Origin of the sequence: Streptomyces hazeniae (genome assembly GCF_031845485.1) — a bacterium.
Taxonomy (GTDB): domain Bacteria; phylum Actinomycetota; class Actinomycetes; order Streptomycetales; family Streptomycetaceae; genus Streptomyces; species Streptomyces hazeniae.
Window position 1 is genome coordinate 57,082 of the sequence record NZ_JAVREQ010000010.1, and the last position, 56,937, is coordinate 114,018.

Sequence of the window (56,937 nt, forward strand, 5' to 3'; positions counted from 1 at the left end):
ACGGCGTCGTTGAGGATCAGCGTGGTGTCCGCGACGAAGCCGCGCAGCTGGTCGGCGTAGCCGAGGAGCTCCTCGACGACCTGCTCGGTGACGATCGCGCGCCGGTTGTAGAGCTTCGCCATCACCTGGTTCTTGAAGTCCAGGGCGGCCTCGACCTTCTGTGTGAGGATCGACTCGTCGAAGAGGTCCTGCACGCGGATGCCGACACGGTTGATCTTGTCGGCGTACGTCGGTCCGATACCGCGGCCGGTGGTGCCGATCTTCCGCTTGCCCAGGAAACGTTCCGTCACCTTGTCGAGCGTCGTGTGATACGGCGTGATCAGGTGCGCGTTCCCGCTGACGAGCAGCTTGGACGTGTCGACGCCGCGCTCGTTCAGCCCGCTCAGCTCGGAGAGCAGGACCGCCGGGTCGATGACGACGCCGTTGCCGATGACCGGGGTGCACTCCGGGGACAGGATGCCGGAGGGGAGCAGGTGCAGCGCGTACTTCTGGTCGCCGACGACGACCGTGTGGCCGGCGTTGTTGCCGCCCTGGTAGCGCACCACGTAGTCGACCGACCCGCCGAGCAGGTCGGTGGCCTTCCCCTTGCCCTCGTCACCCCACTGAGCACCGAGCAGCACAAGTGCGGGCACAGGCGTACACCCCTTCCGGGCGGGGCATGTCCCACGTGCGTGGCGCTTTCGCCTCGCGAGAGCCGTGACGGGCCTGCCCCGGATAGATGAAGCCCCTGGCGCAACAGCGACAGGGGCTCTTGCACCGAGAGATTACCGGAACCGGTTGCCGGGGTGCGAACGCCCGTGGCACTCGGCCGGGGCGTGCGCCCGGCCGCGCGGGCTCGCGGGCTGCGAGCGCCCGACGAAACCTGGAGAGAGGAACGACGTGTCGGCTCCAGACCTGCTGGTCGTCATCGACCCTGTCGCCCGGGCGACGGACGGGGAGTCCGTACGGATCGCGAGGGATGTCCTCTGCGCGGGCGCCGGCGCGGGAGGGGCGAAGGTGTGCGTGCCCGAGTGCGCGGCGGAGGTGGAACGGGCGCTCGCCCGGCGCGGCAGCCGGCGGCCGGTGGTGGTCGGCGACGACCGTGCGCTGCTGCGCACCGTGCGGCTGCTGCACCGGGAGCGGGAGCTGTCGGCGTGCGCGCTGGCGATGGTGCCGGTCGGCCCGCCGGACGTCACCGTGCTGGCCCGGGCCCTCGGCGTGCCCGGCGACGCCGTCGCCGCCTCGCGGGTGGCGCTGAACGGCACGGACCGTGCCCGGGACCTGCTGGTCGACGACAGCGGCGGAGTGGTGCTGGGGGCGCTTCGTGTGCCCGCGCGCGCCGGGAGTGCGGGCGGTGCACGCGGCGCGGACTGCGCGGGCGGTTCCTGCGGCCCGGGAGCGGGCGCGCCCACGGCGGACGGGGCGGGCCCGGGCGAGGTGGCGGCCCAGGGCGACCGGGTGCCGGAGCCGCGCCCGCCCGCCCGCGAGACGCCGCCCCGGGGAGGCGCGGCGCGCGGAGCGCCGGCTTCGGGAGAGCCGGGGGCCGACGACGGGGCGCGAGGCACCGGCGCGCGCCGGGGTGCGGACGGTCCGGGCGCCTGGGCGGTGTCCCGGCACGGTTCCGCTTCCGCCGCGGCCGGGCCCGGGCAGCGCGGCGGTCAAGCCGACGCGCGGGAGCCGCTGCTCCGCGTCGGGCGTTCGCTGGTACGGACGCTCGCGCGGCCGCTGCCGCTGCTCGGGGCGCTGGCGGGCGCCGCCGGTGGTCCGGCCGGCGGGCACGGACCGCCGCTGCGGCTGCGCGTGGAGGCCGACGGAGCGACGCTCGCCGACCTGGACCGCCCGGTCGCGGGGGTGTGGCTGGCTCCCGGGGGCGGCGGACTGGCGACGGTCGCGGTGCGCCGCCGGGCCACGTCCGAACCGCTCTACGCCCGCGCCCGCACGGTCACCGTCTCCGGACCCGACTTCCGCTACCGCGCGGACGCGCTGGTCGGCGGACCCGTCCGGGCCCGCACCTGGACGGCCATGGACTCGGCCTGGTGGCTCACCCTGCCGGGGCCGGCGGCGGGCGACGACGAGCACGGCGACGGCTGAGGGCGCCTGGAGACGACTGAGGACGCCTGGAGACACCTGGAGACGACTGAGGACGCCTGAAGGACGGGGACGTCACGGTGCCGGTGCCGGGTTCCCCCTTCCGGCACCGGCACCGTGGCTCCCGGACGGAGCGTCAGCTCCGCAGCTTCTCCACGGCCGTACGGGTCGTCGTGCGGAAGTCGTCGACCGGGGCGTGCGAGAGGTTCCCCATCTGGCCCCAGTCCACGACGGTCACGGTGCGGCCGTCGCGCCCGATGCCGAACAGGTGGGCGTCGCTGGTGCCGGTGCCGTCCGGGTCGGCGGTGTCCACGCCGTAGACGTGGGCGCCCTCCTGCACGTCGACGCGCCCGTAGTCGACCAGCTCGGCCTCCGCGCCCGGGTACTGCTCCTCGTACGCCGCCGCGCAGGCCCGTACCGACTCCTCGGCCTCCGCGGCGAGTGCCCGAGCGCTCTTCAGGGTGGCCGTCCGTACGCTGACCTGCACGGCGGAGGTGTCGAACTCGGTCCAGAACTGCCGGTGCGACGCTCCCTCGGCGGGCAGCGCGTCCTCCAGGCAGAACACCGGGAACTCCGGCAGGCCGGCGGCCGGCTGCTCCGCGTACCAGGCGGAGGACGGGTGCGCGGGGAGTTCGTCCGGCGCGAGGAACGCCGGCGCGGCGGCCGCCCGGCGGGACGCGTCGGCGGGCGCGCCCTCCGGCGCCGCCTGGGCGGAGCCCACGGCGACCAGGCCGATCGTGGTGGTGACGACGGCGGCCGTGAGAGCCGCGGTGCGCAGAGCGCGACGGTGGATGTGCATGGTGGGTGTCCCTCCGTTTGACGGTTCACCAGGAGCGTTGCCCGGCGTGTCACATGGGGGCAACAGCTCGCGGGGAACCCGGGACGCCGGGACGTCCGCGCGTACGCTGACATGGGGAAACGGAGTGGCCCTGGAACGCTTCCCGGGACGGGAACCGGCGGGACGGGACGACGGAGGGGAGCCGGCCGGGATGGGTGCAGCGCGGGACACGGAGGAGTTCGCCGCTTGCCTGCGGCGGCTGAAGGACCGTTCGGGACGCAGCTACGGGCAGCTCGCCCAGCGGGCCCACCTGAGCACGTCGACGCTGCACCGCTACTGCAACGGCCAGGCGGTGCCCCCGGACTACGCGCCGGTGGAACGGCTCGCGCGCGTGTGCGGCGCGACGCCGGAGGAACTGCTCGCCCTGCACCGGCGCTGGGTGCGGGCCGACGCGAGCCGCGCCCGGCGGGACGGCGACGCGCCGGGCGGCGCGCGTGCGGCCGAGCCCGCGACGCCCGGCGAGGACCCGCCGTCGCCCGCGGATGCGCCACCCGAGACCGGACAGGCGGCACCCGCCGTCCCGGTGGCGGTGGACGGGGGCGAGGACCGGGGGGAGCGGGCCGCCGGAGTGGCGGACGACCGGCCGGGCGGATGGCGGAGCGTCGCCGCCCGCCGTCGGCTGTGGCCGGTGGCCGCGTTGGTCGCCCTGGTCGTGACGGTGGTCGTGTCCGCCTTCGTCGCCTCCGGCCCGGAGGGGCGCGGAGCGGACCCCACCCCTGTCGCCGGTCCGGACGGCGCGCGGCGGGCTGCCGGCCCCGCGGCGACCGCGTCGCCCTCCGCCTCGGGGCGGGAGCGCACACCCTCGGGAGCACCCTCTGCGGCCGCCCGGCAGGACGGACCGGAGGAGGACGTCTCCGGGAAGAAGCAGGGCGGCGGGGACCGAGGGAGGGACGTCACCGGGTCGCCGCTGACCTGGACCGCCGGGTCCCACGTGTGGCGGCACGGCTGCGACCACACCTATCTCGTGGACCGTGCGCCGTCACAGGTGCCGGAGCCGCCCGTGGAGCAGGACGCGCGCGGCTGGGCCTCGGCGGTGGGCGCCGTGCACGGCGGCGACACGGTGGTGGAGGCGACCGTACGGGCGGCCGGTGCGGAGCCCGTGGTGGTCGAGGGCGTGTACGTGCGGGTGGCGGACCGGCGGGCGCCGCTGGACTGGCCGGCGTACGGGATGAGCAACGGGTGCGGCGGGGCGCTCACTCCGGCCGCGTTCACCGTGGGCCTGGACGCGGCACGGCCGGTGGCCCGTCCGCAGGACGGGTACGACGGCGAGGACGGGACGCATCTTCCGGCGACGCGCCTGCCCTACCAGGTGACGGCCGGTGAGCCGCTGGCCCTGCGGGTCGAGGCGCGGACGGAGCGGTACGACTGCGACTGGTACCTGGAGGTGCGCTGGAGCAGCGGCGACCGCACGGGGACGCTGCGGATCGACGACGGCGGCCGCCCGTTCCGTACGAGCGGGGGCGGCGACGGCGAGGCGTACGGCTACGACTGGGGCGCCGGCGCGTGGCAGGGCGCGGGTGCGTGAGCCCGCGTCCCCTCCGCCCCCGCGCCTCCGCCCCCGCCGTCGCGGAGGGGTTCGGCCGGCCGTCCGGGGTCAGTCGTCGGAACGCGCCCGCTCGGCGCGCAGCTCCCGCCAGCGGGCCATCAGGCCGGAGAGCTCGTCCCTGAGGAAGGCGAAGAACTCGCCGGTCTCCTCGAGGCGGCGGCCCGCCGGGGTGTCGGGGCCGATGGCCTCGGCACCGGCGCGGGCGGTGGTCGACCAGCGGGAGAGCAGGACGTCGCGGTTGGTGAACGTCTCCCACCAGACGTCCTCCTGGACGCGGTAGAGCTCCCTCCGGGAGCCGGGGGCCCGTTCGCGGCTGACCATGTGCACGCCGGCCAGGTAGCGCACCGCGCCGGACACGGCCGCGGGGCTGACCTGGAGCCGGTCGGCGAGTTCGGCCGAGCTGAGGGCGCCCTCGTCGGAGGCGAGCAGGCACGCGAACACCCGGGCGGCCATGCGCTGCATGCCGGCCTCCGTCAGGTCGGCCGCGAAACGTTCGACGAAGGGCGACAGGCGCGTCGCGTAGTCGTCGGCACTCACCCTGGTGTTCTCCCCTGTGCGGTGATCTCTCCTCCGAATCCTAGCTGCTCTGAATCTTCATAAATTTCTGAACGTAATGTAGCTTCGTGTGTATGACCAAGGCAAGGGAAGCCCTCTCCGTATCGGGCCTCGTCAAGACGTTCGGCCGGACACGGGCGCTCGACGAACTCGACCTGCACGTCGACGTGGGGGAGGTGCACGGCTTCCTCGGCCCGAACGGCGCGGGGAAGTCGACGACGATCCGGGTCCTGCTCGGCCTGCTGCGGGCCGACGGGGGAAGCGCACGCGTACTGGGCCTCGACCCGTGGCACGACGCCGTCCCGCTGCACCGGCGGCTCGCGTACGTGCCCGGCGACGTCGAGCTGTGGCCCAACCTCACCGGCGGTGAGGCCATCGACCTCCTCGCCCGCCTGCGCGGGGGAGACGGTGTGGACAAGGGGAGGCGCGACGCACTCCTCGAACGCTTCGACCTCGACCCGACGAAGAAGGGCCGCACCTACTCGAAGGGAAACCGGCAGAAGGTCGCGATCGTCGCGGCGCTCGCCTCGGACGCGGAACTGCTCCTGCTCGACGAGCCCACGGCCGGCCTCGACCCGCTCATGGAGGTCGTGTTCCAGGACGTCGTCGCCCAGGCCAAGGCGGCCGGCCGGACCGTGCTGCTCTCCAGCCACATCCTGGCCCAGGTGGAGAAGCTCTGCGACCGGGTGAGCATCGTGCGGCTCGGGAAGGTCGTGCAGTCCGGCACGCTCCAGGAGATGCGCCACCTCACCCGGACCACCGTCGAGGCGGAGACGGAGCGCCCGGCGACCGGACTGGAGGAGTTGGCGGGCGTGCACGACGTGCGGCGCGACGACGGGCGGGTGCGCTTCGCCGTGGACGGCGCCCAGCTGGACGCGGCGATCCGGCGGCTCACCGAGTGCGGTATCCGCTCGCTGACCAGCCACCCTCCCACGCTGGAGGAGCTGATGCTCCGCCACTACGGCGACGTGGTGGACGGCGAGGAGGCCGGCGCGCTCCGGAGCGGGGTGGGCTCGTGACCGCCACCGTGGAGCGGACGGCCGCCGACTCCGCGACCGGAACGGACGCGGGCGGAGGCGCGCTGGCCGGCACGGGCGTGCTGCTCCGCTTCGCCCTGCGGCGCGACCGCGTACGTCTGCCCGTCTGGATCGGGGCGCTGACCGCCGGCACGCTCGCCTCGCTGTCGAGCTTCGAGCAGACCTACTCCACCGACGCGGACCGCACGGCCATCGCGAAGACGCTGGGAAGCCCGGCAGGGCTGGCGATGAGCGGCCCCGGGCACTACCTGGACGATTACGGTCTCGGCGCGATGATGGGCCATCAGATGCTCGGCTTCGTGGCCGTGCTGGTCGGACTGATGACCGTGCTCACCGTCGCACGGCACACCCGGACGGAGGAGGAGACCGGCCGCGCCGAGCTGGTGCGGGCGGCCGTCGTGGGACGGCACGCGCACCTGACGGCGGCTCTCGTCACCGCGACGCTGGCCTCCCTGGCACTCGGCGGCCTGCTCGCGGCGGGCCTGGGCGCGAGCGGCGCCGAGGGCGTCGGGTGGCACGGTTCCCTGCTGTACGGGGCGGCGCACGCGGCCGTCGGCATCGCCTTCGCCGGCGTCGCCGCGGTGACGGTGCAGGTCACGCAGCACTCCCGGGGCGCCTCCGGGATGGCCCTGGCGGCCATCGGCGCCGCGTACGCGCTTCGGGCCGCGGGCGACGTGGGCGGCGGCGCGCTGTCGTGGCTGTCGCCGATCGGCTGGGCGCAGCGCACCTACGTCTTCGTCGACGACCGCTGGTGGCCGCTGCTGCTCTGCCTGCTGCTCGCCGCGGGTGCGGCCGCCGTCGGATACGTGCTCAGCACCCGGCGCGACCTCGGCGCCGGACTGCGGGCGGCGCGGACCGGGCGCGGCTCCGCGTCGGGCCTGTTGACGCGTCCCGTCGGATTCGCGCTGCGGCAGCAGCGCGGGCTGCTGTACGGCTTCGCGGCGGGCCTGTTCGTCCTCGGCGCCATGTACGGCTCGATCCTCGGCCAGGCCGAGGACATGATCGAGGACCTCGCCGAGCTGAGGGAGGTCGTGCGGCAGGTCGGCGACGCCTCGCTCGCCGAGTCGTTCGCCGCGACGGTGATGATCGTGGTGGCGGTCATCGCCTCCGTGCACGGGGTGATGGCGGCGCTGCGGCCGCGTGCCGAGGAGACCGCCGGGCGTGCCGAACCCCTGCTGGCCACCGGCCTGTCCCGGGCGCGCTGGGTCGGCAGCCACGTCGCGGTGGCGACCGCGGGAGGTGTCGTCGTGCTGCTGGCCGCCGGGCTGGGCTTCGGCCTGCTGGGGGCCGCGAGCACGGGCGACGCGGGCGTGGTGCCGGACCTGCTGGGCGCGGCACTGGCCTACGCGCCCGCGCTCTGGGTCACCGCCGGGGTCGGCGTCGCCCTGTTCGGCTGGGCGCCGCGCGCCACGGCCGCGGTGTGGATCGTGCCGGTGTACGCGTTCGTGGTCGGCTACCTGGGCCCGATCCTGGAAATCCCCGACTGGCTCGCCGAGTTGTCACCCTTCGGCCACGTGCCGCGGGTGCCGGCGGAGGGCATGGACTGGGGAGCGGCGGCCGGGCTCACGGCGGTGGCGGCGGCCCTGGTCGCCTTCGGGATCGCCGGATTCCGCCGACGGGACCTGGAGACGAAGTAGCGGCGGCTCACGCAGCAGCCGCTACAGCGCGACGAGACCTGCGGCGGTCGGCCGGAAGCCGCAGGTCTCGAGGTAGAACCCCCGCAGGTGCTCCTCGAAGTCGACGTGCAGCCACCGGCACCCGGCGGCGCGGGCACCCCGCGCCGCCGTCGCGACCAACTCGGCGCCGACGCCCCGGGAGCGGCAGTGCGCGGCCACCACCGTGTCCAGCAGGAAGGCGTGCGTCCCGCCGTCCCAGGCGACGTTGACGAAACCGACCAGCGTGTCGTCCTCCCACGCGCAGACCCAGCCCAGACTGTGCCGCCGCAGGCGTGCGCCCCAGGCAATGGCGCCGGGAGGCCCCCGAAGCCCTCGGCGTGCAGGGCGCGGAGCGCGCCGTCGTCGAACCCGCCCCGCCACGCGAACGTCGTCACCGGCACCTCCACGCCTCCGGCGCCGACCGTCGGTCCGCGCGAGCCGGCGTCCGCTCCCCGCGGCGCGGGCGGGTGACGGTGGGTCCGGTGGAGGCGTCCGGGGTCGGCACGCCTCGAAGCATCCGACCTCAGCGCCGACGCGGCAACGGATTTCTCCGGTCACCGCTCCGTCCGTGGCCGTGATCGGACGCACGTACGGGTGGCCCGGGCAGGCTCACCCCCGTGGGGGGCACCCGAAGAGGCGCGCACCGGGTGCAGCGGGTCCGCCGTGCTGGTCGGATGGCCGTATGACTCCGCGCGCCCGTCCCCACCTCGCCGCAGCGGTCGCGGCATGCGCCGCGGTCGTCGCGCTCGCCGTGCCGCCCGCCGCCGCGAGCGAAGGGGGCGGAGCCCCCGGAGCGCCGGACACCAGCCGCCCCCGGGACGCGGTCACGCTCACACCGGCGGCCGGCGACCCCGGCAGCACGGTGACCGTCCGGGCGCGGTGCGACGGGGACGTGGACCACGGAGGCGTGTTCTCCACGGCGTTCGCGGACGCGCCGGCGTTGCGGCCCGCTACGGACGGGGGCGGGCTCGTCGCCCAGGCCCGGGTGAAGTCGGGCCTGCCGCGCGGCCGTTCGTATGTCGTCACCGCGAACTGCAGCGCCGCCGAGTCGCTGACCACCACCTTCGTCACGTCCGAAGGGCGCGCGCACCGCCACCTGGCCCGTGGCGGGAGCGGGGAGGAGGCGAACCAGGTCGACGGCGTCGCCCTCGCCTTCGGCGGCGGGCTGGCCGGGGCGGCGCTCGCGGGTTACCTGCTCACCGCCCGCCGGGCCGCCTCCCGGCGCCGGGCCCGCGCGGGGCGGCGGTGAACCGGTGACGACCCGGTACGAGCGGCTGTCCTCGCGCAGCCGCCGCCTCGAGGTGGTCTCGGTGGTCGCGGCCGTGGTCTTCACCGTGGTGACGTGCCGGTTCGTTCCAGGACCGCCCGCGGCGAACGCCGCGGTCCTGGCCGCGGACACCGGCGCTGTGGACACCGGTGCTGTGGACACCGGGGCCGCCGAGTCCGGCCGGGCGGGCAGCGACCGGGTGCCGGGGGTGGACGCCGGGGGCGGGGAGGCGTCGGGACGTGCGGCGCGTACGTCGCCCGTACGGGTCGCCGTCCGCGGGACCGGCGTGGACGCGAGGATCGTGCCGGTCGGGGAGCGCGCAGGGGACGGTATCCCGGTCGCACCCCCCGGCGACCCGATGCAGGTGGCCTGGGCGGCGGGCCTTCCGGCGCCCGGCGAGAAGGGCGCGGCCGTGCTGGTCGGGCACCTCGACTCCGAGACCGGTCCGGCGGCGTTCGCCGGCCTCGGCGGGTTGCGCGCGGGCGCGCAGATCCGGGTGCTGCGGGCGGACGGCCGGACGGTGCGCTACGAGGTGCACGCCGTGCAGCGGTACGGGGCGGCCGGGCCGCCGGGCGCACTCGCCGACGTGCCCGAGGACGCCGGTGGGCTGCTCCGCCTGGTCGCGGTCGGCGGCGCCTGGACGGAACCCGTCGTCGACGACACGAGCGTCGTCGCGTTCGCCCACGCCTCCTGAGCACGCCGACCGACCGACCGCCCGGCCGCCCGGCCGCCCGGCCGGCCGGCATGGCGTGGCGCGGCGTGGCGGCGGGGTCAGCGGTGCGTGCGGGACATACGGGTCTCCTGCGCGCGGGTGAGGCGGAGGACGACGAGGATGGCGAGGATCGTCGCGGGCACCAGCAGCAGGTCGGTGACGATGCCCCAGACCAGCCAGCCGCGCGCCTCCAGCGCCGTGCTCGCGTCGTGCCACTCCTGCCAGCCGAGCAGGGAGCCGATGAGGGAGCTGCTCAGCCACATCGTCCACCAGCCGTTGAGCAGCCCCGTACGGCGCGGCGCGGCGCCGTTCCAGGCGGGCCGGCCCGGCGTGGGCGGAGCGCCGGCGGACCAGATGTCGTCGGCGATCTGCTTGGGGATCCACAGGTTGGCGACGGGGAGGAACCAGCCGCCGATCGCCATGCCGGGGCCGTACCGCATGCCGCCGGGGCGGAACGCCTCGGCGTTCAGCCGCACCCGCCAGAACCACATCAGCCACAGGGTGATCAGCGGCAGGGCGATGAGGAACGCGAGGACGTCCAGCGTGACGGACCACGCCTTGAGGCCGTCGTAGTCGGGGACGAGGGTCGGCTCCCAGGAGTCGGCGTAGTCGCTGTAGGTGCCGTAGGCGGCGAAGTTGAACAGCAGGTCGAACACCGTCCAGGCCAGCACGGCGGCGAGCAGGCTCCAGGTGGCCGTGGCCAGGCCGCGCGGGGAGCGCGGAGGTCCGGGCGGCGCCGCGCCGGCGCGCTGCTGCCCGGCCGCGGGCCGGGGGCCGGGGCCGACCGGTCCCGGACCGTACGGGGAGGTGGTGCGGTAGCCGGTGTGGTGCGGGCCGGGAGGGGGCGTCGGCCCGGGGCTCCACGGCCGGGGCTGCGGGTAGCCGTACGGTCCCGGCGTCGCCGATGCCGCCGGCCCGGGCGGCGTGCCCGGCACGCCGTAGGCCGACGGGGGCGGGCCCGGCCGGTAGGGGCCCGGCGGTGACGTGCCCGGGGGCGGAGTGCCCGTACCCGCGCCCGCACCGGGGCCCGTCGCCGTTCCCGCGGACGACGCCGGGGCGCGGACTGCCGCAGCCGCCTCCGGGTTCTCGCTGTCCAGCAACTGCACGGCGTGACGCCCGAGCTGGGCGAGGACCTCGCCCGGCAGCCAGGTGCCGGAGAGTTCGCCGCCCGCCCAGCCGGCCAGCGTCTCGAGGCTGGGGCGCTGCGCCGGGTCCTTGGCCAGGCAGGCCGTGATCAGGTCGCGCAGGCGGCCCTCGATGCCGGTGAGGTCCGCCTCCTCCTCGGCGATGCGGAACATCAGTGCGTGGATGCCGGAGTCGGCGGTACCGAACGGCATCCGGCCGGTCGCCGCGTACGCCAGTACCGCGCCGAGGCAGAACACGTCGCAGGCGGCCGTGACGGGCGTGCCGCGCACCTGCTCCGGGGACATGAACCCGGGAGAGCCGATCACCGCGCCGGTGCTGGTGAGCCCTCCGGAGGACTGGAGTGCGGCGTCCACGGCGCGGGCGATGCCGAAGTCGATGACGCGCGGGCCGTCGAAGGTGATGAGGACGTTGGACGGTTTGAGGTCGCGGTGCACCAGGCCTGCGGCGTGGATGGCGGTCAGCGCCCGGATCAGGCCGGAGGCCAGCGCGAGGGCGGACTGCTCGGGGAGCGGGCCGTAGTCGTGGTCCACCACCTGGGCGAGGGAGGGGCCGGCGATGTAGCCGGTGGCGACCCAGGGCTCGGCGGCCTCGGTGTCGGCGTCCAGCACCGGCGCGGTCCACTCGCCGCCGACCCGCCGGGCGGCGGCGATCTCCAGGGCGAAGCGGCGGCGGAAGTCCGGCTGCCGGGCGAGTTCCGCCTTGACGGCCTTCACCGCCACCGTCCGGCCCCGTTCGGAACGGGCCAGGTAGACCCGGCCCATGCCGCCCTCGCCCAGTCTGCCCAGCAGGCGGTAGCCGCCTATCCAGCGAGGGTCGTGGCTGCCCAGCCCCTCCATGCGTCCTCCCCCGTGTCGTGCCGTGCGGCAGTCAACCGCCACCGAGGATAGAGGGGTTCGCCCGGTCCGAGGCGGGCCGGGCGGAGACCCGAGTCGTTACCGTTACCGGCCGCGCCGGGCGCCCCGGACCGGCGGCGGGGTGTCCGCCGCGGACTCCAGGGCGTCCAGCGCGCCGGTGAGGCGCCGCAGTGTGTCCAGCGTCCGCGCGAACTCCTCCCGGCCGCCGAGCTGTTCGGCCAGTCGGTGGGCGAAGTCGGCGTGCTGCGGGGCGATGCGGCGTACGGCGGCGAGCCCGTCGGCGGTGGGGGCGAGCAGCTTGGCCCTGCGGTGTGCCGGGTTGGGGCGGTACTCGGCGAGGCCGCGGTCGACCAGCAGGTCGGCGACCCGCTGCACGCTCTGCCGGGTGATGCCCATGGTGCGGGCGACGCCCGCGACGGGCAGCGGCTCGTGCAGGACGGCGCCGAGCACCTGCCACCAGGCGGCGGTGAGCCCGGCGGGACCGGCCAGCTCCTCGGCGACGGAGAGGAACTGCCCGTTGAGGCGGAACACGGTGAGTGCCGTGCCGCTCAGCAGGTCCGGCGTCGCCGCCTCGTCCCCGGTGACCGCCGGCCCCGCGGCCGCTGCGTCCGCCCTGTCCGCCGCGCCCGCCGCGCCCGCCGGGTCGGCGGCCGAACCCGTGTCGCTGCCCGCGGCGCTCACCCCTGGGCCGCCGCGAACACCGGGTAGGCCGCGGCGTCGGAGTCGTGGAACAGCCGGTACCAGGCGCCCAGCACCTCCGGCGGGAAGGTGCCGAGGCGTCCGAAGATCTCGCGGGCGAACGCCACGGGGTCGGTGGGCCCGGCGGTGATCAGGTCGCCGTCGGTGACCGCGTCCGCCTCGCGGTACCGGTCGCCCCCGCGGTAGCCGCTCGCCGCCAGGTACTCGGCGGCGGCGCTGGTGTGGTCGCGGTCGTCCAGCAGTCCCTCGGCGGCGAGCCCGAAGGTGGCGCCGCAGATCGCCGCCACCGGCACGCCCGCGTCGAGGAAGGTGCGCGCGGTGCGGGCGAACGGGGCGAGCGCGTCGCCGAACCAGAGGTCCGCGCCGGGGAGGACGAGCAGGGCGCTGTCCGCCGGGTCGAGGTCGGCCAGCACCATGTCGGGCTGCACGCGGAGCCCGGCCTTGGTGGTGACCGGGTCGGGAGTGAGGCCGACCGTGGTCACGCCGCCGGGCAGATGCGCCGCGACGTGGCCGTACTCGTAGTCGGCGAGGGTGTCGTAGACGGCGAGGTGGAAGCTCATGGCGGTACTCCCTTCGATGACAAGAGGCTGTCATGAAGACAGCATGCTGTCAATAGTCCCTGCGTCCGGTCGGTCGACGTGCTGCGGCACTCGGCCCCATCCGCTGACGACGGACCCCGCGGCTCGGTGAACGCGTCGACGGAAACGGGAGGCCGGGCGGCCGGGCGGCCGGGTGGCCGGGCGGAAGGAGCGGTGATGCGTGGTGGCGGCGGGTACGGCGGGGCGTGGGCGACGAGGACCGCGGCGGTGGCGGTCGGTGCCGTACTGATGCCGGCGGTGACTGCCGGGCAGGCCGGTGCGGCGCCCTCCGACGCGGCCCACACCGGCTCGCACAACGTGCCGCGCGTCGCCCTCGTCCACACCGGCCGGACCGACGATCCCCTGGAGGACGTGCTCGAACACGCCTCGCTGCTGCATTCCCGGCGCTGACGGGCCGACCCGGCCGGACGCCGCCACCACCCCGCCGCGACGGTGCGCACCGTGTCCGTGCGGGTGCCCGGTGTGAGCACCTCCAGGTGCCAGATCGATGGGGAACCCCACATTCCGTCGCGCACCCGCGACGCGTGCCGGGAGCGGTCCTTACCCTGTGGGAGCCGACCGAGAGGTGAGATACGCATGACCAGTCAGGACTCCACGCCTGCGGCCTTCGCCGTCCCCGGGGACAAGGACGCCGTCAAGGCGGCCGACCGTGCCCACGTCTTCCACTCCTGGTCCGCCCAGGGACGCATCGACCCGCTCGCGGTCGCCGGGGCCGAGGGCGCGTACTTCTGGGACTACGACGGGAACCGCTACCTCGACTTCTCCTCCCAGCTGGTCAACACGAACATCGGCCACCAGCACCCCAAGGTCGTCGCCGCCATCCAGGAGCAGGCCGGCCGGCTGTGCACCCTCGCACCCGGCTTCGCCGTCGACGTCCGCTCGGAGGCGGCCCGGCTCATCGCCGCACGCACCCCCGGCGACCTGGACCGGATCTTCTTCACCAACGGCGGCGCCGAGGCGATCGAGAACGCCGTACGCATGGCCCGGGTGCACACCGGGCGCCCCAAGGTGATGGCCGCCTACCGCTCGTACCACGGCGCCACGGCAGCCGCCATCAACCTCACCGGCGAACCGCGCCGCTGGGCCTCCGACACCGGCACCGCCGGCGTCGTCCGCTTCTTCGGCCCGCACCTCTACCGCTCCCACTTCCACGCCACCACCGAGGCCGAGGAGTGCGCCCGCGCCCTGGAGCACCTGGAGCAGACGATCCTCTTCGAGGGCCCGCACACCCTCGCCGCCGTGGTGCTGGAGACCATCGTCGGCACCGCCGGTGTGCTGATGCCGCCCGAGGGCTACCTGGCCGGCGTCCGCGAGATCTGCGACCGGCACGGCATCCTGCTCGTGCTGGACGAGGTGATGGCCGGCTTCGGCCGCACCGGCACCTGGTTCGCGGCCGACCTGTACGACGTCGTGCCCGACCTGCTGACCTTCGCCAAGGGAGTCAACTCCGGCTACGTGCCACTGGGCGGCGTGGCCATCTCCCAGGCCGTGGCCGCCACGTTCGACGACCGCCCCTACCCCGGCGGCCTCACCTACTCCGGTCACCCCCTCGCCTGCGCCTCCGCGGTCGCGACGCTCAACGCGATGGCCGAGGAGGGCATCGTGGAGAACGCCGCGCGCATCGGCGAGGACGTCCTCGGCCCCGGCCTGCGGGAGATCGCCGCACGTCACCCGTCGGTCGGCGAGGTGCGCGGCACCGGGGTCTTCTGGGCGCTGGACCTGGTCCGCGACCGGGAGACCCGCGAACCACTGGTGCCCTACAACGCGTCCGGCGACGCCGCGAAGCCGATGAACGACTTCGCGGCCGCCTGCAAGACGCGGGGCCTGTGGCCCTTCGTCAACATGAACCGCACCCATGTGGTGCCGCCGTGCACCGTCACCGAGTCGGAGGCCAAGGAAGGGCTGGCCGTGCTGGACGAGGCCCTGTCCGCCGCCGACGCCCACACCACCGATGCGGGGCGCGTGCGGTGATACGGCGGAGCACCCTGCGGGCGCAGGTCGCCACCGCCCTCCGGGACGAGATCCTCGCCGGCCGGCTGCCGACCGGGAGGGACTTCACCGTCAAGGAGATCGCCGACCAGTACGGCGTCTCCGCGACCCCCGTACGGGAGGCGCTGGTCGACCTCGCCGCGCAGGGTCTGCTCGACATGGAGCAGCACCGCGGTTTCCGCGTGCACGAGTTCTCCCCGGCGGACTTCCGCGCCATGATCGACGCCCGCTCGCTGGTCATGGAGGGCGTCTTCCGCTGGATACGGCAGCGCGGCGGCATCGTCGAGCTGCCCGACCGGGACGCGCTGCAGTCGGTGCGGCGGCGCGCCGTCGCCGCCGAACGCGCCGCGCTCCTCGGCGATCTGGACATCCTCATCGGCTACGACCTGCGGTACTGGCGCGAGTTGGGCGGCGTGGTGCACAACCCGTACGTGCGCGACTTCCTGGACCGCGTCCGTGTGCAGTGCTGGGCCTTCGCGGTGCCGGTGCTGCGGCGCGAGGAGAAGCTGGCCGGCCGCCTGTGGGCGGGGCACTGCACGCTGCTGGACGCGGTGGAGAAGCTGGACCTGGACGGGGCACAACGTCTCCTCACCGCGTACAACGCGCATGCGCTGACGCTGGTCGACGGCCCCTGACCGGGCCGCCCCCGCCCGTCGGGCGGACGTCGTTCGTGCCGAGGGGATCTTCTGCACCGGCGCGCCCCGGTCTACCCTGAGGCCGTCGGCCGCCCCCCAACCCGCGGAGCGAATCCCTTGGCCTGTGACCTGTGGCTCGTCCCCCTCGTCGACGTGCTGTGCCACAGCCCCGACAATCCCTTCGCGGAGGAGATCGCGACCTACGACCGGGCGCTCGCCGCGTCCGGCCTGCCGCCCGTCCCCGTGTACGGGTACGTACCGGGGCTGTCCGGCGACGTCGCCCCCGTCGCCGGCTTCGACTACGACGCCCTGCACCTGCTGCGCCGCGCGCATCTCCTCCAGCTGTGCAACCTGGAGGTCACCCCGGTGGACGCCCTCGGCGGCGACTACGAGCAGCTGCTGGAGATGTTCGAGCAGACCGCACAGCAGTCCCATCTGGTCTGGCACTACGACCACGCGGGCGCGTACGTGCCGGTGGACTTCCCGGCGCCGCTCGCCACGGACGAACTCCTCGAGGGCGGCGGCCCGCTGGGCTCCAGCCACGGGCTGCTGCGCGAACTGGAGGCGGTCGCCCCCTTCGTGGGCATCGACCCGCACAACCCGCCGCCACCACCCGAGGCGCCCACCCGGCCGACCGAGTTGGAAGAGCCCGCCGTGGCCCCCGCGTACGGCGAGGGCCCGTTCGCCCGGGAGCAGCACGTGTGGCTCGGGCTGCACCAGGCCGCGACGCGCAGTCTCGCCCAGGGCTCGATGATCATTTTCAGCTGACGCTCCGTCCGCGTCGTTCGACTACCGGACGGTGGGGTGTTCTTGCGGGGACATCCCGGCCGCAGCACTAGCCGCGGGCCCGCCCGGCGCGGCACCATCTGCGGGTCGGCGCGGCCTGCGCCGGCGCCTGTGCAGGTGTCAGGAGGGCAAGTGAGACGAACCGCATCGGTGGCCGTCGCCTTGGCGGCGATGGCATCGGGCCTGGTCTCGGCAGTGCCGGCGACAGCCGCTGCGGGATCACCCGCCGCCGCTTCGTCCGTGGACTGGACGGACTGCGGTACCGCGAACAACCCGACCATGCAGTGCGCGACGATCGACGTGCCGCTGGACCACGCCCGTCCCGAGGGCCGCCGGATCCAGATCGCCGTCAACCGCATCCCGGCCACCGCCGAGGAGAAGCAGGGACCGCTGCTGGTCAACCCGGGCGGCCCCGGAGGCAGCGGCCTCGGCCTCGCCGGCTACGTCGCCCGCTCGCTGCCCGCCGACGTGGCCGCGCAGTACGACGTCATCGGCTTCGACCCGCGCGGCGTCGGCAAGAGCGAACCCGCGCTGGAGTGCGAGCCCGGCTACTTCGACGCCACCCGCCCGGACTCCGTGCCGCACGACTTCCGCACCTTCGCGGAGAACATCTCGCGCGCCGCGTCCTTCGCCGTCGACTGCGGCATCCGTCACGAGGGCGTGCTGAAGCACATCAACACCCGCAACACCGCCCGCGACATGGACGTCATCCGCGCCGCGCTGGGCGCCGAGCAGATCAACTTCTTCGGTTACTCGTACGGCACCTACCTGGGTTCCGTGTACGCCGAGCTCTTCCCGGAGCGGGTGCGCCGGATGGTCCTCGACAGCATCGTCGACCCGACGAAGGTCTGGTACGAGGCCAACATCAGCCAGAACTACGCCTTCGACGAGCGCTTCAAGGCGTTCACGGCCTGGATCGCCGAGCACGACGCGACGTACGGACTCGGCGCCGACGCGGAGAAGGTCGAGGCCCGCTGGTACGAGATGCGCACCGCCATGCGGGACGAGCCGGCGAAGGGCGTCGTCGGACCGGCCGAGCTGGAGGAGTCCTTCCTGCCCGGCGGCTACTACAACGGCTACTGGCCCGCCATGGCCGAGGCGTTCGCCGCCTACGTCCACGAGGGCGACGAGCAGGCGCTGCTCGACCTGTACGACGACTACGGCAAGGTCACCGGGACGAACGGCTACAGCGTCTACACGGCCGTCGAGTGCCGCGACGCGAAGTGGCCGCGCGACTGGGGCACCTGGTACGAGGACGCCCGCGAGACGTACCGGAAGGCGCCGTTCCTGACCTGGTCCAACACCTGGTACAACGCGCCGTGTGCGTTCTGGCCCACCCGGCAGCCGGAGGCCACGGACGTCCGCAACGACGACATCCCGCCGGTGCTGCTCTTCCAGGCCACCGACGACGCGGCCACCCCGTACGCCGGCGGCGTGAAGATGCACAAGCTGCTCGACGACTCCCGCCTCGTGGTCGAGGAGGACGGCGGCAACCACGGCATCACGCTCGGCGGCAACGCCTGCCTGGACCGGTACCTGACGGAGTACCTGGCCGACGGCACGCTGCCGGACGCGCGCCGCGGCGTGGACGCGACCTGCGACGCCCTCCCGGAGCCGGAGCCGGAGCCGGAGCCCGCCGGCGCCGCCTCCTCGGAGCAGGGCGAGCGGAGCGCGCCGTCCGCGGACGGCGCCGACGGCGGGGAACTGCACCGGCTGCTGGGGACACGCCCCTGACCGGCTGAGCCGGAGCGCCGCAGACGACGGGGCCCGTCCGCCACCCGGCGAGCGGGCCCCGTCGGCGTGCCGGGCCGCGTCCGTGTGCCGGGCCCCGTCGGGGTGTCGCGCCGTTGGGTGTCGCCCTCGTCGCGTCCCGCAGGGCGTGGCACGGTCACTCGTTCGGCATTACAGTGTGTGTTCGCCCGACGACAGAAGCGGAATCGGGCAATCCACATCCACGCAGGCAACGAGGGGGCCCACATGGGGAACAGCGGAAACCGGCGCAGAGCTGCCGTCGCCCTGCTGACGGCGGCGCTGGCGGGGGCGTCGATCCTGACCGGCACGACGGCGACGGCCGCCGTGCCCGGACCGGGCACGGGCGCCGCGGCGGCCGACTACCGGTGCGGCGACAACCAGGAGTACACCGGCACGCCTCCGTGGCGGAAGGTCGAGATCAGCTACTACAACTGCGGGGACTCGACGGTGTACCGGCGCCTCCGCGGCGAGCGCTACCCGGACGTCCCGTACCCCTGCCTGAGCGTCTCGGCGGGCCAGGTCCGCACGTTCGGCTCCTTCAACCCGATGTACGGCGTGCCCTCCGGCACGGAGCCCTGCCAGCCCTGACGCCCACCGGGCGGGACCCCGGACCGCGGCCGTCGTCCTCCGTCAGGGGCGCCGTCCTCGCCGCCGCGGCCGGTGGACGGGCTTCGCCCGCGCACCTCCGAGTGCCGGGCGGGCCGGCCCCTCGGCAGCGGACCGCCGCCGGCGGTCAGCGGTCCGGGGGGCGCTGGCGGGGCATGTTGGGGCGGAGACTCGGGTGCGGCAGGCGTCCGCCCGCCGGCCCCGACGGGCCGTCCGCGCGGGGGGCGGCGGCCCCGCCGAACACCCCGGCGGCCCCCTTCGTCTGCACCCGCAGCGGCGTCGTCGCGCGGAACTCGACCATCCAGTCCGCCGTCTCGGCCCGCACCAGCTCCGTGACGTCCTCGGTGAAGCTCCGCAGCACGGACAGGCAGCGTTCGGCCGCCTCCGCCGCGGTGCCCTCGGTGGGCCCGAGCACCTCGCGGATGGACTCCGACGCCCAGTCGTACTGCAGCGCCTCCAGGCGCCGTTGCACCGCCTGCGCCGTCGCGACGTCGCGCATCCATCCCGAGGTGAGGCCGAACCAGCGGTCGCAGCCCGTGCACACCGCGGCCCCCAGCAGCGCGACGAAGCCCCACGCCGTCAACGCCGCGTCGAACGCCCCGGTGAGCTGCAGCAGCGGCAGGACGGCGCCCGCACCCACTCCGGCGGCGGTGCCCGCGCGCAGCGTCCGCGCGACGCGGCGCTTCCAGCGGCGGTCGGACAGGTACCACTCGACCATGTCGAGAGCGCCTTGTTCCACCCACTGGTAGAGCTCCTCCAGGCGTTCCGCCGGTTCGCCCCAGTCGCCCAGCGGGAACGCGCGGCTCAGCAGATCCCCCCGGCCGCTGCGTCGCGGCTTCCCGTTGCGCGAAGCGCCCTCCGGCCGCTTCTCCGGCTGACTCACCAGCCACTCCCTACGACAGCCCCCACACCGGCCACTTCCACCCCCTTCATACCGCCGGAAGAGGGATCCGCGGGGGCTTTCGGCGTCCTCCCGTCCCGAAGTGGGCAGTTGAGAGACCGGAGACCCCCCGCGCACATCACTCGAAAGGGTGACCAGTGAGGAGCCGGTACGCCTCTGCGTACTTGGCGCGGGTCCGCGTGACGACCTCCGCCGGGAGCTCCGGGGGCGGCTGCTCGCCGTCCCGGTCCCAGCCCGACTCGGGCCCGGACAGCCAGTCCCGCACGTACTGCTTGTCGAACGACGGCTGCGGGCGACCCGGCTGCCAGGTGTCGGCGGGCCAGAAGCGTGAGGAGTCGGGGGTCAGCGCCTCGTCGGCGAGGACGAGCTCCTCCTCGCCGTCCGGGCCCTCCGCGAAGCCGAACTCGAACTTCGTGTCCGCCAGCACGATGCCCCGCTCCCGTGCGACGTCGCGGGCGCGCGCGTAGACGGCGAGAGTGGTCTGCCGCAGCTGCGCCGCGGTCTCCACGCCGACGCGGCGGGCGACCTCCTCGTAACTGACGTTCTCGTCGTGCTCGCCGACCTCGGCCTTGGTCGCCGGAGTGAAGATCGCGGCGGGCAGTTCGGAGGCGTCCTGAAGGCCCTCCGGCAGCGCCAGTCCGCAGACCGTGCGGGTCCTCTCGTACTCCAGAAGTCCGGAGCCGGCCAGGTAGCCGCGTGCCACGCACTCCACGGGCACCATGCGCAGCGAGCGGCACACCAGGGTGCGCCCCTCCCAGTCGGCGGGTGCGCCGTCCGGCAGGTCGGAGGACAGCACGTGGTGCGGCACCAGGTCGGTGAGGTTCTCGAACCACCACAGGGAGAGCTGGGTGAGGATGCGGCCCTTGTCCGGGATCGGGGTCGGCAGGACCCAGTCGTACGCCGAGATCCGGTCGCTGGCGACCATCACCAGGTCGCCCGCCTCGTTCCGGTACAGGTCGCGCACCTTGCCGGTGTGCAGGTGCACCAGCCCGGGCACCTGCACGGGTTCGGGCCTGTGGACGAATCCGGACACGGTCTCTCCTGTGGTCGCGTGCTGCCGGGAACGCCCGGGCCTCGGCCGCCCGGCTCCGGCGGTGCTGGTCCGATTGTCCTGTACGCGGCCCGTCCCGGCCCGCCCGGGGTCGTGCCCGGCGCCCGGGGGAGTCGCGGGAGGCGGGAGACCGTGTGGGCCGACGAGAAGCGCGCGGGGCGGCGTCAGTGGCGTCGGCAGATCCGGTCGAGCAGGTTGGCCGTCGCGCGCTGGACCCGCTGGTCGACGTGGCCGGGCCGGTCCAGCGCCGGCGACCAGGCGAACGTCCCGGAGGCGAAGACGAGGGCGCCGCTCGGCGCCCGGTACAGCGAGGTCTCCTGGTGGCGCCGGGAGCCGGAGGCGTCCTGGTAGGGGGAGTGCGCCAGCAGGATGCGCTCGGTGTGCCCGGGCAGCGGCGTGCGCGGGAAGTAGCGGTCGGCCTCGCCCGCCACCAGACCCGGCAGCTCGTCGCCCTCGGCGACGCCCGTGGCCTGCCACAGCCAGTGGCCGGTGTTCCGCACCACCAGCGGGTGCGGCTGCGGCACCTGTCCCGCGTACTGCACGCCCAGCAGCTGCTGCTCCGGTTCGCCCTGTTCGCGCCACAACAGCGCGCGGCCGCCGCCCTGCCGCTTGCGGCAGGTCAGCAGGCGGTCTTCGGCGTCACCCGGCAGCGCCTGCAACTCGACCCGCCAGTACATGGTGTTGGCGGACAGGAACACCAGGGACGTGCCCGCGTCCCGGGCCCGTTCCGCGGCGCGCCGCATCGGCACCGACCAGTACTCGTCGTGGCCGGGGAAGACCAGGCCGCGGTACCGGGTCGGATCGACCCGGCCGGAGTGCAGGTCGCGCGTGTCCGCGTAGGCCAGGTCGTAGCCGTGGCGCTCCGCCCAGCGGATGAAGTCGTAGGCGTGCCCCACGTGCAGCGGCAGACCCGCTCCCGCGTACGGCCGGTCGAACGACACCGTGACCGCCGCGTCCTCCTCGCCCAGCAGCCGGCCCTCCTCGTCCCACGCGTGGTAGAGGCTCGCGCCGGTGCGGCCGTCCTCGGGGAAGAGGTTGTACGCCTGCCAGGTGACGTCCGGCATCAGCAGCAGGAGGTCCGCGGGGTCGCGGTCCCGCACGGTGAACGGGATGTGCGAGCGGTGGCCGTCCGCGGTGGTCAGCACGGCGACGTGGGCGCCCGTGGACCAGTAGTCCGGGATCTGCAGCCGCCAGGACAGCCACCAGTGGTGGCAGGACGCCGTGCGGTCCGCGACCAGCGGCTCGGGCTGCACGATGCCGGACAGCCGGGGGCTGGTGGTGATCTTGGTGGCGCCCTCGCCGCCGTAGTGCCCGATCCGGTAGACGTCCACGGAGAACGGCTGCGGCGGGCTGACCGTGACCCGGAAGTCGATCGACTCGCCCGGCGCGACGCCGCCGCAGGACGACGCGAAGCCCTTGATCTGGCAGTGCACGTCGTCGGCCGTACGCGGACCGCCGTGATGCGCGCGCCGTCCGCGGGCCGCCTGCCGCTCGCGCTGCACGGGGAGGATGCCGGACTGGTCGACGTCCACGTACCAGGGGACGACCTGCCCGTCGTCGAAGTAGTTCTCGCTGCCGCGCAGCCAGGGCAGCGGGCCCTGGGCGAACGGATCGCTCACCGCGTGTGCGAGCGCCCCCGACTCCCAACGCCTGATCTGCTCGGTCCTCACGCTTTCGCACCCCTCCCGGACGGTTCGTCCCCCGGTTCACAGGGCCAGCACATCACATGCAGCGAGGATTCGGTCACCGTTCGTCGCGATTCCTCGCCGGGGCCCCTGCCGCGTCCGGGACGGTCACCGCCGCCCCGGGGCAGCCGCTACACCAGACGGACCGGCTTGTCGGCGCGGATGCCGCGGGCCGTCAGCCAGTCGCGCAGCGGGCCGGGATCGCCGTCCTCGACCAGGTCCAGCACGGGTCCCGCCAGGTCGGTCGCCCGCTCGCCGTCGACGAGCAGGGCGGGCCCGTCCAGCCAGTCGAGGCCCGGTGCCGCGCCCGCGGTGTCCACGGCGGCGCAGCACACCGCCGCCGTCACGTGCTCGGCCATCAGCTCCCGCCCGGAGCGCGGCGGCCGCAGCGGCAGTCCCATCGGCGAGGGCTGCCCGGCTCCCGGCAGCACCGGCTCGTCCAGCCCGGGAGCCGTCGGGCAGGCGTCCTGCGCGGCCTCGGCCCGCGCGACGTCGGCGCTGATCCGGGCCGCGACGGCGTCCGTGCCGCCGGCCGCGAGGCGCTCCAGTATCCGGCCCACCGCCGCCTCCGTGTACGAGACGGCCGGTGCCGCCGCACCCCCGGCGCCGGAAGGTGCCCGTGCCGCCCCGTCCGCGTCCGCGGGCGGCGCGTGCTCGGCGGCTCCCGCCCGGCCGTCCGGCTCCGTCGCGTCGAGAGCGGCGAACAGGCGGGCCGCCTCGCCCCGCCAGATCCGGTCGACGACCTCCTCCGGGTAGTCCGTCCAGTCCACGGGCGCCCACCCGGAGCCCTCCCCGCGCGGCTCGCCGTGGAAGAGCCGCGCGGCCAGCAGCGAGACCGAGGCGTCGACCGCGCCCGGCTCCTCCAGCAGGTCGCACGCCGGACGCTCGCCCAGGCGCGAGGCGAAGCCGTCCGCCAGGCGGTCCCGGCGGGACAGCTCGGTGAGGGCCGCCACCACACCGGCGTCGAGCCGGGACGGCCAGCGGCCGGTGCGCCACGCGGGCAGCGCCACCCGGGTCAGCAGCCGGTCCCAGCCCGCGTAGGCCAGGCCGACCTGCTCCTGCGCGGTGGTGCGCAGTGCGCGGTCCACGTGCTGTGCGCGGTCCGCGGCGGCGGCCGCGACGCCGCGCTCCATCTCCGCGGCGTGCGGCCCGCAGGCGCGCAGCAGCACCCGGGCGACCAGCCCGGTGAGCCGCAGCACCGCCCGCCACGCCGGATTCGGCCCCGGACCGGCGTCGCGCCGGCCGCCGGCGCGGGCGCGGTCCGCGACGGCGACCGCCGCGTCCAGGCCGCGCACGCAGCGGCGCGCGGCGGCTATGTCCGGATGGGCGGACGGGCCGGTGCCCGCGACGACGGGGGCCAGCAGGGCGCGCAGCTCCGCCACCCGCATCCACCACAGGAACGGCGAGCCGATCACCAGCACCGGCGGCGCCTCCGAACGGCGACGCCGCAGCCACCGCACCGGCGCGCCGCCCGGCATCCTCCGCTCCTGCGCCGGGTGCGTACGGTCCTCCAGCCAGCTGTCGCAGTCCGGGGTGAGTGCGAGGGCCGACGGCACGGGCACGTCGAGCCGGTCGGCGAGTTCGCGCACCAGCACGTACAGGTCCGGGGCCTGCGCGCGGGTCACCGGCACGGTCGGACTGGTCGCCGGCCGGGCGCGGGCGATCACGGCGGCGACCCCGCCCGCGACGGCCAGCGCCAGCACGGCGGCGGCCGTCACGGCCCAGGTGGCCGGCGCCCAGCCCGGGCCGGCCAGGCCCGTGCTCGCGGCGACGTGCAGGATCACCGCAGCGCCCCCCGGCAGCAGGGCCGCCGCCAGCGCGGTGCCGCGGATGCGGAGCACCGCGAGGGCGTGATCCCTCGCGGACGGCGCATGGGGCGCCGTGGGCGCCGTGCGCGCCGAAGGCGCCGAGTGCGGAGCCGGCACTGACCGCTCACCCCCGAAGACGTAGGAGGACATTCATGACGTGACGCGACGAACGACGACGTGGCGGACGGAGCTTGTCGTATGCCCCCACTGTGGCACCACGCACCGACGACGCAATGCGCGGTGGGCCAGTCGAGGACCGCCCCGCGCGGCCGTACGCGGCTTGCCGGGAACCCTAGTTGGGGGCCGTACGAGCGTCAGCCGCTCGGCCGGGCCGTCACTCGATGGAATGGCTTTGCCCAACGGTGTTGCGCCCGGGCTCCTGATACGGGCGCCCCATTCGTCCCTTCTGGCCCGGGTGCCACCAGGGTGGATCGGCGACGGGCGTCAGGCACGGCAGGCGGCCGCCGACGGGTGCGGTCCCGCCGTCGCCGCGGAGCGGTGCGCGTGCGTCGTTCTTCCCGGCTGCGCGCTGTCCACCGCCGGGCGCCGCCGTTCCAGCCCTTCGTCCCGGCGCTCGTTCCCACCTGCTTCCGGGGCAGGGGAGAAGCCGGGCTCCGGCGGGATCAGGGGGTGCCGGCGGCCGCGGCGGCGATGTCCGTGCGGTGGTGGGAGCCGGCCAGCCGGATGCGTCCCACCGCCGCGTACGCCCGCTCGCGTGCCGTCGCCAGGTCCTCCCCGGTCGCCGTCACGGACAGCACGCGCCCACCGGCGCTCACCACGCGCCCGTCCGGGCTGCGGCGCGTCCCCGCGTGGAGCACGTACGCGTCCGGCCCGTCCTCGTCCCGCACCGCGTCGAGCCCCTCGATCGGGTCACCCGTGCGCGGCGCCGCGGGGTAGTTCTCGGCGGCGACCACGACGGTCACCGCCGCGCCGTCGTCCCAGCGCAGCGGCGGCAGCTCGGCGAGCCGCCCGGTGGCGGCCGCGTGCAGCAGCCCGCCCAGCGGCGTCCTGAGGCGCGCCAGCACCGCCTGCGTCTCGGGGTCGCCGAAGCGCGCGTTGAACTCGATGACGCGCACGCCACGCGAGGTGATGGCCAGCCCGGCGTACAGCAGGCCGGAGAACGGCGTGCCGCGGCGGCGGAGTTCGTCGACGGTCGGGCGGAGCACGGTGTGCTCGATCTCCTCGACCAGTTTCGGGTCGGCCCACGGGAGCGGCGAGTAGGCGCCCATGCCGCCGGTGTTGGGGCCGGCGTCGCGGTCGTAGGCGCGCTTGAAGTCCTGTGCGGGCTGCAGCGGCACGACGTGTTCCCCGTCGGTGACGGCGAACAGCGACACCTCGGGGCCGTCGAGGAACTCCTCGATCACGACCCGGCCGCAGGCCCGGGCGTGCTCCCGCGCGAGGTCCAGGTCGTCGGTCACCACCACGCCCTTGCCGGCGGCCAGGCCGTCGTCCTTGACGACGTAGGGCGCGCCGAAGGCGTCGAGTGCCGCGTCGGCCTCCTCCGGGGTGGCGCACACGTAGCTGCGGGCGGTGGGCACGCCCGCGGCGGCCATGACGTCCTTGGCGAAGGCCTTCGAGCCCTCCAGCCGCGCCGCTTCGGCCGAGGGGCCGAAGACGGGGACGCCTGCGGCGCGCACCGCGTCGGCGACTCCCGCGACCAGCGGTGCCTCGGGGCCGACGACCACCAGGCCCGCGCCGACCTGGGCGGCCAGCGCGGCGACGGCGGCGCCGTCCTGTGCGTCGACGGTGTGCAGCGCCGCCACGTCGGCGATGCCGGCGTTGCCGGGCGCGCAGTGCACTGCGGTGACGTCGGGATCGAGGGAGAGGGAGCGGCACAGGGCGTGCTCGCGGGCGCCGCTTCCGATGACGAGGACCTTCACGTGAGGCAGCGTAGCCGTCCGCGCCGTCGCGGTACGACGTCGGGCCCGGCGACCACGTCCCGCGCGGGGCCGTCCGCGTCCTGCCCGGCGCCTGGCGCCCCGGGACGGCCCGGCGGCGACCCAGGACCGCCCGGCGGCGACCCGGGAACGACGAAGGGCCCCGTTGCCGGGGCCCTTCGGTGCTCTGAGCGGACGACGAGGCTCGAACTCGCGACCTCAACCTTGGCAAGGTTGCGCTCTACCAACTGAGCTACGTCCGCATCGCACCGCCGTTCCCGCGCGGTGCGTGGCCCAGTATAGCCATGCTGCAGAGGGGCTCGTGCCACCGCTGCGGCGTGACCACGCTCACGTCCCGGCGGCGGGGGCGCGGTGCACCCTCAGAGCCAGCCGCGTTCGCGCGCCGCGCGTACGGCCGCGTGCCGGTTCTCCGCGCCGAGCTTCGCGGTCGCGGCGGAGAGGTAGTTGCGCACGGTCCCCTGTGCGAGGCGGGCGCGTGCGGCGATCTCGGCGACCGGGGCGCCGTCCGCGGCGAGTTCGAGGAGTTCCGCCTCACGTGCGGTGAGCGGGGAGTCGCCCGAGCTGATGGCGTCGGCGGCGAGTTCGGGGTCGATGTAGCGGCTGCCCGCGTGCACGGTGCGGATGATCTCCGCGAGCCGCTGCGCGGAGACCGTCTTGGGCACGAAGCCGCGCACGCCCGCCTCCAGCGCGCGTTTGAGATGGCCGGGGCGCCCGTGGCCCGTGACGATCATGGTGCCGCAGCCGGGTGCGTCGGTGCGCAGCGAAGCGGCGACGGCGACTCCGTCGGCGCCGGGCATCTGGAGGTCCAGGACGGCGACGTCCGGGGAGTGGGCCCGGGCCATGGCCAGTGCCTCCGGGCCGGAGGCGGCCTCGGCGACGACGGAGAGGTCGTCCTCGAGGGCGAGCAGTGCGGCGAGGGCGCCGCGGATGAGGTGTTCGTCGTCGGCGAGCAGGACGCGGATGCGTTGCGCGGGCTGCTCCCGGTGGGATTCGTGTCCGTTCACCCTCGTCCCTTCTCCCGGGCTCCGGGTCCGCCGTCCCGGACCCCTGCCATGTCTGCTTCGTCCCTGCCGACGGGGTCGCCGGCCGGCCCGCGCGGTCCGTCCGGCGCCTGGCCGTCGCGGTCTTCGTCCGGCCGGGCCCGTTCGTCCGCCGGGGCGGGGGCGGGCGGGGCGTGTGCGGCCGCGTCCGCCTCGCCGGTCGCCGCCGTGGCGTCCTGCGCCCGGGCGCCCGGGCGGCCCGGCGCGGCCACGGACAGCGGGATCTCCACCGTGAGGCGGAACGTGCCGGGAGACGGCCGCTCGGCGGTGAGTACACCGTGCAGGGCCGTCAGCCGTTCCCCCAGGCCCGCGAGGCCCGCGCCACCGGCCTGCTCGCCCGGGGACGGCGAACCGGGCCGGGGCCGTCCGCCGGGATCCCGCGCCCCGTCGTTCTCCATGACGAGCACCACCGCCCCGCGCTCGACCCGCACCGTGACGTCGCAGCGCGAGGCGTCCGCGTGCCGCAGTACGTTCGTGGCACCCTCGCGCACCACCCAGCCCAGCGCCGCGCGGACCGGCGGCGGCAGGCGGTCGTCGTCGTTCCGGGAGGTGACCCGGCAGTCGATGCCCGCCGCCCGCAGCACGCCGCGTGCGCCGGCGAGTTCCGTGGCGAGGTCCGCCTCCCGGTAGCCGCGGACCACGTCGCGCACCTCGCGCTGGGAGTCGCGGGCGATCCGCTGCACCTCGACCATCTGGTCCAGCGCCGCCTCCGGGCCGCGGTCGCTCCGGCGCGCCAGCTGCCCGGCGAGCTCGCTCTTGAGCGCGATGACGGACAGGTTGCGGCCCAGGACGTCGTGCAGGTCGCGGCCGAAGCGCAGGCGTTCCTCGGCGACGGCCAGTCGGGCCTGCGTCTCGCGGGCGTCGTCCAGTTCGCGCATCACGGCGATGTACCAGGCGGACGAGCGGGTGCTCACGCCCATCGCGAGGCCGCCGACCGCGGCGACGGCGGCGAGCGCCCCCAGTTCGCCGCCCTGGACGCCGACGGCGGCGAAGACGCCGGTCAGCGCGGCGACCACCCCGGCCAGCGTCCAGGCCGTGACGCGTACGGGCATCAGCAGTGCGTACGGCATCAGGAAGGCGCCGACGCTGACCATCAGGACCATGCCCTCGGCCGCTTCACCGCCCTGGCTGTCGGCCACCAGGAGCCACGCGGTGAGCCCGGCGGCGAGGGCGGCCAGTACACCGAGTACGGCGACGCCGAGCCACGGAGGCGGACGTTCCCCCAGGTAGGCGCGGAGCGCCCGGCCCACCACGACGGAGGTGGCGGCGCAGAGCACGGCGTGGACGCCGAGGACCGCCCATGCCGCCGCGGTCGCGGCAGAGGTGTCGGCGGCCTTCGTGGGGACCTGGGACAGACCGGCCAGCAGCATGATCCAGGGGAGCGCGAACAGCGACCAGCGGGTGGACGCCTCGACCTGGGCGTGCCGGCTGCGCCCGTGCCAGACGGCGCGTCCGTTCCGTAGCCAGCCGATCATCTCCACGCTTCCTTCGTCCTCGTCCCGGGATGAACGCCACCAGCATGAGGGGTACCGGCGTCACCGGCACGACCCCTCCGTCGTGCCGGTGACGGACGCGGTGCCGACGGGCGGCGTGGTGACCGTCCCGAGGTGCGCGCCGGGGAGCGGGCCGAGTGCCGCGTGCGCTCGTGGACCTCGATCGCCTCCCCGCCCTCACTCTTCCGCCACCGGTGCGCTGCGGGCAGTGCGGGCTGTCACCGGCCCGAATGACATCCGTCATACGGGCTCCGGGGCGTGACGGGTGCGCGGCGGGTACGGAGCCGGAAATGCGAAAAGGCCCCGCAAGCGGGGCCTTTTCCTTCTGAGCGGACGACGAGGCTCGAACTCGCGACCTCAACCTTGGCAAGGTTGCGCTCTACCAACTGAGCTACGTCCGCAGGCATCCATCCGGCTTTCACCGAATGGCGCGATGGTCACTGTACCCGATCCCGGCGGCCTGGCGGCTCGGGTCGGTGGTTCAGGGACGATCGGAGCGGGTGACAGGGATTGCACGCTGCGCCTCCCTCTTGGAAAGAGGGCGCTCTACTACTGAGCTACACCCGCACGCTCCGTGAGGTCTCCCTTGCGGGCTGTCCTCGCGGCGTGTGCCCGACTGTAGCGGATCACCCCGGGGTGCTGGCAAGTTGACGGCGGGGAGGCCGGACGACCGGCGCGGGGCCGGTGGCCGGCCTCCCCGACGGGCCTGTCAGCGGGAGGCGTTGAACGCCTCGTACACCTTCTTCGGGATGCGTCCGCGCGGCGGCACGTCGAAGCCGTTGGACTCCGCCCAGGCGCGCACCGCGCGCGGGTCGGGGGCGACGGAGGTGCGGTGGTAGGTCCTGCCCGACTTCGCCCGCTTGCGGCCGGCCTCCACGTAGGGGGCGAGGGTGCCGCGGAGTTTCTCGGCGTTGGCGTCGTTGAGGTCGATCTCGTAGGACTTCCCGTCGAGGCCGAAGGCGACCGTTTCCGACGCTTCTCCGCCGTCCATGTCGTCGGAGAGTGTGACCAGTACGCGCTGCGCCACGGATATCGGTCCTTCCGCTAAGGGTGGCCGCGACCGCTTGTGCATGCCTGCCCCTTCCATCCGTGGGCTGACATGCGGGAATGTCGTGCGGTCCGGCTGCTCGGAGATCGGTGTCTTTTCTTTTCTACAGGGATCGGCATTGTTTGCGAAGCGTCGCTATTCGCGCCTCGCGTGTCATGCCGCAATGTGGACCATACTTTTTTCGGCCTCGATTTCCCAGTGTTGCGTCTCGGTGATGCTCGAATGTGACCGATATCTACTCGCGTAGATTTTCGAGCCGGGTACGCTGGCGTACCGAAGCAGCAAGCTGCTGCGCGGTGGCGAACCGGCAGCACCACACATCACCGGGAGTACCTGTGGCCCGCGTCGTAGTCGACGTCATGATGAAGCCGGAGATCCTCGACCCGCAGGGACAGGCGGTCCAGCGCGCACTGCCCCGTCTCGGATTCGAGGGCATCGCCGATGTCCGCCAGGGCAAGCGTTTCGAGCTCGAACTGGAGGGTCCCGTCGACGACGCGGCCCTCGCCCGCGTGCGGGAAATGGCCGAAACGTTCCTTGCCAACACCGTGATCGAGGACTTCACCGTCCGCGTCGAGGAGCGGGAAGAGGCCGCCGTATGACGACGCGCATCGGTGTCGTCACCTTCCCCGGCTCCCTGGACGACCGCGACGCGCAACGCGCGGTCCGCCTCGCCGGCGCCGAACCCGTCGCCCTCTGGCACCGCGACAAAGACCTGCACCAGGTCGACGCCGTCGTGCTGCCCGGCGGCTTCTCCTACGGGGACTACCTGCGGGCCGGAGCCATCTCCCGCTTCTCCCCGGTGATGGAGACCCTGATCGAGCAGGCCAGGGCCGGCATGCCCGTCCTCGGCATCTGCAACGGCTTCCAGGTCCTCACCGAGGCCCACCTCCTGCCCGGCGCCATGCTGCGCAACGACCACCTCCACTTCGTCTGCCGCGACCAGCGGCTGCGGGTCGAGAACGCGGACACCGCCTGGACCTCGGACTTCACGCAGGGGCAGGAGATCACCGTCCCGCTGAAGAACCAGGACGGCCAGTTCACCGCCGACGAGCGCACCCTCGACGCCCTGGAGGCCGAGGGCCGCGTCGTCTTCCGCTACACCGGCTGGAACCCGAACGGCTCCCGCCGCGACATCGCCGGAATCACCAACGAGGCCGGGAACGTGGTCGGCCTCATGCCGCACCCCGAGCACGCAGTCGAGGAGCTGACCGGCCCCACCACCGACGGGCTCGGATTCTTCACCTCGGTTCTGAAGAAGCTGGTCACCGCATGACTCTGGACATCGGAACAGCCGAGGGAGCTATGGAGCGCCCCGGGCCGCGATGCCTGTACCACCCCGCGCGAAGGAGCGACCGAGCGTGACTCTGGATACCGTCAAGCACGCCGAAGAGACGCCCGAGACGGAACTGCCGTGGGCCGAGCTGGGCCTGAAGCAGGACGAGTACGCGCGCGTCCGCGAGATCCTGGGCCGCCGCCCGACCGGTGCCGAACTCGCCATGTACTCGGTGATGTGGTCCGAGCACTGCTCCTACAAGTCGAGCAAGGTGCACCTGCGGCAGTTCGGCGACAAGGCGCCCGCGACCGACGCGCTGCTCGTGGGCATCGGCGAGCAGGCGGGCGTGGTCGACGTCGGCCAGGGCTACGCCGTCACGTTCAAGATCGAGTCGCACAACCACCCGTCGTACGTGGAGCCCCACCAGGGCGCGGCCACCGGTATCGGCGGCATCGTGCGGGACATCATCGCCATGGGCGCGCGCCCGGTCGCGGTCATGGACCCGCTGCGCATGGGTGCCCCCGACCACCCCGACACCAAGCGCGTGCTGCCCGGTGTCGTCTCCGGCATCGGGAGCTACGGCAACTGCCTCGGGCTGCCCAACATCGGCGGTGAGGTCGTCTTCGACGCCTGCTACCAGGGCAACCCGCTGGTCAACGCGCTGTGCGTGGGCGTGATGAAGCACGAGGACATCCACCTCGCGAAGGCCGCCGGCGCGGGCAACAAGGTCATCCTCTACGGCGCCCGCACCGGCGGCGACGGCATCGGCGGCGCCTCGCTGCTCGCCTCCGAGACCTTCGACGACGAGAAGCCGTCGAAGCGTCCCGCCGTCCAGGTCGGCGACCCGTTCCAGGAGAAGCTGCTCATCGAGTGCACCCTGGAGCTGTTCCGCGAGGGCCTGGTCACCGGCATCCAGGACCTCGGCGCGGCCGGTCTGTCCTGCGCCACCAGCGAGCTGGCGTCCAACGGCTCCGGCGGCATGCGCGTCACCCTCGACGACGTGCCGCTGCGCGACTCCTCCCTCTCCCCGGAGGAGATCCTGATGAGCGAGTCCCAGGAGCGCATGTGCGCCGTCGCCGAACCGGCGAAGGTCGAGCGCTTCCTGGAGATCTGCGAGAAGTGGGACGTCACCGCCACCGTCATCGGCGAGGTCACCGACGGCGAGCGGCTGGAGATCTACTGGCACGGCGAGCAGATCGTCGACGTGCCGCCGCGTACCGTCGCCCACGAGGGGCCGGTGTACGAGCGCCCGTACGCACGCCCCGACTGGCAGGACACCCTCCAGGCCGACGACCCGGCACGGCTCGCCCGCCCCGAGGGCGGCGACGCGCTGCGGCAGGCCGCCCTCGACCTGGTCGGCTCGCCGAACCAGGCGTCGAAGTCCTGGGTCACCGACCAGTACGACCGCTACGTGCTCGGCGACACCGTCCTGGCGCAGCCCGAGGACGGCGGCATGATCCGCATCGACGCGGAGTCGGGTCTGGGCGTCGCCGTGGCGACGGACGGCAACGGCCGGTACGCCAAGCTCGACCCGTACGCGGGCGCGCAGCTCGCGCTCGCGGAGTCGTACCGCAACGTCGCCGCCACCGGTGCCACCCCGCTCGCGGTCACCGACTGCCTCAACTTCGGCTCGCCGGAGGACCCGGCCGCCATGTGGCAGTTCGCGGAGGCGTGCCGCGGGCTCGCCGACGCCTGCCAGGTGCTCGGCACCCCCGTGACCGGCGGGAACGTCTCCCTCTACAACCAGACCGGCGACGCCGCCATCCACCCGACACCGGTGGTCGGGGTGCTCGGCGTCATCGACGACGTGGCGCGGCGCACGCCGATGGCGTTCGCCGACGAGGGCCACCTGATCTACCTGCTCGGCGAGACGAAGGACGAGTTCGGCGGCTCGGCGTGGTCGCAGGTCGCGCACGGCCACCTCGGCGGACGGCCGCCGGCGCTCGACCTGGAGCGTGAGCGGCTGCTCGGCGAGATCCTGGTCTCCGCGAGCCGCGACGGCATGATCGACGCGGCCCACGACCTGTCCGACGGCGGACTGGTCCAGGCACTCGCCGAGTCCTGCCTCGAGGGCGGGCGCGGCGCCCGGATCGTCGTGCCGGACGGGATCGACCCGTTCGTCCTCCTCTTCTCCGAGTCGCAGGGCCGCGCGATCGTCGCCGTCCCGCGCAGCGAGGAGGTCCGCTTCAACGACATGTGCGGCGCGCGCGGTCTGCCCGTCGCGCGGATCGGCGTCGTCGACGGCGACGCGATCGACGTCCAGGGCCGGTTCAGCCTCCCGCTGGACGAGCTGCGGGCGCGGCACGAGCGCACCCTCCCGGAGCTCTTCGGCTGATCGCCAACCGGCGTGTGGGCGAGGGCCCGGGACACCTGAACTCAGGTGTCCCGGGCCCTCGTTGTACGTTGCCGAGGTGGCAGACACCGGTTACCCCACCCGACGGACCGAGCACCTGCGCACCGCGACCGTCTGGGTCGCGGTGGGCGCGATCCTGCTCAGCCTGTGGGCGCTGTGGGACTTCTGGGACCGCCGTCACACGATCGACGAGGCCTGCGCCGGCCTCGTCCCCGCCGACGAGGTGCTCGACCTGTCGCTCTCCGGCGGGGACATAGCCGGGAGGGAGGCCGGGGAAGGCCGCATCGACCGTGCCCAGGGCTTTCCCCAGGGCTGCGACGTGTTCAGCGGCGAGTCGGCCGATGCGGCCGGATCGGAGGCGGAGCACCTGCTTTTCTTCACCGCCGAGGTGACGGTGGAGCCGGTCGGCCCGTCGGCGGAGCAGATCTGGGAGGTCGACGCCGCCGGTTCGTTCTCGGGAATCGGAGAGGACGCCTACGCCCGCCAGCCGGTGGGCGACGGCATCGACGGCACGATCGGTGAGGACGACGCCTACGTCCGGCTCGCCTGCACCGGCGGCAGCGGTCGGGGCGGAAGGCGTCGAGACGATCACTGCGAAGGCCGTCCTGCGGAACCACTCCTCGTTCTGGGCCGGCCAGCAGCTCCGTCAGATGCCCCAGGGCGACCGCGACACGCTCGTGCGGATCGCCGTCGACACGGCGAACAACCTCGCTGAGAGGCTCGGCTGCCGGGAACGGCTGCCCGACTCGCCGGAGCACGTGCCCGGCGTGCGGCTGGAACCGGTGGCCGCCGGGCGCGCCGACGGCACCTGCGCATGGCTCGCCCGCGCGGATCTCCCGGGCGCGGGCCGGGACTGGTTGCCCGACCAGGCGTACGAGAGCCGTATCGCGGGGGAGGTCTGGAACGAGGAGTGCCTGCTGCGTCTCGGCCCGGAGGCCGCCCGGAAGGCCGTCTCCCGGCACCGCGACGATCCGGACCTGGAGAGCTTCTACGACTCGGTGGGCGTGGACGACGTCCTCTGGGCGCGCACCGAGAGCTTCTTCGGCGAGCCGGCGCGGCACGTGGTACTCGACAACGCGGCCGACGGCATCGTCCGCCCGGAACCCGGTACGGCCGGGCACACCCGTGGCCACATCTGGTGGGCCACGTCGGTGTGCGACGGCGAGCCCGCGATGCACACGCTGACGCTCAGCCGGCCGTACACGCTGGCCGCGCAGCGACACTACGGCGCGGTCTTCCGCGCCTACGTGGACTCCGTGGCCGAGCGTCGCGGCTGCGAGCAGGTCCGCGTCCCGGCCCCCGAGACGTTCACCCGCCCCTGAGCCCTCCACTTCCCCTCGTCCGGCACCCACCCCGGGGAGAGGGAAGGGCCGGAGGCCGGGCTTCGTGACCCGCCGCGAAGAGGGCAGCGCGCCGCGTAAGCTCGATCGCATGGCGCCCCCGAAGCTCCGCAGCTACGACCCCCTCCGCGTCCGCAAGGCCCTCACCGCCCAGGTCGAGTCCGTCGCCGCCGCCGCGCACGCCCTCACCGCGGAGCAGTACGCACAGCCCTCCGGGCTCCCCGGCTGGGACGTGCACCACCTGGTCGTGCACATCGCCGGGCAGATCGACGCGGTCCCGCGCCTCCTCGCGGAACCGGAACCGGACGTCGCCGCGCCCCAGGTGGACCTGTCGACGTGGGCACTGTCCACCGCCACCCGGGCGAAGGACCTGGACGAGGCGACCCGCGCCGACGCCGCGGCGTCGCGGGACGCCGCCGCCCGCGTCGACGAGGCGGTCGAGCAGCTCGAACCCGTGCTGGAGTCCGCCGTGCGCCCGGACCTGCTCCTCCCGCACGGGTTCGGCGCGATGCGCGCGCTGGACTTCACGGTGACCCGCCTCGTGGAGCTGGTGGTGCACACCGACGACCTGGTCCGCGCGACCGGCCACCGGGTGCCGCTGGACCGGCAGGCCCTGGCCGCGACGATCCGTCTGCTGGCGGACGCGCTCGCCGCGAAGGCGCCGGGCCGGGCGGTGGAGGTACGGGTGCCGCCGTTCGCGGTGACGCAGTGCGTGGAGGGCCCCCGGCACACCCGGGGCACGCCGTCCAACGTGGTGGAGACCGATCCGCTGACGTTCCTGCGGCTGGCGACCGGCCGTACCACGTGGGAGGCGGCGCGGGCCCGCCGCGTGGTGCAGGCGAGCGGTGAGCGCGCCGACCTCTCGCCCCACCTGCCGGTGCTCGGCTAGGGCCGGACGGGGCCGGCCCGGAAGGGTCCCGGGCCGGACGGAGCCTCGCGCCCGGGTGTGGGCGGACCCACACCCGCCGGGTTCGGCCCACTCCCTCGCCTGGCCTAGACTCGTGAACGTGCCACGTGGTGACGGACGACTCAACCACGACCTGCTCCCCGGCGAGAAGGGTCCCCAGGACGCATGCGGCGTCTTCGGGGTCTGGGCTCCGGGTGAAGAGGTCGCGAAGCTGACCTATTACGGGCTGTACGCGCTCCAGCACCGTGGACAGGAGTCCGCGGGCATCGCGGTGAGCAACGGCTCCCAGATCCTCGTCTTCAAGGACATGGGACTGGTCTCGCAGGTCTTCGACGAGACCTCCCTCGGCTCCCTCAGAGGGCATATCGCCGTGGGCCACGCCCGGTACTCGACGACCGGCGCGTCCGTGTGGGAGAACGCCCAGCCGACGTTCCGTGCCACCGCGCACGGCTCGATCGCGCTCGGCCACAACGGCAACCTGGTCAACACCGCCGAGCTGGCGGAGCTGGTCGCGAAGCTCGCCGACGGCCGAACGGGCGGCCGCGCCACCCAGGTCGCCGCCACCAACGACACCGACCTGGTCACCGCGCTGCTCGCGGGCCAGCCCGACGCGAACGGCGACCCCCTCACGGTCGAGCAGGCCGCCGGGCTGGTGCTGCCCAAGGTCCAGGGCGCGTTCTCGTTCTGCTTCATGGACGAGCACACCCTCTACGCCGCCCGCGACCCGCAGGGCATCCGCCCGCTGGTCCTCGGACGGCTGGAGCGGGGCTGGGTCGTCGCCTCCGAGACGGCCGCCCTGGACATCTGCGGCGCCTCGTTCATCCGCGAGATCGAACCCGGCGAGATGATCGCCGTGGACGAGGACGGACTGCGCTCCACACGCTTCGCGGATGCGAAGCCGAAGGGCTGTGTCTTCGAGTACGTGTACCTGGCCCGCCCCGACACCGACATCGCCGGCCGCAACGTCCACCTCTCCCGCGTGGAGATGGGCCGTCGACTCGCCAAGGAGGCACCGGCCGACGCCGACCTGGTGATAGCGACCCCGGAGTCCGGCATTCCGGCCGCCATCGGCTACGCCGAGGCGAGCGGCATCCCCTACGGCCGCGGCCTGGTCAAGAACTCCTACGTCGGCCGCACGTTCATCCAGCCCTCGCAGACCATCCGGCAGCTGGGCATCCGTCTCAAGCTGAACCCGCTGAAGGAGGTCATCCGCGGCAAGCGCCTGGTCGTCGTGGACGACTCGATCGTCCGCGGGAACACGCAGCGGGCGCTGGTGCGGATGCTGCGCGAGGCGGGCGCCGCCGAGGTCCACGTACGGATCAGCAGCCCGCCCATCAAGTGGCCGTGCTTCTTCGGTATCGACTTCGCCAACCGCGCCGAGCTGATCGCCAACGGGCTCACCGTCGACGAGATCGGCACCTCGCTCGGCGCCGACTCGCTCGCGTACATCTCCCTCGACGGCATGACCGAGGCCACGACGATCGCCAAGCCGAACCTGTGCCGGGCCTGCTTCGACGGCGAGTACCCGATGGACCTGCCCGACCCCGAGCTGCTGGGCAAGCACCTGCTGGAGCCCGACGGCGCCGCGGCCCCCGCGCGTACCGACTCGGACGGCGTGGACTCGATGACCGCCGGGGTCGGCGGCGCCGACGCCCTGCGCCGCCCGTGAACGCCGCCCCCGCCGGCCCGCGACCCGTCCAGACTCCGCACCCCTCACCCGAAACGAGCCGGGAGAACCCGTCATGACCGCCGAGTCCACCGGTGCCGCCGGCGCCGAAGGCGCCAGCTACGCCGCCGCCGGCGTCGACATCGAAGCGGGCGACCGCGCCGTCGACCTCATGAAGGAGTGGGTGAAGAAGGCGCAGCGCCCGGAGTCCCTGGGCGGCCTCGGCGGCTTCGCCGGGCTCTTCGACGCCTCCGTCCTCAAGCGGTACGAGCGGCCGCTGCTCGCGTCCGCCACCGACGGCGTGGGCACCAAGGTCGACATCGCCCGGCGCATGGACATCCACGACTCGATCGGCCACGACCTGGTGGCGATGGTGGTGGACGACCTCGTCGTGTGCGGCGCCGAGCCGCTGTTCATGACCGACTACATCTGCGTCGGCAAGGTCGACCCGCACCGGGTCTCGCAGATCGTCAAGGGCATCGCGGAGGGTTGTGTGCTGGCCGGCTGCGCGCTGGTCGGCGGGGAGACCGCCGAGCACCCGGGCCTGCTGGGCGAGGACGAGTACGACGTCGCGGGCGCGGGCACCGGTGTGGTCGAGGCGGACGCCCTGCTGGGAGCCGATCGCATCCGTTCGGGGGACGCCGTCCTCGCCATGGCGTCGTCCGGTCTTCACTCGAACGGGTACTCGCTCGTCCGCCATGTGCTTTTCGACCGTGCCGGCTGGTCCCTCGACCGGCAGGTGGAGGACTTCGGGCGCACCCTCGGCGAGGAGCTGCTGGAGCCCACCAAGATCTACTCCCTGGACTGCCTGGCGCTGGCCCGCACCACCGAGGTGCACGCGTTCTCGCATGTCACCGGAGGCGGGCTGGCCGCCAACCTGGCCCGGGTGATCCCGGACGGGCTGCACGCCCGCGTCGACCGCGCGACCTGGACGCCGGGCCCGGTGTTCGGCCTGGTCGGCGCACTGGGCGGAGTCCCGCGTGCGGAGCTGGAGAAGACGCTGAACATGGGCGTCGGCATGGTCGCCGTCGTCCCGCAGTCCGCGGTCGGCGCCACGTTGAGCACGCTGTCCGCGCGGGGTGTCGACGCCTGGGTGGCGGGCGAGGTGACCGAGCGCGGCGACCGCGCCGAGACCGTCACGCTGACCGGCGACCACCCCGGAGCCTGACGCCCCGGCGGCCTGTCGGCAGCGCTGCGCCGTACGGCGGCGGGCAGCACAGAACCCGGTCCGGCGGAGGCCGGACCGGGCGTGTGGCTCAGGGCCGTGGCGCTCGGGGATGTCGCCGGGCGCCGCTTGCCGCGCGCGTCGTGCTCAGGCGCGACGCCGCTGCGACTCGGAGCGGGAGGACTCGTCGTCCTCGTCGTCCTCGTCGTCGTTGTACAGATCCGCGTACTGTGCGTACGGGTCGTCGTCCAGCTCATCGTCCTCGAACCGCTCGCCGTTCGGCGGCTCCTGGTTCGACGTCGATGCGCCCAGCTCCTCGGCCAGACGCGTGAGGTCCGTCCCACCGCTGTTGTACTTCAGCTGGCGGGCGACCTTCGTCTGCTTGGCCTTGGCCCGGCCGCGCCCCATGGCTCGACCCCCTCAACGACGGGGCTCGACGGCCCCAGAGTCTTGACACGCGTTCATCATTCGACAGCGGACGTGCGGTCTCTCGAGGGAGAGACCGGTCCGTGTGGCTTCAACGGTACCTGCTTCCGCTGCCGTACGGTACGTCGCCCGCACGGCGCGGCCGCTCGCCGCCTCGCCTGGTGACCCGTTTCCCACTGGTCAACGGGGATTTTACCTTCTGCACATCGTACGACCCGCCCAGGGGTGCGTGAGAAGGCTCTCGCCGGGCCGCCGGGCGGCTCCCCGCCGCCCGGCGGACACCGGCCGCGACCGCCCGGCACCCACCCGCGGGGAGCAGGTGCAGGCGGTCGCGGAGCGTCAGCGGGCCTCCGCCATGCGCTGCTCCGCGATCCGGTCGGCGGCGACGGCCGGCGGCACGTCGTCCCGCGCCGCCCGCTCGAAGATCGCCAGCGTGGTGTCCAGAATGCCCGTCGCCTTTGCCTTGGCACGTGCGAAGTCAAAGCCGTGCAGCTCGTCCGCGACCTGGATCACGCCACCGGCGTTCACCACGTAGTCGGGGGCGTAGAGGATGCCGCGCTGGGCGAGGTCCTTCTCCACGCCCGGGTGGGCGAGCTGGTTGTTGGCGGCACCGCAGACGATCTTCGCGGTGAGTGCCGGGACGGTGGCGTCGTTGAGGGCGCCGCCCAGCGCGCACGGCGCGTACACGTCGAGGCCCTCGGTGTGGATCAGGGTGGCGGTGTCGGCGACCACGGTGATCGAGGGGTGCGCGGCGCGGACCCGCTCGACCGACTCCTCGCGGACGTCCGTGACGACGACCTCGGCGCCGTCCTCGACCAGGTGCCCCACGAGGTGGTGGCCGACCTTGCCGACGCCGGCGACACCGACCCTGCGGCCGCGCAGCGTGGGCTCGCCCCACAGGTGCTGGGCGCTGGCCCGCATGCCCTGGAAGACGCCGAACGAGGTGAGCACGGAGGAGTCGCCGGCGCCGCCGTTCTCGGGGGAGCGGCCGGTCGTCCACTGGTTGGTGCGGGCGACGACGTCCATGTCCTGCACATAGGTGCCGACGTCGCAGGCGGTGACGTACCGGCCGCCGAGCGAGGCGACGAAGCGGCCGTAGGCCTCGAGCAGCGCCTCGGACTTCAGCTTGTCGGGGTCGCCGATGATGACCGCCTTGCCGCCGCCGTGCTCCAGGCCGGCGAGGGCGTTCTTGTACGACATGCCGCGCGACAGGTTCAGCGCGTCGCTGACGGCGTCCGCGTCGGAGGCGTAGGCGTGGAAGCGGGTGCCGCCGAGGGCGGGGCCCAGAGCGGTCGAGTGCACGGCGATCACGGCGCGGAGGCCGCTGTCCCGGTCCTGGCACAGCACGACCTGCTCGTGTCCGCCCTGTTCGGAGCGGAAGAGGGTGTGCAGCACTCCGTCGTCGTTGGCGGAGTGAGGACGTACGTCAGTCACGGTGGTGACTCCTGTAGTCGCGGAGGGATCGCCCTCCTGAGGGGTGGGAGGAGGGCGATGCTGTCATCTTTCGGCAGCAGGGTACGACCTGTCGGGGCACGGGAGGACCGCCGACGGTGACACGATCGTGTGAGGAAGTCGTCCGCCCCGTCCGGCGGTGGAACGAAAGACGTGGAGGAGTGAGCGTGCGGCAGAGCCCCGCGGCAGTGATTCCGTACGCGGCCTACCTGCGGGTGTACGAGCCGCTGGCCGCGTTCCCGGAGGCCGAGCGCGCGCACTGGGCGCGCTACGCGCGCCGGAAGAGGCTGCCCACGGCCCAGGACGAGCTGCGGCGCGCGCTCGCCGACCTGCTGCCGGTGCCGCCGGTGGTGGTGCCCGTGCGCGAGAGCGCGGAGGCGTTCGTCACCGACGTCGACGGGGTCACCTGCGTCTGCCCCTGGCGGACGCGGCTGCGCGGCTGGCAGGCCCTGGGCGGCCTCGTCGCCCCGCCGGGACCGCTGGTGCCGCAGATGCCCGGCCCGGTGCTGGACGCCGCCGTCCCGCCCGTCGTGCGGCGGCAGGCGATGGCCGACTACGACCGGTGGCGGGAGCGGAACCCGGACGCCCGGCCGTGGATCCGTTCCGCGCTGTGGCACGTGCCGGTGCGGTGGTTCGCACTCTTCACGGACGAAGAAAGGGAGTTTGCGAAGCCGGAAAGCGGTGAGGAGAGCGGAAGTCAGCAGTCCGTTCTCCGGTACCGGACGCCCATGGTGGAGGCGCGGCGTCGCCTCGCCCGCGGCCTGAAGGTGCTCCGCGAGGAGCTGGAGGACGGACCGCTCGTCGAGGGTCTGGTCGACGTGGGCCGCTGGCTGGAGGAGTTCCATCCGAGGTCACTCGTCGAACTGGATTACGGCGGTCTCGCGCACGTGATCCCCGAGGAGCAGCTCGCCGAGGACCACTCCGCGGCGGACGTGGCGGCAGGCGTCGCGGCGCTGCGCGAGGGGGACGCGGAGGCGGCCAACGAGGCGTACGAGCGGCTGACGGAGCGCTGGCGAGCGGTCCGCGACCTCCAGTTCGCGAACTGACGCCGACCGGGACCAATGTCCTGAACCGGGCTATCGGCACAAGGTGATGGAAAGCACGTTTTCCGGGTCTTGCTCTCAGACCCACTCCTCGTGTCAAAATAGGACAACGAGTCCGGAGGGGGTCCTTCTGTCCCACTAGGGGTAGAAAGATCAGAGTTGCACTCCTTGGTAGGTCTTATGACACCTGACCACCTTGTGACCCATCGTCACAGGGGCGTAACTGTCCGCTATGGCACGGTCCATCGGCATCCGCCGAGGTTGCACGCCTGAGAGGGCAATTCCATCGGTTTGGCCGACGTGGCTGGACAGATGGTGTAGTTGTAGTGCCGAGGACAAGCCGTTCGTCCTATAACCGACTCGACCCGCGCGCGCCATTTCGGGCAACGCGGGTCAAGGTGCAGAATTTAGAGGAAAGAACCGTATGGTTCGGTTCTCCCGAGGAGGCCGCTCATGACCGCTCGCACCCCTGATGCCGAGCCGCTGCTGACCCCGGCTGAGGTCGCCACCATGTTCCGCGTGGACCCGAAGACGGTCACGCGCTGGGCCAAGGCCGGCAAGCTCACGTCGATCCGCACGCTCGGAGGGCACCGCCGCTACCGCGAGGCGGAGGTCCGCGCCCTGCTCGCGGGCATCCCGCAGCAGCGCAGCGAGGCCTGAATCTTCAGGACGGGAAGCGAAATAACCGCATAATCGGGCGTCTTTCGGGTCCCCCACCCGCAGGACGCCAAGCAGTGCGACGACATCGCGCTGGGCTCCGCCGGGCCCAGCGCGATTGCGTTTGCCCTTCCGGGGAACCCGACTCCAGCCTCTCCAGGGGCAGTTGACGACGCACACCACCACCGTATCCGTGCAGTGCAATTGCACATATAAAATCGACGACCCGCCAGGGGTGCGTCAGTTGCACCTCGCGGCCAACATTTTCGGTGAGTCCCGTCACACGACCGGGGTCTTGTCCCCGTCCGGACTCCACGATAGAGGGAAGGGTGCGCCGGGCGGGGGTTCTTCCGTCACTTGGTGAAGGGACTTCGGTCCTCTGCACCCTCCAGCGCGAGGCGCAGCAGCCGGTGGCAGACCGGGCACTGGCGGGTGGAGTGCCGGTAACGGCTCGCGGCCGCCAGGTGGGCGCGCAGCAGCGCCCGCGTCTCGTGCCGCGCGCGGCGGGGACCGGAGTCGCCGTCCGGAGCTGTCGTCATGGCGCACACCTCCCTGCCACGTTACGTACCGCCCCGGTCGCACCCCGTCAAGCCCCACCCCCTCGCCGGCCGCCCAGACCCGACGAGCTACGGCCCTCCGGGCCCCGCCCCGCTGCGACAGGGCCTGGGCGCCCCCGACACCGGCGTGAGCCCTTCCCCGTACAGGGGGCCTGGGAGCAGGAGCAGGCCGCACCCGCCATGGACGTGAGGGGGCGTGGGCGGAGGGCAGGGCCGATGCGCCCGGAAACACTTGCCCGTGATGTGTGGGCCGCGAAGTAAGAGTCGTGCCCACCGTTCGCCGAGAACGCGGCCCGTACATCATGGGTTTCCGGGTCGTCGGCCCGGACCGCAGCCCACGCCCCCGCCCCCCCCCCCCACCCCCCCCGCCCCCGCCCCCGCCCCACACCCCGCCGGCCGCGGCACCGCCCCGCATGCGCGCCGGGCACGCACGACAAAGGCCCGCCCCCACAAAGGGAAGCGGGCCACTGCCGACAACGCGGTCCTGACGGGATTTGAACCCGCGGCCTCCACCTTGACAGGGTGGCGAGCACTCCAAACTGCTCCACAGGACCTGGATGGTTCGCCGACCCGGACCCGGGGCCCGTGCGGCGCGAGCCAGACTCTACCCCAGCTCAGCCCCGCCACGCGAATCCGTTCGGACGACCCCCGCCAGGCCCGCAGCGGCAGCCCCTAACGCGCCTGCGGCACCGCCGCGTCCACCGCCTTCATGATCCGCTTGTCGGACACCGGATACGCCGTGCCCAGCGCGTGCGCGAAGTAACTGACGCGCAGTTCCTCGAGCATCCAGCGGATGTCGCGGGCCTCCTTCGGCACCGGCCTCCCGGCCGGAAACTGCTCCAGCAGCCACAGGTACTCGTCCCGCATCTCCTGGACCTTCGCCATCCGCGCCCGGTCGCGTTCCGCGTGCTGCGGAAGCTGCTGCAGCCGCCGGTCCGCCGCGACGAGGTACCGCATCAGGTCGGGCAGCCGGCCCGCCCCGTGCTGCGTGACGAAGCCGTCGCAGACCAGCGCGGCCAACTGCTCCCGCACGTCGGTCAGCGAGGCCTCGAGCACCGGGCTCGTGATCGACCGGAGCCGCTGTTCGCACGAGTGCCACGCGGCCAGCACCTGCTGCACCTGCTGGACGGTCCGCAGCGTCGCCTCGACCAGGTCGGCGCGCACCGCGTCGAACAGTTTGCGCCACGCCTCCTCGTCCCAGGCCGGACCGCCGTGCACGGCGACCAGCCGGTCCGCGGAAGCCCGTACGCAGTCCTCGAAGAGCGCCTGCACGCTGCCGTGCGGGGACCGGGACAGGGCGAGCTTCTGCCGGTTGTCGAGCTGCGACTGGGCGAACTTCGCCGGGTCGGAGGGCAGGTTGAGCAGGATCAGTCGCCGCGTCCCGCGCCACATCGCGGCCTGCTGCTCGTGCACGGTGTCGAAGAGCTGCACGGACACCGAGTCCCCGTCGTCCACCAGGGCCGGGTACGCCCGGACCGGCTGGCCGGCGCGTCGGGTCTCGAAGGTGCGGGGCAGCGTGCCCAGCGTCCACGTCGTCAGGCCGCTGCGCCGTCCGAGCCCCGGTTCGGTGGCCGTCCCGGCGTCCGTCGTCAGGCCCGCCTGGTCACCGTCCCGCCGCCCGGCGCCTCCGTCACGCCCGTCGCGCCCGCTGCGCCCGTCGCCCCTTCCGCGCCCCCGCGCGGAGGAGTCGAACGCCTTGGACAGCGCCGCCTTCGTCTTCCCCTTCAGCCGCAGCCGCAGCGCCTCCAGGTCCTTGTCCTCGGCCAGCCTGCGGCGGCGCTCGTCGGTCACCCGGAAGGTGATCTTCAGGTGGTCGGGGACCTTCGCACGGTCGAAGTCCTCCTGAGCGATCCGGACGCCCACCATGCGCTGCAGCTCCTGCGCCAGCACCGCCGTCAGCGACCGCTCCAGGGGCGGCCCGCCGTCCGGTCCGTACGCGCCGTCCGGACCCCACAGGCCGAGGAAGCGCTGCGCGAAGTTCGGCGCCGGCACGTAGTTGCGGCGGATCGGCTTGGGCAGCGACCGGATCAGCTCGGTGACCAACTGTTCGCGCAGGCCGGGGATCTGCCAGTCGAACCCCTCCGACGTCACCTGGTTCAGTACGTGCAGCGGCACGTGCACGGTCACGCCGTCGGCGTCCGTCCCCGGCGCGGCCGTGCCCGGCTCGAACTGGTACGTCACGGGGAAGCGCAGCCGTCCCTGGTGCCACACGTCCGGGTAGTCGGTCTCGGTGACCTGCTCCGCCTGCTCGTTGATGAGCATGGACTTCTCGAAGTTCAGCAGGTCCGGCTCGTCCCGGCGCTTCGTCTTCCACCAGGAGTCGAAGTGCGCCCCCGACACGACGTGTTCGGGCACGCGCTGGTCGTAGAAGTCGTAGAGCGTCTCGTCGTCGACCAGGATGTCGCGGCGCCGCGCCCGGTGCTCGAGCTCCTCGACCTCCTCCAGCAGCTTCCGGTTCTCGCCGAAGAACTGGTGGTGGGTGCGCCAGTCGCCCTCCACCAGCGCGTTCCGGATGAACAGGTCGCGGCAGGTCTCGGGGTCGATGCGCCCGTAGTTGACCTTGCGCTGCGCGACGAGTGGCACGCCGTACAGCGTGACCCGCTCGTACGCCATGACCGCGGCCTGCTTCTGCTCCCAGTGCGGCTCGCTGTAGGTGCGTTTGACGAGGTGCTGCGCGAGCGGTTCGACCCACTCCGGCTCGATCTTCGCGTTGACCCGGGCCCACAGCCGCGAGGTCTCCACCAGCTCCGCCGACATCACCCAGCGCGGCGGCTTCCGGAACAGCGCGGACCCGGGGAACATCGCGAACTTCGCGCTCCGCGCGCCCAGGTACTCGTTCTTCTCGGTCTCCTTGAGCCCCACATGCGACAGCAGGCCGGCGAGCAGCGACTGGTGCACGGCCGTCGCGTCCACCTCGTCCTTCGGCTCGCCGATCTGGATGCCGAGCTGCTTCACCACCTGGCGGAGCTGGGCGTAGATGTCCTGCCACTCGCGTATGCGCAGGTAGTTGAGGTATTCCGACCTGCACATCCGGCGGAACGCGGACGACGACAGCGCCTTCTGCTGCTCGCGCACGTAGCGCCACAGGTTGAGGAACGCGAGGAAGTCGCTGCCCTCGTCCTTGAAGCGTGCGTGGTGCTGGTCGGCCTGCTGCTGCTTGTCCGACGGGCGCTCGCGCGGGTCCTGGAGGGACAGCGCGGCGGCGATGACCATGACCTCGCGGACACACCCGTTGCGGTCCGCCTCCAGCACCATGCGCGCCAGCCGCGGGTCGACCGGGAGCTGGGCGAGCTGCCGGCCGGTCCTCGTCAGGCGCTTGCGCGGGTCCTTCTGCTGCGTGTCCAGCGCGTGCAGTTCCTCCAGCAGCTGCACACCGGCCTTGATGCTGCGGTGGTCCGGCGGGTCGATGAAGGGGAACTTCTCGATGTCGCCCAGACCGGCCGCGGTCATCTGGAGGATGACGGAGGCCAGGTTGGTCCGCAGGATCTCGGCGTCGGTGAACTCGGGGCGGGAGAGGAAGTCGTCCTCCGAGTACAGCCGGATGCAGATGCCGTCCGACGTACGGCCGCAGCGGCCCTTGCGCTGGTTGGCGCTGGCCTGCGAGACGGCTTCGATGGGAAGGCGCTGCACCTTGGTGCGGTGGCTGTAGCGCGAGATGCGGGCGGTGCCCGGGTCGATCACGTACTTGATGCCGGGGACGGTCAGCGACGTCTCCGCGACGTTGGTGGCGAGGACGATGCGGCGTCCGGAGTGGCGCTGGAAGACGCGGTGCTGCTCGGCGTGCGAGAGGCGCGCGTACAGCGGCAGCACCTCGGTCTGTCTCAGCTTCTTCTTGTTCAGCGCGTCGGCGGTGTCGCGGATCTCGCGTTCGCCGGAGAGGAAGACCAGCACGTCGCCCGGGCCCTCGGCCTGAAGTTCGTCGACGGCGTCGCAGATCGCGGTGACCTGGTCGCGGTCCTTCTCGTCGGAGTTCTCCTCCAGCAGCGGCCGGTACCGCACCTCCACCGGGTACGTGCGGCCGCTGACCTCGACGATCGGGGCGTCGCCGAAGTGGCGGGAGAACCGCTCGGGGTCGATCGTCGCGGAGGTGATCACGACCTTGAGATCGGGGCGGCGGGGCAGGAGCTGCGCGAGGTAGCCGAGCAGGAAGTCGATGTTGAGGCTGCGTTCGTGCGCCTCGTCGATGATCAGGGTGTCGTACTGGCGCAGCTCGCCGTCGGTCTGGATCTCGGCCAGCAGGATGCCGTCCGTCATCAGCTTGACCAGCGTGTGGTCCTTCACCTGGTCGGTGAAGCGGACCTTCCAGCCCACCGTCTCGCCCAGCGGCGACTTCAGCTCCTCCGCCACGCGCTCCGCGACCGTGCGGGCCGCGATGCGGCGCGGCTGGGTGTGGCCGATGGTGCCGCGCAGGCCGCGGCCCAGCTCCATGCAGATCTTCGGGATCTGCGTGGTCTTGCCGGAACCCGTCTCACCGGCGACGATCACGACCTGGTGGTCGCGGATCGCCTCCAGGATCGCGTCCTTCTTCTGGCTGACCGGGAGCTGCTCGGGGTAGGTGATCGCCGGCACCGCGTCCCGGCGGGACGCGACCCGCAGCTCGGAGACGTCCATCGCGTCCGCGATCTCGCGGAGCACGGCGTCCCGCGCCTCCGGCTTGCGGATGCGGCGCGCGCCGTCGAGACGGCGCCCCAGCCGCTGCTGGTCGCGCAGCATCAGCTCGGGCAGGCGCTCCAGCAGGGCGGGGAGCGTCGGGGCGGCGGCAGGAGATCTGGACATACGGAGCCCAGGATCGCACCTCGCGGATTCGGGTGGCGAATCAATTCCGGGCCGCGGCCCCCTGCCCGGCGCCGCCGGATCCCCGCCGAACCGCTCGCTGCCGCTACCGGAACATCCCGTGGATCCCCTTTACGGTGATCCGGGTGAGCGACGAGGAGCGGGACGCGGCGGGGCCACAGGAGGAGCCGGACGGTGCGGGTGCGCCGGAGGCACCGCGAGGGCCGGGGGCACCGGAGGAAGCGGGAACACAGGCGGCACGGCGGGGCCCGCGCGGCTGGTGGGCGGCGTTCCGCGCGTCCCCCCTTCTCCCGGCCGTGGTGATCTCGCTGATCGTGGCCGCCGCGGCCGGCCTCTTCGCCGGCTCCTACACCTACGCCATGGCCGACCCCGCCCCGCGTCACGTCCCCACGGCCGTCGTCGGCGAGGCCGACCAGGGCGGGCGGCGTACCGCCTTCGTCCGTGCCCTGGAGCAGCGGCTCGACTCCTCGCTCACCCTGCACCGACTCCCCTCGTACGGCGCGGCGCGCAGCGCGATGGAGGCACAGGAGGTCTTCGCGATCATCCGGCTCTCCCGCGAGCGGGGCGTCGAGCTGGACGTGGCGGGCGCCGCCGGCTCGTCCGTGGCGCAGCTGCTGCGGGAGGCCGGGCCGAAGGCGGGAGACGCCGTCGGCGTCACGGTCCGGGTGCGGGATCTCCATCCGCTCCAGCCCGGCGACCCACGCGGCCTCGCGCTCTTCTACATCTCCCTGGCCGCCGTGATCATCGGCTTCGTCGGCGCCATCCAGCTCGGCGTCCACGCCAAGGCCCTCGATCCGGCCGAACGCATCGCCTTCACCGCCGGGTACGCCGTTCTCGGCGGCTTCACCATCGCCGCCGTCGTCGACTGGCTGCTCGCCGCGGTGCGCCTGCCGTTCGCGCACGCGTGGCTGATCCTTTCCCTGACGATGTTCACGTCCGGAATGGTCTTCACGATGTTCCAGGCCCTCTTCGACCGCTGGGCGGTCCTTCCCACCTGGGGGCTGATGGTCATCCTCGGCAACCCCTCCTCCGGAGGCGCGGTGTCCTGGCCCCTGCTGCCCTCCCCGTTCGGCACCGTCGGCCGCTGGCTCCCGCCCGGCGCCTCCGTCAACGCCCAGCACACGGCCGTCTACTTTCCCGGCAACCTCCATCCGCAGCCGTACGCCTGCCTGGCCGCCTGGTCCCTCGTCTCCTGCACCGTCTTCTGGCTGCATCGCCACCGCCACCCCGGCGGCCGCGCCTGACGCCCGGCGCAGGGGCGGCCGTCCCTGCCGGCTTGCCGGCGACTCACGGCCCGGAGCGTTCCTGGCCCCAACCGCGGCCGGTGCCTCCTTGCACGGGACCGGTGCGGGTGTCCTGCTGCAGCATCCGACGGAAGTCGTATCCGCACGAGCGGCACTGCATCACGCCCTTGCGCACGCTGTTGCCGCAGGCGGGACAGTTGCGCCCGTGCGGCTTGGTGACCAGCCACAGCACGCCGAGGATGACGTCGCTCAACGCCCAGAGCACGATGAGCAGCGAGACCCCGATGCCCGTGCCGACCTGACCCGCCTGGCAGGTCGTCAGGGCGTCCCCGGTCTTCCCGCTGCAGTCCGGGCCACTGGTGGCGCCGGTGATTACCCAGATCAGCATGATCAGGTTGAACGCGAGGATCACCCAGGTGAAGAAGCGCCAGCGGGGGAGAAAGCTGCGGCGGATCTTGCCCGGCGGGCCCGCCGCCGGAGAAGGCTGGCTCGTGGCCATACGCCTCACCTCCACGTGAGAGGAGGCTGCCCCGTTCGAGCAGTGTTGCTCCTTCTGTCATGCTCGCCACCAGCAGGTCTCGCCGCAATGCCCCTTTTGTCGCAATTGCATCACGGTGTCGGTGCTCGTCTCACGTCCCCGTGGCGCCGTCGAGGCGTTCGCGGAGCAGGTCGGCGTGGCCGTTGTGACGGGCGTACTCCTCGATCATGTGGACCAGGATCCAGCGCAGGGAGACCTTGTCGTCGCCGCCGAGATGCGCGGCCTCCGCGGCGGGCAGCGTGCCGCAGTCGTCCAGCGACGCGTCGGCGATCGCGGCGCGGCTCCGTGCGACCTCCACGCGCCAGACGGCCAGCACCTCGTCGATCCCCCGACCGGCCGACAGTGTGAAGCCGTTCGGACCGTCCTCGTACACCCGGTCCACCGGAGAGCCGGTGAACACCCGCTGGAACCAGTTCCGTTCGACCTCCGCCATGTGCTGGACCAGACCCAGCAGCGTCATCGACGACGGCTCCACGGAGGCACGCCGGAGCTGCGCGTCGTCCAGACCGGCGCACTTCAGCGGCAGGGTCGCCCGGTGAAAATCCAGCCAGCTCTCCAGCGTGGCCCGTTCGTCGGCCCGCGGCGGCGGGACGGCACGTCCGTCCGGCATCGTCGTCATGCCACCACGCTCGCACGGACCACTGACATCGGAGGGGTGCCGCGAGGTCCCCCTCCCCGGTCTCAGCGGCTCCGTACTCCGGCGGAGTGCCGGTGAGTACGGCGACTCAGGCCCCGGGGCGCCGAACGGCGTTGGATGGGCGCATGACCGATACGACCGCCCCGCACACCCCCGCTCCGAGGTGCTGGATCGCCCCGCTGATGAGCACCCTCGTCACGCTGCCGCTTGGCTTCGTCGTCGTCGGCATCGCCGGGTTGTCGCAGATGGCCTGCGACTCGTGCTTCGGCAGTGAGGCCGACCGTTTCGAGGACAGCTTCGCCACCGCCTTCGCCGTCTTCTGCTGGGGCCTCCTCGTCCCGGCCGGCCTGCTCGTCCTGAGCTGGGCCCTGCCCCGGCAGCGGCGTTTCGCCGCGCTCCGGGTGCTGGTGTCGGTCCTGGCGCCGGTCGCGGTCGTCGCGCTGTACCTCGTCTTCAGCGCCCTCGTCCGGTGGCCGGCGTGACGACCCCCGCCCGCCGCCTGCGGGCGGGCGGCGGCTCCGCGCCGAAGACCCAGGGGGCGAGGACGAGTTCGGCCCCGTCGGGGTCCCGGAAGGTGACGGCGTCGTTGAGGGTCCAGTAGCGGTTCTGCCCGACCGGCTCGTGACCGGCGTCCGCCAGCCGGCCGACGACGGCGTCCCGGGCCGCCCGGCCCGGGAAGTACAGCACCAGCTGTTCGTGCGGACGACCGCCCGGCAACGGCCGGTCTTCCGGCAGCAGTTCGAACGTCGCCGGCGTGCCCGGCAGCCCGAAGACCGCCACCCCGTGCCCGTCCGGACCGTCCTCGGCCAGGTGGACCACGGGAAGGCGGACGACGTCGCGGTAGAACGCCACCGCCTCCGCGTACCGGTGCGAGCGCCGCGCCGTACGCGCCGCCGCCACGGTCGCCGTGTCCGCCTCCGGCACCACGCGGACGTTGAAGGCGTGCGAGCCCAACGCCCCGGCCACGCCCAGGAAGAGCAGCGCGAAGTGCTCCTGACCACGTGCCGTGCCGATGCCGCCGAGGTCCAGGAGGGCCGTCTCCGGCCAGCCGAGATCGTGCAGCAGCCCGCCCACGACGGCTTTCGCGCCGGCGTCGTCACCGGACAGGAACACCGTGGACGGTCCGCTCAGCCCGCCCGGATCGCGCATCACCGAAGCGGTCACCGTGCACAGCGTCTTGACCACCCGGAGCGCCGGATGCGCGGCCTGGAGCCGTTCGCCCAGCGAAACACCGGGATGGGCGAGTGCGCCGTCCAGCGTGAAGCCGATGCCGACGTCCACCAGCACCGTGCCCGCCGGTACCTCCCCGGCGAGCGAGGCGAGCACCGCTTCCGACTCCGTGCCGGGCGTCGCGTTCACCAGCACCTCACCGTGCGCCGCGGCCCCGGCGAGCGACCGTACGTCCGGCCCGGCGTCCCCCCGTTCCGCCGGGGCCCGCGACCCCAGCACCACCTCGTGTCCGGCCGCCGCCCATCCCTCCCCCAGCGCCCGCGCGACGTTCCCCGTCCCCAGAATCCCGATCCGCATGCGCCCGAACCTACGCAGCCCCCGTCCCGTCCGGATCGACCCGGCGGACCAACGACCTCCGCTCTGCGACGTAGGTCGCACGTCCCGGAGCGGCCCGTAACCTGAGGCGCATGCCGCACGGTTCTCCGCACGACCCCGCGCCCGAACGGCTGCTCCGCTGTGCCGGCGCCGTCGTGGGCGCTGCGGTCGGAGACGCACTGGGCGCGCCTTTCGAATTCGGGCCGGAGGGCGCGTTCTCCGCACGGTTCCCCGAGCCCGGAAGGGGCGGGGAGATGTGCGGGGGCGGAGGCTGGGAACCGGGGGAGGCGACGGACGACACGCAGATGGCCGTGCTGGTCGGGGAGTCCCTGCTGGACCGTTGCCGCCTCGACCTGCCGGACGTCTTCGGGCGCTTCCAGCGCTGGGCGGCAGCCGATCCCAAGGACATCGGACTGCAGACCGAGGACGTGCTCACGAACGGCAAGCCCTGGGACACGGCCGCCGCGACCCACTTCGACACCAACCTGCGCGCGGCGGGCAACGGAGCTCTGATGCGCGCCTCGACGGCCGCGGTGCACTTCGCGAGTGCCGGCCGCCGGGCCACGATGAACGCGGCCCGCCGCATCACCGCGCTCACCCACGGCGACCCGGCGGCATGGGAGGGCACGGCAGTCTTCCACGAGTTGGTGCGCTGCGCCCTCCACGGCGACGACCCGCTCGCAGCGATCCCGGAGACCCTCACCGCCGTCCACCCGGAACACCGGGAGCGGTACGCAGCGGTGCTCGCACCCGACTGGGACCCCGGAAAGGCGACCGAGTTCAACGGCGCCGTGTGGCCGTGCCTGGGATCGGCCGTGTGGGCTTTGCGGACGACGTGCGACTTCGAGCAGGCCGTGCGCGCGGCCGTCGATCTCGGCGGCGACACCGACACGGTCGCCGCCGTGACGGGCGGGCTGGCCGGGGCCTGCTACGGAATCGGCGCGCTGCCGGAACGCTGGACCGCGGTGCTCCACGTGCCGCTGCCGGGATGGCCCGGCCGTGTTCTGCGCCGCCGCGATCTGATGGAGCTGGCCCGGAGACTCTCCGTGGGCGCGTGACCCTCGTCGGCGTGCGAGGGCGCCGGGCCGTGGCTAGCGTGAAAGGAGGGGGAAGCCCCTCGATACGGAAAGAGCGCAGAGTGATGGCCGTGCGACCGGAAGGCACCCCCTGCTGGGCCGACGCGATGTTCGACGACGTCGATGCGGCGAAGCGCTTCTACGGCGACGTGCTGGGCTGGACGTTCGCCGCACCCGACCCGCGGTTCGGCGACTACGCGCAGGCGTACGCCGACGGCAAGGCCGTCGCCGCCGTCTCGCCCACCATGCCCGGCATGGAAGGCGGCGCCGGCGCCTGGTGCCTGTACCTCGCCTCGCCCGACCTCGACGCGACCGCGCAGAAGGTGCGGGATGCGGGCGGCGAGGTGCTGATGGGGCCGATGGACGTCGGCGACTTCGGCGGGATGCTGCTCGTCCGCGACCCGGGCGGCGTCGTCTTCGGCGTGGCGGGCCGGCACGCACCAGGGCTTCGACGCCGAGGCCGTCCCCGGCGCGTACTGCTGGGCGGAGGTCTACACCCGGGAGGCGCCGGCGGCCGACACCTTCTTCTCCCGCGTCTTCCCGTACCGCGTGCGGCACGTGGAGGACACCGGAGGCATGGACTTCAACGTCTACGCACTCGGCGAGGACGCCGTCCTCGGCCGGATGAAGATGAACGCAGCGGACTTCCCGCCCGAGGTCCCGTCCTACCTCAACGTCTACTTCACCGTGCCGGACTGCGACGACGCCGTCGCGAGGGCGGCCGAGAGCGGCGGGAGGCTCCACTTCGGCCCCGTGGACACGCCGTTCGGCCGCTTCGCCTCCCTCGGCGACCCGCAGGGCGCGGCGTTCTCCGTCATCGACATCACCACGACGGAAGGCGAGATGCCGAAGATCACCGACGTCTCCTGACACGACCCGCGTGAGCGCGGCGGCGATCCTGCCCCTCCAGGCAGGGAGCGACCGAAACCGCCGAAACGATCCCCTGCCGGAGGCGTCCGGCAGGGGATCACCGTTGTCCGACGCGTCCGACGCGTCCGACGGTCCGGAGCGACGGCTCCGAGCAGAGGCCACCGGGTGGAGCGGGCGTGTCTGACGTCTGGTCATGCTGCGGGGCCGGTGCTTGACTCTGCGGCGGCGGGGCGCCGTCCAGGCCCTCCGCCGGTCCGTCGTCCCCCCACCGCACGGAGAAGCCTTGAGACTCCTCGCACTCGCCCGCGCCGTCGCCGTCACCGTCCTGGCCGCGTCCTCGGTCCTGGTCGCCGCGCCCGCCTCCCCCGCAGCCGGGCCGGACACCCAGGGCGCGCCCGAAAAGGCCGCACGCCCGCTGGCCGCCGACCCGATCAACGTCTACCCGCCCATCCAGGGACCGTCCATCTGGGACCGGTTCGGCCAGACCCCGCCGTCCTCGCACCACCGGGTCTTCTCCAACTGGGGCTATCTGAACGACTGGTCGGTGGACATCTACCAGAATCCGGGGGCCACGGTCGTCTCGCCGTTCGGTAGCAAGACGGCGTCGGGCAGCCCGGTGTCGGTCCGCGTGGTCACCGTCACCCCGGGCTGTGCGACCGGGAACCTCGCCGACGGCGGCTGGCGCATCGGTCTGGAGGCCCGCAACGACGCCACCGGCGCCGTGGTCGGACGGGCGGACGTGATGCACGTCGACCGCAAGCCGGACGCCATCGCGGTCGGCGCCACGGTCGGCCCGTGGACGAAGCTCGGCGAGACGGGCCGCTTCCGGTACTCCTCCTGCTACCAGGTGAACGGCGACACCGGCGCGCACATCCACCTGGAGGTCATCAACAAGACCCGCTATTCCTGCTACATCCCCCGCGCTGCGGGCACGGGGCTGGGCGACGAGACGGCCGTTGGGCGCGTCGGCACGGAGAACAGCGGGCCGCAGCAGGCCTGCTGAGCGGTCACTCCCTGCCGTCGTCATCGGCCTTGGGCAGCGGGCCCCAGCCGGTTCCGCTGCCAGGGGCGCGCCCGGACGACGGCACATCCGATGGCCGCACTGAGGTCGGCCGGTGATGTCACCTCACGAGAAAACCCCCTGCCGGACGTGTCCGGCAGGGGGTTTCCCTGTTCACGCGGTGTGGCTGGGGCCGGGGTCGAACCGGCGACCTTCCGCTTTTCAGGCGGACGCTCGTACCAACTGAGCTACCCAGCCACAGCGGTCCTGACGGGATTTGAACCCGCGGCCTCCACCTTGACAGGGTGGCGAGCACTCCAAACTGCTCCACAGGACCAAGCTCGTGCTGTGCGGGAACCAGTCTCGCACAGGGTGGTGCGTGCCCCCAACGGGATTCGAACCCGTGCTACCGCCTTGAAAGGGCGGCGTCCTGGGCCACTAGACGATGAGGGCTGATGACCCACCTGGGCGCTTCGCAGCGCGTCGGGGACGTGAGAAGCATATGGGATGGCGGGACGGAACGCCAAAACGGATTCCCGTACGACCGTGATCGGTGGAACGCCGCAGGTCACGGCGCCGCCTCCCGGGCGGGGGCGCCGGTGGTGGGCGGGACGCCGGGTGCGGGGCTCCCCGGGCCGGGCGTGCCGGGCGGCTCGCCCGGCACCGAAGGCGACGGCGAGGGGGAGGAGGGGGAGGGGGACGGGGTGGGCTCCGGCGGGTTCACGTCGCCGGGCAGGTGCCGGCTGACCTCGGCCTTGGACAGCCCCAGCCCGCCGAGCGTGATCGAGTCCCAGGCCTGGAGCCGGTCGGTCTCCTCGTCCAGGTAGAGCACGGTGGCCTGCACCTGCTGCGGGTCGTCGTCCTCGACGGCGCGGAGGCCGCCGCCGCCCGTGGTGCCCTCGACCATCAGGCGGGTGCCGTCCTCGAGGATCTCGTTGCTGCGCTTGTGGGTGTGGCCCGCGAGGGCGAGCGGCACCTCGCCGTCGGTCTCGGCGGCGGCGACCGGGTTGTGCATCACGGCGATGTCCACGGGGGTGTCCTGTGCCGCCTGCTTGCGGAGCGCGAACGCCAGCTCACGCCCGGCGGCGCGTTCCGCCGGGTCGCCCTCGGGGACGACGGAACGGTCGGGGGTGAACTGCGGGTCGCCCATGCCGGCGATGCGGACGCCCGCGACGGTCACGGCGACGCCGTTGTCCAGCACGTACACGCCGTCGCCCAGCTCGGCCATGGCCGCCTGCGTCTCGATGGAGTCGTGGTTGCCGCGCACCCACACGTAGGGGGCGCCGAGGTCCGGGACGGGGTCGAGGAAGTAGTTCTCGGCGGCGGTGCCGTGGTCCATGGTGTCGCCCGCGTCGACGATGACGTCGATGTCGTACTGCTCGACCAGGGAGCGCACGACGCTCCACGCGATCGGGTTGAGATGGATGTCGGAGACGTGCAGCACGCGCGTGGTGTTCGGCGACGGCTGGTAGGCGGGCAGGGTGGAGGTCGCCTCGTAGAGCTTGGTGACGTTGGTGACCAGCCGGGCCAGTTCCTCCTGGTAGACGCCGAAGTCCGTGACGATGCTGCGGGCGCTGCCCACCACGGACGGCGCGCTGGCGAGCAGGCCGGAGAACTTCGGCTCCAGCACCGACTTCGGGTTCCAGGTCGCGAGCGCCGTGACGCCGGAAGTGGCGAGCAGCGCGAGAGCGAGTCCGCCCGCGGCCAGCGCGCGGCGCGGGCGCCGGTAGACGGCCAGGCCCAGCACCGTGGAGCCGAGCACCACGGCGACGACCGTGCGTACGGCGACGTCGAGTACGCCGTCCTGCACGTCGGTGGTGATCTCGTTCTCGAGGCCGTTGATCCGTTCCGGGTGGCTGACGAGGGCGGTGGACCGTACGGGGTCGAGCTGGTCGACGTTCACGTCGAGGCGGAGCGGCGCGTGATGACTGTCCAGCTCCAGGGAGCCGAGCGGCGACACGTTGATCTTCGTGCCGCCGGAGAGCGAGGGGCGCAGGGTCATCGTGGTGTCCATCGGCCCGACGTCGGTGCGCACGTTTCCCACGATCAGCAGGCCCAGCCAGGCCCCCAGGAGGGTGATGGCGACCAGGCCGCCCGCACGCTTCCAGCGCTGCGCGGGGCGCCCCTCCCGGGACAGTTCCGCACCTTGCGGGGGCTGCGCCGCTCCGTCGGCGGCCGCGGCGGCGGGGCTGTTGCGCGGACGTCTCACCCACCGCCGTACGCGTGCGGCGGCGGCGCGTCCCGCGCGCCCGGCACGTGAGAGGGCGGCTCCCGGCGATCGGAACGGACGGAGGGTCGGACGGTGCCGTTCTTCACGCGCGGCCATGGAGCCCCCTATGCCCTGGACGCAGGAGATTCATGCAGAACAGGGGCATTGAACACCACCCGGTGCGGCATGGGCGATACGTGCGCCGGGTCGCGTGGTGCCGGAACGGGTCCCCGCCGGTGTCCCGGGACGGGTGGGGACCGGGCGACGGGATGCGGTGGGGCGGGGCGCCTCGTGCGCCGGGGCGGGTGCGGCGACAATGGCGGCGTGCTGGAGATGACGCGCGAGGACTTCGAGGAACTGGTCGCCCAGGCCCTGGACCGCATCCCGCCCGAGCTGACCAGGCTCATGGACAACGTGGCGGTGTTCGTCGAGGACGAGCCCCCGGCGCACGACCCCGACCTGCTGGGTCTGTACGAGGGCACGCCGCTGACCGAACGCGGCGAGTGGTACGCGGGCGT

General features: G+C 73.5%; 49 protein-coding genes, 7 tRNA genes and 2 pseudogenes (2 of these 58 cut by a window edge). 28 read left to right on the forward strand and 30 right to left on the reverse strand.

Annotated features, from left to right (window positions below; genetic code table 11):
- Window positions 1–632, reverse strand: partial view of an adenylosuccinate synthase gene (locus RM572_RS13140; protein ID WP_311673508.1) — the beginning only. The gene continues 652 nt to the left of window position 1, outside the view; 632 of the gene's 1,284 nt are visible here — the first part of the coding sequence; it begins with the start codon at window positions 630–632; its stop codon lies off the left edge, out of view.
- Window positions 633–879: 247 nt separating this feature from the next.
- Between RM572_RS13140 and RM572_RS13145 the strand changes: the two genes are divergently transcribed.
- Entirely contained in the window at window positions 880–2,070 is a 1,191-nt protein-coding gene (locus RM572_RS13145) for a hypothetical protein (protein ID WP_311673509.1), read from the forward strand.
- A gap of 133 nt (window positions 2,071–2,203) precedes the next feature.
- Here RM572_RS13145 and RM572_RS13150 read toward each other — a convergent pair whose 3' ends face one another.
- Window positions 2,204–2,866: a hypothetical protein gene (locus tag RM572_RS13150; protein ID WP_311673510.1), complete on the reverse strand. Its 663-nt coding sequence runs from the start codon at window positions 2,864–2,866 to the stop codon at window positions 2,204–2,206.
- A gap of 190 nt (window positions 2,867–3,056) precedes the next feature.
- Between RM572_RS13150 and RM572_RS13155 the strand changes: the two genes are divergently transcribed.
- Window positions 3,057–4,430 (forward strand): helix-turn-helix domain-containing protein, encoded by a 1,374-nt coding sequence (locus RM572_RS13155; RefSeq protein ID WP_311673511.1) that lies wholly within the window; start codon window positions 3,057–3,059, stop codon window positions 4,428–4,430.
- 69 nt (window positions 4,431–4,499) lie between these two features.
- Here RM572_RS13155 and RM572_RS13160 read toward each other — a convergent pair whose 3' ends face one another.
- Window positions 4,500–4,988 (reverse strand): GbsR/MarR family transcriptional regulator, encoded by a 489-nt coding sequence (locus tag RM572_RS13160; protein WP_311673512.1) that lies wholly within the window; start codon window positions 4,986–4,988, stop codon window positions 4,500–4,502.
- A 92-nt stretch (window positions 4,989–5,080) separates the two neighbouring features.
- Here RM572_RS13160 and RM572_RS13165 point away from each other — a divergent pair, with 92 nt between their 5' ends.
- On the forward strand, window positions 5,081–6,025 hold the full coding sequence (locus RM572_RS13165) for an ABC transporter ATP-binding protein (RefSeq protein ID WP_311673513.1): 945 nt from the start codon (window positions 5,081–5,083) through the stop codon (window positions 6,023–6,025).
- Window positions 6,022–7,680: an ABC transporter permease gene (locus RM572_RS13170; RefSeq protein ID WP_394813601.1), complete on the forward strand. Its 1,659-nt coding sequence runs from the start codon at window positions 6,022–6,024 to the stop codon at window positions 7,678–7,680. The genes RM572_RS13165 and RM572_RS13170 overlap by 4 nt, the downstream gene beginning before the upstream one ends.
- A 21-nt stretch (window positions 7,681–7,701) precedes the next feature.
- Here the strand turns inward: RM572_RS13170 and RM572_RS13175 are convergent.
- Window positions 7,702–8,093 (reverse strand): annotated as a pseudogene (locus RM572_RS13175) (GNAT family N-acetyltransferase).
- A gap of 287 nt (window positions 8,094–8,380) precedes the next feature.
- On the opposite strand from RM572_RS13175, the gene RM572_RS13180 reads away from it, so the two are divergent.
- Both RM572_RS13180 and RM572_RS13185 read left to right on the forward strand, forming a co-directional pair.
- Window positions 8,381–8,947 (forward strand): hypothetical protein, encoded by a 567-nt coding sequence (locus RM572_RS13180; protein WP_311673514.1) that lies wholly within the window; start codon window positions 8,381–8,383, stop codon window positions 8,945–8,947.
- Between the two features lie 4 nt (window positions 8,948–8,951).
- Window positions 8,952–9,659, forward strand: a complete 708-nt coding sequence (locus tag RM572_RS13185) for a sortase domain-containing protein (protein ID WP_311673515.1) — start codon at window positions 8,952–8,954, stop codon at window positions 9,657–9,659.
- Between the two features lie 77 nt (window positions 9,660–9,736).
- On the opposite strand, the gene RM572_RS13190 is transcribed toward RM572_RS13185, so the two are convergent.
- From RM572_RS13190 to RM572_RS13200, 3 genes are all read right to left on the reverse strand, one after another.
- A complete protein-coding gene (locus RM572_RS13190; protein ID WP_311673516.1) occupies window positions 9,737–11,659 on the reverse strand; it encodes a protein kinase domain-containing protein in 1,923 nt (640 codons plus the stop codon).
- 102 nt (window positions 11,660–11,761) lie between these two features.
- Entirely contained in the window at window positions 11,762–12,232 is a 471-nt protein-coding gene (locus tag RM572_RS13195) for a MarR family winged helix-turn-helix transcriptional regulator (protein ID WP_311673619.1), read from the reverse strand.
- 122 nt (window positions 12,233–12,354) lie between these two features.
- Entirely contained in the window at window positions 12,355–12,936 is a 582-nt protein-coding gene (locus tag RM572_RS13200; protein ID WP_311673517.1) for a DJ-1/PfpI family protein, read from the reverse strand.
- A 195-nt stretch (window positions 12,937–13,131) separates the two neighbouring features.
- On the opposite strand from RM572_RS13200, the gene RM572_RS13205 reads away from it, so the two are divergent.
- The 6 genes from RM572_RS13205 to RM572_RS13230 all read left to right on the forward strand — a co-directional run bounded on the left by RM572_RS13205 (window position 13,132) and on the right by RM572_RS13230 (window position 18,725).
- On the forward strand, window positions 13,132–13,365 hold the full coding sequence (locus tag RM572_RS13205; RefSeq protein WP_311673626.1) for a hypothetical protein: 234 nt from the start codon (window positions 13,132–13,134) through the stop codon (window positions 13,363–13,365).
- Between the two features lie 186 nt (window positions 13,366–13,551).
- Window positions 13,552–14,946 (forward strand): aspartate aminotransferase family protein, encoded by a 1,395-nt coding sequence (locus RM572_RS13210; protein ID WP_311673518.1) that lies wholly within the window; start codon window positions 13,552–13,554, stop codon window positions 14,944–14,946.
- The gene (locus RM572_RS13215) at window positions 14,943–15,599 is read left to right on the forward strand and encodes a GntR family transcriptional regulator (protein WP_311673519.1); all 657 of its coding nucleotides are present in this window, start codon (window positions 14,943–14,945) and stop codon (window positions 15,597–15,599) included. Before RM572_RS13210 ends, RM572_RS13215 begins: the two co-directional genes overlap by 4 nt.
- Before the next feature lie 117 nt (window positions 15,600–15,716).
- Complete coding sequence (locus RM572_RS13220; protein ID WP_311673520.1) at window positions 15,717–16,367, forward strand: hypothetical protein; 651 nt, start codon at window positions 15,717–15,719, stop codon at window positions 16,365–16,367.
- Window positions 16,368–16,517: 150 nt separating this feature from the next.
- Window positions 16,518–18,119, forward strand: a complete 1,602-nt coding sequence (locus RM572_RS13225; RefSeq protein ID WP_311673521.1) for an alpha/beta hydrolase — start codon at window positions 16,518–16,520, stop codon at window positions 18,117–18,119.
- 243 nt (window positions 18,120–18,362) lie between these two features.
- Window positions 18,363–18,725 (forward strand): hypothetical protein, encoded by a 363-nt coding sequence (locus RM572_RS13230; RefSeq protein WP_311673522.1) that lies wholly within the window; start codon window positions 18,363–18,365, stop codon window positions 18,723–18,725.
- Window positions 18,726–18,870: 145 nt separating this feature from the next.
- Here the strand turns inward: RM572_RS13230 and RM572_RS13235 are convergent, their stop codons facing one another.
- The 11 genes from RM572_RS13235 to RM572_RS13285 all read right to left on the reverse strand — a co-directional run bounded on the left by RM572_RS13235 (window position 18,871) and on the right by RM572_RS13285 (window position 29,646).
- Entirely contained in the window at window positions 18,871–19,626 is a 756-nt protein-coding gene (locus tag RM572_RS13235; protein ID WP_311673523.1) for an SLATT domain-containing protein, read from the reverse strand.
- A gap of 136 nt (window positions 19,627–19,762) precedes the next feature.
- A complete protein-coding gene (locus RM572_RS13240; protein WP_311673524.1) occupies window positions 19,763–20,677 on the reverse strand; it encodes a phosphoribosylaminoimidazolesuccinocarboxamide synthase in 915 nt (304 codons plus the stop codon).
- A gap of 182 nt (window positions 20,678–20,859) precedes the next feature.
- Complete coding sequence (locus RM572_RS13245) at window positions 20,860–22,365, reverse strand: N,N-dimethylformamidase beta subunit family domain-containing protein (protein WP_311673525.1); 1,506 nt, start codon at window positions 22,363–22,365, stop codon at window positions 20,860–20,862.
- Between the two features lie 146 nt (window positions 22,366–22,511).
- The gene (locus RM572_RS13250) at window positions 22,512–24,221 is read right to left on the reverse strand and encodes a hypothetical protein (RefSeq protein WP_311673527.1); all 1,710 of its coding nucleotides are present in this window, start codon (window positions 24,219–24,221) and stop codon (window positions 22,512–22,514) included.
- A 590-nt stretch (window positions 24,222–24,811) separates the two neighbouring features.
- Complete coding sequence (gene purD / locus RM572_RS13255; protein ID WP_311673528.1) at window positions 24,812–26,068, reverse strand: phosphoribosylamine--glycine ligase; 1,257 nt, start codon at window positions 26,066–26,068, stop codon at window positions 24,812–24,814.
- 187 nt (window positions 26,069–26,255) lie between these two features.
- Window positions 26,256–26,328 (reverse strand) — tRNA-Gly (locus RM572_RS13260).
- A 117-nt stretch (window positions 26,329–26,445) separates the two neighbouring features.
- A complete protein-coding gene (locus RM572_RS13265) occupies window positions 26,446–27,090 on the reverse strand; it encodes a response regulator transcription factor (protein WP_311673529.1) in 645 nt (214 codons plus the stop codon).
- Window positions 27,087–28,601, reverse strand: a complete 1,515-nt coding sequence (locus RM572_RS13270; RefSeq protein ID WP_311673530.1) for a sensor histidine kinase — start codon at window positions 28,599–28,601, stop codon at window positions 27,087–27,089. Before RM572_RS13270 ends, RM572_RS13265 begins: the two co-directional genes overlap by 4 nt.
- 346 nt (window positions 28,602–28,947) lie before the next feature.
- A tRNA-Gly gene (locus RM572_RS13275) sits at window positions 28,948–29,020 on the reverse strand.
- Window positions 29,021–29,114: 94 nt separating this feature from the next.
- Window positions 29,115–29,186 (reverse strand) — tRNA-Gly (locus tag RM572_RS13280).
- A gap of 142 nt (window positions 29,187–29,328) precedes the next feature.
- On the reverse strand, window positions 29,329–29,646 hold the full coding sequence (locus RM572_RS13285; RefSeq protein WP_027764196.1) for a histone-like nucleoid-structuring protein Lsr2: 318 nt from the start codon (window positions 29,644–29,646) through the stop codon (window positions 29,329–29,331).
- A 356-nt stretch (window positions 29,647–30,002) separates the two neighbouring features.
- On the opposite strand from RM572_RS13285, the gene purS reads away from it, so the two are divergent.
- The 8 genes from purS (at window position 30,003) to purM (ending at window position 38,374) form a co-directional block, all read left to right on the forward strand.
- Window positions 30,003–30,266 carry a phosphoribosylformylglycinamidine synthase subunit PurS gene (gene purS / locus RM572_RS13290; protein WP_027764195.1) on the forward strand — a complete coding sequence of 88 codons (264 nt, stop codon included), beginning with the start codon at window positions 30,003–30,005 and terminating at the stop codon, window positions 30,264–30,266.
- Window positions 30,263–30,940, forward strand: a complete 678-nt coding sequence (gene purQ, locus RM572_RS13295; protein WP_136183393.1) for a phosphoribosylformylglycinamidine synthase subunit PurQ — start codon at window positions 30,263–30,265, stop codon at window positions 30,938–30,940. Before purS ends, purQ begins: the two co-directional genes overlap by 4 nt.
- A gap of 85 nt (window positions 30,941–31,025) precedes the next feature.
- On the forward strand, window positions 31,026–33,275 hold the full coding sequence (gene purL, locus RM572_RS13300; RefSeq protein ID WP_311673531.1) for a phosphoribosylformylglycinamidine synthase subunit PurL: 2,250 nt from the start codon (window positions 31,026–31,028) through the stop codon (window positions 33,273–33,275).
- Between the two features lie 76 nt (window positions 33,276–33,351).
- On the forward strand, window positions 33,352–34,008 hold the full coding sequence (locus RM572_RS13305) for a hypothetical protein (RefSeq protein WP_311673532.1): 657 nt from the start codon (window positions 33,352–33,354) through the stop codon (window positions 34,006–34,008).
- The gene (locus tag RM572_RS13310) at window positions 33,944–34,615 is read left to right on the forward strand and encodes a hypothetical protein (protein WP_311673534.1); all 672 of its coding nucleotides are present in this window, start codon (window positions 33,944–33,946) and stop codon (window positions 34,613–34,615) included. The genes RM572_RS13305 and RM572_RS13310 overlap by 65 nt, the downstream gene beginning before the upstream one ends.
- A gap of 109 nt (window positions 34,616–34,724) precedes the next feature.
- A complete protein-coding gene (locus tag RM572_RS13315; protein WP_311673535.1) occupies window positions 34,725–35,522 on the forward strand; it encodes a maleylpyruvate isomerase family mycothiol-dependent enzyme in 798 nt (265 codons plus the stop codon).
- A 118-nt stretch (window positions 35,523–35,640) separates the two neighbouring features.
- Window positions 35,641–37,209: an amidophosphoribosyltransferase gene (gene purF / locus RM572_RS13320; protein WP_311673536.1), complete on the forward strand. Its 1,569-nt coding sequence runs from the start codon at window positions 35,641–35,643 to the stop codon at window positions 37,207–37,209.
- Window positions 37,210–37,282: 73 nt separating this feature from the next.
- Window positions 37,283–38,374 (forward strand): phosphoribosylformylglycinamidine cyclo-ligase, encoded by a 1,092-nt coding sequence (gene purM / locus RM572_RS13325; RefSeq protein WP_311673537.1) that lies wholly within the window; start codon window positions 37,283–37,285, stop codon window positions 38,372–38,374.
- 144 nt (window positions 38,375–38,518) lie between these two features.
- On the opposite strand, the gene RM572_RS13330 is transcribed toward purM, so the two are convergent.
- Both RM572_RS13330 and RM572_RS13335 read right to left on the reverse strand, forming a co-directional pair.
- Window positions 38,519–38,779: a DUF3073 domain-containing protein gene (locus RM572_RS13330; RefSeq protein WP_136183399.1), complete on the reverse strand. Its 261-nt coding sequence runs from the start codon at window positions 38,777–38,779 to the stop codon at window positions 38,519–38,521.
- Window positions 38,780–39,136: 357 nt separating this feature from the next.
- Window positions 39,137–40,231, reverse strand: a complete 1,095-nt coding sequence (locus RM572_RS13335; protein ID WP_311673539.1) for a Leu/Phe/Val dehydrogenase — start codon at window positions 40,229–40,231, stop codon at window positions 39,137–39,139.
- A 185-nt stretch (window positions 40,232–40,416) separates the two neighbouring features.
- On the opposite strand from RM572_RS13335, the gene RM572_RS13340 reads away from it, so the two are divergent.
- Both RM572_RS13340 and bldC read left to right on the forward strand, forming a co-directional pair.
- A complete protein-coding gene (locus tag RM572_RS13340; protein WP_311673540.1) occupies window positions 40,417–41,295 on the forward strand; it encodes a hypothetical protein in 879 nt (292 codons plus the stop codon).
- A 450-nt stretch (window positions 41,296–41,745) separates the two neighbouring features.
- Window positions 41,746–41,952, forward strand: a complete 207-nt coding sequence (gene bldC, locus RM572_RS13345) for a developmental transcriptional regulator BldC (protein ID WP_003949541.1) — start codon at window positions 41,746–41,748, stop codon at window positions 41,950–41,952.
- 350 nt (window positions 41,953–42,302) lie between these two features.
- Here the strand turns inward: bldC and RM572_RS13350 are convergent, their stop codons facing one another.
- The 3 genes from RM572_RS13350 to hrpA form a co-directional block, all read right to left on the reverse strand.
- Complete coding sequence (locus RM572_RS13350; protein ID WP_037790357.1) at window positions 42,303–42,488, reverse strand: DUF6274 family protein; 186 nt, start codon at window positions 42,486–42,488, stop codon at window positions 42,303–42,305.
- Window positions 42,489–42,985: 497 nt separating this feature from the next.
- Window positions 42,986–43,060, reverse strand: a tRNA-Asp gene (locus tag RM572_RS13355).
- A 118-nt stretch (window positions 43,061–43,178) separates the two neighbouring features.
- On the reverse strand, window positions 43,179–47,282 hold the full coding sequence (hrpA, locus tag RM572_RS13360; RefSeq protein WP_311673541.1) for an ATP-dependent RNA helicase HrpA: 4,104 nt from the start codon (window positions 47,280–47,282) through the stop codon (window positions 43,179–43,181).
- A gap of 143 nt (window positions 47,283–47,425) precedes the next feature.
- Between hrpA and RM572_RS13365 the strand changes: the two genes are divergently transcribed.
- Entirely contained in the window at window positions 47,426–48,544 is a 1,119-nt protein-coding gene (locus tag RM572_RS13365; RefSeq protein ID WP_311673542.1) for an ABC-2 transporter permease, read from the forward strand.
- A gap of 43 nt (window positions 48,545–48,587) precedes the next feature.
- Here the strand turns inward: RM572_RS13365 and RM572_RS13370 are convergent, their stop codons facing one another.
- Window positions 48,588–49,043, reverse strand: a complete 456-nt coding sequence (locus RM572_RS13370; protein WP_311673543.1) for a hypothetical protein — start codon at window positions 49,041–49,043, stop codon at window positions 48,588–48,590.
- A 130-nt stretch (window positions 49,044–49,173) separates the two neighbouring features.
- Window positions 49,174–49,701, reverse strand: a complete 528-nt coding sequence (locus RM572_RS13375; RefSeq protein ID WP_311673544.1) for a DinB family protein — start codon at window positions 49,699–49,701, stop codon at window positions 49,174–49,176.
- Between the two features lie 143 nt (window positions 49,702–49,844).
- Here RM572_RS13375 and RM572_RS13380 point away from each other — a divergent pair, with 143 nt between their 5' ends.
- Window positions 49,845–50,201: a hypothetical protein gene (locus RM572_RS13380; RefSeq protein ID WP_311673545.1), complete on the forward strand. Its 357-nt coding sequence runs from the start codon at window positions 49,845–49,847 to the stop codon at window positions 50,199–50,201.
- Here RM572_RS13380 and RM572_RS13385 read toward each other — a convergent pair.
- Window positions 50,173–51,246 carry an NAD(P)-binding domain-containing protein gene (locus RM572_RS13385; RefSeq protein WP_311673546.1) on the reverse strand — a complete coding sequence of 358 codons (1,074 nt, stop codon included), beginning with the start codon at window positions 51,244–51,246 and terminating at the stop codon, window positions 50,173–50,175. The genes RM572_RS13380 and RM572_RS13385 overlap by 29 nt on opposite strands.
- Before the next feature lie 110 nt (window positions 51,247–51,356).
- Here RM572_RS13385 and RM572_RS13390 point away from each other — a divergent pair, with 110 nt between their 5' ends.
- The 3 genes and pseudogenes from RM572_RS13390 to RM572_RS13400 all read left to right on the forward strand — a co-directional run bounded on the left by RM572_RS13390 (window position 51,357) and on the right by RM572_RS13400 (window position 54,213).
- Window positions 51,357–52,322 carry an ADP-ribosylglycohydrolase family protein gene (locus RM572_RS13390; protein ID WP_311673547.1) on the forward strand — a complete coding sequence of 322 codons (966 nt, stop codon included), beginning with the start codon at window positions 51,357–51,359 and terminating at the stop codon, window positions 52,320–52,322.
- 83 nt (window positions 52,323–52,405) lie between these two features.
- Window positions 52,406–53,210 (forward strand): annotated as a pseudogene (locus tag RM572_RS13395) (VOC family protein).
- Between the two features lie 283 nt (window positions 53,211–53,493).
- Window positions 53,494–54,213 (forward strand): hypothetical protein, encoded by a 720-nt coding sequence (locus RM572_RS13400; protein ID WP_311673548.1) that lies wholly within the window; start codon window positions 53,494–53,496, stop codon window positions 54,211–54,213.
- A gap of 181 nt (window positions 54,214–54,394) precedes the next feature.
- On the opposite strand, the gene RM572_RS13405 is transcribed toward RM572_RS13400, so the two are convergent.
- From RM572_RS13405 to RM572_RS13420, 4 genes are all read right to left on the reverse strand, one after another.
- Window positions 54,395–54,468 (reverse strand) — tRNA-Phe (locus RM572_RS13405).
- Window positions 54,469–54,472: 4 nt separating this feature from the next.
- Window positions 54,473–54,547: transfer RNA gene (locus RM572_RS13410), tRNA-Asp, on the reverse strand.
- 43 nt (window positions 54,548–54,590) lie between these two features.
- Window positions 54,591–54,663 (reverse strand) — tRNA-Glu (locus tag RM572_RS13415).
- 115 nt (window positions 54,664–54,778) lie between these two features.
- Complete coding sequence (locus tag RM572_RS13420) at window positions 54,779–56,536, reverse strand: metallophosphoesterase family protein (protein ID WP_311673549.1); 1,758 nt, start codon at window positions 56,534–56,536, stop codon at window positions 54,779–54,781.
- A gap of 207 nt (window positions 56,537–56,743) precedes the next feature.
- On the opposite strand from RM572_RS13420, the gene RM572_RS13425 reads away from it, so the two are divergent.
- On the forward strand, window positions 56,744–56,937 hold the 5' portion of the coding sequence (locus RM572_RS13425) for a metallopeptidase family protein (RefSeq protein WP_311673550.1). It continues 169 nt past the right edge of the window; only the first 194 of its 363 coding nucleotides appear in the window; it begins with the start codon at window positions 56,744–56,746; its stop codon lies beyond the right edge, outside the window.

Excerpts from the sequence above, each read along its gene's own strand:
- RM572_RS13150 (WP_311673510.1), bottom strand. The coding sequence starts at position 2,866 with ATGCACATCCACCGTCGCGCTCTGCGCACCGCGGCTCTCACGGCCGCC.
- RM572_RS13155 (WP_311673511.1), top strand. The coding sequence starts at position 3,057 with ATGGGTGCAGCGCGGGACACGGAGGAGTTCGCCGCTTGCCTGCGGCGG.
- RM572_RS13165 (WP_311673513.1), top strand. The coding sequence starts at position 5,081 with ATGACCAAGGCAAGGGAAGCCCTCTCCGTATCGGGCCTCGTCAAGACG.
- RM572_RS13180 (WP_311673514.1), top strand. The coding sequence starts at position 8,381 with ATGACTCCGCGCGCCCGTCCCCACCTCGCCGCAGCGGTCGCGGCATGC.
- RM572_RS13190 (WP_311673516.1), bottom strand. The coding sequence starts at position 11,659 with ATGGAGGGGCTGGGCAGCCACGACCCTCGCTGGATAGGCGGCTACCGC.
- RM572_RS13200 (WP_311673517.1), bottom strand. The coding sequence starts at position 12,936 with ATGAGCTTCCACCTCGCCGTCTACGACACCCTCGCCGACTACGAGTAC.
- RM572_RS13205 (WP_311673626.1), top strand. The coding sequence starts at position 13,132 with ATGCGTGGTGGCGGCGGGTACGGCGGGGCGTGGGCGACGAGGACCGCG.
- RM572_RS13210 (WP_311673518.1), top strand. The coding sequence starts at position 13,552 with ATGACCAGTCAGGACTCCACGCCTGCGGCCTTCGCCGTCCCCGGGGAC.
- RM572_RS13230 (WP_311673522.1), top strand. The coding sequence starts at position 18,363 with ATGGGGAACAGCGGAAACCGGCGCAGAGCTGCCGTCGCCCTGCTGACG.
- RM572_RS13270 (WP_311673530.1), bottom strand. The coding sequence starts at position 28,601 with ATGATCGGCTGGCTACGGAACGGACGCGCCGTCTGGCACGGGCGCAGC.
- purQ (WP_136183393.1), top strand. The coding sequence starts at position 30,263 with ATGACGACGCGCATCGGTGTCGTCACCTTCCCCGGCTCCCTGGACGAC.
- RM572_RS13310 (WP_311673534.1), top strand. The coding sequence starts at position 33,944 with ATGCCCCAGGGCGACCGCGACACGCTCGTGCGGATCGCCGTCGACACG.
- RM572_RS13315 (WP_311673535.1), top strand. The coding sequence starts at position 34,725 with ATGGCGCCCCCGAAGCTCCGCAGCTACGACCCCCTCCGCGTCCGCAAG.
- purM (WP_311673537.1), top strand. The coding sequence starts at position 37,283 with ATGACCGCCGAGTCCACCGGTGCCGCCGGCGCCGAAGGCGCCAGCTAC.
- RM572_RS13330 (WP_136183399.1), bottom strand. The coding sequence starts at position 38,779 with ATGGGGCGCGGCCGGGCCAAGGCCAAGCAGACGAAGGTCGCCCGCCAG.
- bldC (WP_003949541.1), top strand. The coding sequence starts at position 41,746 with ATGACCGCTCGCACCCCTGATGCCGAGCCGCTGCTGACCCCGGCTGAG.
- RM572_RS13350 (WP_037790357.1), bottom strand. The coding sequence starts at position 42,488 with ATGACGACAGCTCCGGACGGCGACTCCGGTCCCCGCCGCGCGCGGCAC.
- hrpA (WP_311673541.1), bottom strand. The coding sequence starts at position 47,282 with ATGTCCAGATCTCCTGCCGCCGCCCCGACGCTCCCCGCCCTGCTGGAG.
- RM572_RS13370 (WP_311673543.1), bottom strand. The coding sequence starts at position 49,043 with ATGGCCACGAGCCAGCCTTCTCCGGCGGCGGGCCCGCCGGGCAAGATC.
- RM572_RS13375 (WP_311673544.1), bottom strand. The coding sequence starts at position 49,701 with ATGACGACGATGCCGGACGGACGTGCCGTCCCGCCGCCGCGGGCCGAC.
- RM572_RS13380 (WP_311673545.1), top strand. The coding sequence starts at position 49,845 with ATGACCGATACGACCGCCCCGCACACCCCCGCTCCGAGGTGCTGGATC.
- RM572_RS13385 (WP_311673546.1), bottom strand. The coding sequence starts at position 51,246 with ATGCGGATCGGGATTCTGGGGACGGGGAACGTCGCGCGGGCGCTGGGG.
- RM572_RS13390 (WP_311673547.1), top strand. The coding sequence starts at position 51,357 with ATGCCGCACGGTTCTCCGCACGACCCCGCGCCCGAACGGCTGCTCCGC.
- RM572_RS13420 (WP_311673549.1), bottom strand. The coding sequence starts at position 56,536 with ATGGCCGCGCGTGAAGAACGGCACCGTCCGACCCTCCGTCCGTTCCGA.